Source organism: Marinifaba aquimaris (assembly GCF_013328345.1).
Lineage (GTDB): Bacteria > Pseudomonadota > Gammaproteobacteria > Enterobacterales > Alteromonadaceae > Marinifaba > Marinifaba aquimaris.
The window spans coordinates 1-56,082 of sequence record NZ_JABULX010000015.1; the positions used below are offsets into that span (position 1 = coordinate 1).

Annotated in this window: 66 protein-coding genes, 4 tRNA genes and 1 pseudogene (1 of these 71 only partly in view); 40 read left to right on the top strand and 31 right to left on the bottom strand. The window is 39.2% G+C overall.

The window, feature by feature from the left end:
- Positions 1-209 (top strand): integrase core domain-containing protein (locus HR060_RS10520; RefSeq protein WP_174198709.1); only part of this gene is annotated, 209 nt, incomplete at its 5' end.
- 123 nt (positions 210-332) lie between these two features.
- On the top strand, positions 333-1,175 hold the full coding sequence (locus tag HR060_RS10525) for a TIGR02285 family protein (protein WP_174200259.1): 843 nt from the start codon (positions 333-335) through the stop codon (positions 1,173-1,175).
- 9 nt (positions 1,176-1,184) lie between these two features.
- Here the strand turns inward: HR060_RS10525 and HR060_RS19395 are convergent, their stop codons facing one another.
- From HR060_RS19395 to ccoN, 13 genes and pseudogenes are all read right to left on the bottom strand, one after another.
- A complete protein-coding gene (locus HR060_RS19395; protein ID WP_174200260.1) occupies positions 1,185-1,436 on the bottom strand; it encodes a hypothetical protein in 252 nt (83 codons plus the stop codon).
- Between the two features lie 23 nt (positions 1,437-1,459).
- The gene (locus HR060_RS10535) at positions 1,460-2,155 is read right to left on the bottom strand and encodes a 3'-5' exonuclease (RefSeq protein ID WP_174200261.1); all 696 of its coding nucleotides are present in this window, start codon (positions 2,153-2,155) and stop codon (positions 1,460-1,462) included.
- 5 nt (positions 2,156-2,160) lie between these two features.
- Positions 2,161-3,090: a tRNA 2-thiocytidine(32) synthetase TtcA gene (gene ttcA / locus HR060_RS10540; RefSeq protein WP_174200262.1), complete on the bottom strand. Its 930-nt coding sequence runs from the start codon at positions 3,088-3,090 to the stop codon at positions 2,161-2,163.
- 78 nt (positions 3,091-3,168) lie between these two features.
- Complete coding sequence (gene uspE / locus HR060_RS10545) at positions 3,169-4,098, bottom strand: universal stress protein UspE (protein ID WP_174200263.1); 930 nt, start codon at positions 4,096-4,098, stop codon at positions 3,169-3,171.
- Between the two features lie 102 nt (positions 4,099-4,200).
- Positions 4,201-4,937: pseudogene (fnr, locus tag HR060_RS10550) on the bottom strand (fumarate/nitrate reduction transcriptional regulator Fnr).
- Between the two features lie 41 nt (positions 4,938-4,978).
- Positions 4,979-5,623 carry a sulfite exporter TauE/SafE family protein gene (locus HR060_RS10555; RefSeq protein ID WP_174200264.1) on the bottom strand — a complete coding sequence of 215 codons (645 nt, stop codon included), beginning with the start codon at positions 5,621-5,623 and terminating at the stop codon, positions 4,979-4,981.
- Positions 5,616-5,822 carry a cbb3-type cytochrome oxidase assembly protein CcoS gene (gene ccoS / locus HR060_RS10560; RefSeq protein ID WP_174200265.1) on the bottom strand — a complete coding sequence of 69 codons (207 nt, stop codon included), beginning with the start codon at positions 5,820-5,822 and terminating at the stop codon, positions 5,616-5,618. Before ccoS ends, HR060_RS10555 begins: the two co-directional genes overlap by 8 nt.
- A 9-nt stretch (positions 5,823-5,831) precedes the next feature.
- Complete coding sequence (locus HR060_RS10565) at positions 5,832-8,183, bottom strand: heavy metal translocating P-type ATPase (RefSeq protein WP_174200266.1); 2,352 nt, start codon at positions 8,181-8,183, stop codon at positions 5,832-5,834.
- A gap of 10 nt (positions 8,184-8,193) precedes the next feature.
- On the bottom strand, positions 8,194-8,703 hold the full coding sequence (locus HR060_RS10570) for a FixH family protein (RefSeq protein WP_174200267.1): 510 nt from the start codon (positions 8,701-8,703) through the stop codon (positions 8,194-8,196).
- A gap of 68 nt (positions 8,704-8,771) precedes the next feature.
- Positions 8,772-9,725, bottom strand: a complete 954-nt coding sequence (gene ccoP, locus HR060_RS10575) for a cytochrome-c oxidase, cbb3-type subunit III (RefSeq protein WP_174200268.1) — start codon at positions 9,723-9,725, stop codon at positions 8,772-8,774.
- A 10-nt stretch (positions 9,726-9,735) separates the two neighbouring features.
- Positions 9,736-9,909, bottom strand: a complete 174-nt coding sequence (locus HR060_RS10580; protein WP_174200269.1) for a cbb3-type cytochrome oxidase subunit 3 — start codon at positions 9,907-9,909, stop codon at positions 9,736-9,738.
- Between the two features lie 7 nt (positions 9,910-9,916).
- Positions 9,917-10,537 (bottom strand): cytochrome-c oxidase, cbb3-type subunit II, encoded by a 621-nt coding sequence (ccoO, locus tag HR060_RS10585; RefSeq protein WP_174200270.1) that lies wholly within the window; start codon positions 10,535-10,537, stop codon positions 9,917-9,919.
- 11 nt (positions 10,538-10,548) lie between these two features.
- A complete protein-coding gene (gene ccoN / locus HR060_RS10590) occupies positions 10,549-11,985 on the bottom strand; it encodes a cytochrome-c oxidase, cbb3-type subunit I (RefSeq protein ID WP_174200271.1) in 1,437 nt (478 codons plus the stop codon).
- Between the two features lie 248 nt (positions 11,986-12,233).
- On the opposite strand from ccoN, the gene HR060_RS10595 reads away from it, so the two are divergent.
- Positions 12,234-12,686 carry a hypothetical protein gene (locus HR060_RS10595; RefSeq protein ID WP_174200272.1) on the top strand — a complete coding sequence of 151 codons (453 nt, stop codon included), beginning with the start codon at positions 12,234-12,236 and terminating at the stop codon, positions 12,684-12,686.
- On the opposite strand, the gene HR060_RS10600 is transcribed toward HR060_RS10595, so the two are convergent.
- On the bottom strand, positions 12,655-13,536 hold the full coding sequence (locus HR060_RS10600; RefSeq protein ID WP_174200273.1) for a type 2 periplasmic-binding domain-containing protein: 882 nt from the start codon (positions 13,534-13,536) through the stop codon (positions 12,655-12,657). The genes HR060_RS10595 and HR060_RS10600 overlap by 32 nt on opposite strands.
- Before the next feature lie 194 nt (positions 13,537-13,730).
- On the opposite strand from HR060_RS10600, the gene HR060_RS10605 reads away from it, so the two are divergent.
- The 5 genes from HR060_RS10605 (at position 13,731) to HR060_RS10625 (ending at position 16,552) form a co-directional block, all read left to right on the top strand.
- Positions 13,731-13,979, top strand: a complete 249-nt coding sequence (locus HR060_RS10605; RefSeq protein WP_174200274.1) for a hypothetical protein — start codon at positions 13,731-13,733, stop codon at positions 13,977-13,979.
- A 142-nt stretch (positions 13,980-14,121) separates the two neighbouring features.
- Positions 14,122-14,922 (top strand): UDP-2,3-diacylglucosamine diphosphatase, encoded by an 801-nt coding sequence (locus tag HR060_RS10610; RefSeq protein WP_174200275.1) that lies wholly within the window; start codon positions 14,122-14,124, stop codon positions 14,920-14,922.
- 68 nt (positions 14,923-14,990) lie between these two features.
- Positions 14,991-15,440, top strand: coding sequence for a YaiI/YqxD family protein (locus tag HR060_RS10615; RefSeq protein ID WP_174200276.1), 450 nt, complete (start codon positions 14,991-14,993; stop codon positions 15,438-15,440).
- Complete coding sequence (locus tag HR060_RS10620; protein WP_174200277.1) at positions 15,437-15,925, top strand: GNAT family N-acetyltransferase; 489 nt, start codon at positions 15,437-15,439, stop codon at positions 15,923-15,925. Before HR060_RS10615 ends, HR060_RS10620 begins: the two co-directional genes overlap by 4 nt.
- Before the next feature lie 9 nt (positions 15,926-15,934).
- Complete coding sequence (locus HR060_RS10625) at positions 15,935-16,552, top strand: glutathione S-transferase family protein (protein ID WP_174200278.1); 618 nt, start codon at positions 15,935-15,937, stop codon at positions 16,550-16,552.
- Between the two features lie 30 nt (positions 16,553-16,582).
- Here the strand turns inward: HR060_RS10625 and HR060_RS10630 are convergent, their stop codons facing one another.
- The 3 genes from HR060_RS10630 to metG all read right to left on the bottom strand — a co-directional run bounded on the left by HR060_RS10630 (position 16,583) and on the right by metG (position 20,251).
- Complete coding sequence (locus HR060_RS10630; protein ID WP_174200279.1) at positions 16,583-17,326, bottom strand: YciK family oxidoreductase; 744 nt, start codon at positions 17,324-17,326, stop codon at positions 16,583-16,585.
- 62 nt (positions 17,327-17,388) lie between these two features.
- Positions 17,389-18,162: an ElyC/SanA/YdcF family protein gene (locus HR060_RS10635; protein WP_174200280.1), complete on the bottom strand. Its 774-nt coding sequence runs from the start codon at positions 18,160-18,162 to the stop codon at positions 17,389-17,391.
- 67 nt (positions 18,163-18,229) lie between these two features.
- Positions 18,230-20,251 carry a methionine--tRNA ligase gene (gene metG, locus HR060_RS10640; RefSeq protein ID WP_174200281.1) on the bottom strand — a complete coding sequence of 674 codons (2,022 nt, stop codon included), beginning with the start codon at positions 20,249-20,251 and terminating at the stop codon, positions 18,230-18,232.
- A 149-nt stretch (positions 20,252-20,400) separates the two neighbouring features.
- Between metG and apbC the strand changes: the two genes are divergently transcribed.
- The 3 genes from apbC to HR060_RS10655 all read left to right on the top strand — a co-directional run bounded on the left by apbC (position 20,401) and on the right by HR060_RS10655 (position 22,791).
- Positions 20,401-21,411: an iron-sulfur cluster carrier protein ApbC gene (apbC, locus tag HR060_RS10645; protein ID WP_174200282.1), complete on the top strand. Its 1,011-nt coding sequence runs from the start codon at positions 20,401-20,403 to the stop codon at positions 21,409-21,411.
- A 22-nt stretch (positions 21,412-21,433) separates the two neighbouring features.
- Positions 21,434-22,018 (top strand): dCTP deaminase, encoded by a 585-nt coding sequence (gene dcd, locus HR060_RS10650; protein WP_174200283.1) that lies wholly within the window; start codon positions 21,434-21,436, stop codon positions 22,016-22,018.
- A gap of 107 nt (positions 22,019-22,125) precedes the next feature.
- Positions 22,126-22,791: a flagellar brake domain-containing protein gene (locus HR060_RS10655; RefSeq protein WP_174200284.1), complete on the top strand. Its 666-nt coding sequence runs from the start codon at positions 22,126-22,128 to the stop codon at positions 22,789-22,791.
- A gap of 52 nt (positions 22,792-22,843) precedes the next feature.
- On the opposite strand, the gene HR060_RS10660 is transcribed toward HR060_RS10655, so the two are convergent.
- A complete protein-coding gene (locus HR060_RS10660; protein ID WP_174200285.1) occupies positions 22,844-23,491 on the bottom strand; it encodes a carbohydrate-binding protein in 648 nt (215 codons plus the stop codon).
- A 172-nt stretch (positions 23,492-23,663) separates the two neighbouring features.
- Between HR060_RS10660 and HR060_RS10665 the strand changes: the two genes are divergently transcribed.
- The gene (locus HR060_RS10665) at positions 23,664-24,773 is read left to right on the top strand and encodes a helix-turn-helix domain-containing protein (protein ID WP_174200286.1); all 1,110 of its coding nucleotides are present in this window, start codon (positions 23,664-23,666) and stop codon (positions 24,771-24,773) included.
- An 80-nt stretch (positions 24,774-24,853) separates the two neighbouring features.
- Here the strand turns inward: HR060_RS10665 and dapD are convergent, their stop codons facing one another.
- From dapD to map, 3 genes are read right to left on the bottom strand one after another with little or no spacing between them, the layout of a single operon-like run.
- Entirely contained in the window at positions 24,854-25,681 is an 828-nt protein-coding gene (dapD, locus tag HR060_RS10670) for a 2,3,4,5-tetrahydropyridine-2,6-dicarboxylate N-succinyltransferase (RefSeq protein WP_174200287.1), read from the bottom strand.
- 23 nt (positions 25,682-25,704) lie between these two features.
- Positions 25,705-28,323, bottom strand: a complete 2,619-nt coding sequence (gene glnD, locus HR060_RS10675) for a [protein-PII] uridylyltransferase (protein WP_174200288.1) — start codon at positions 28,321-28,323, stop codon at positions 25,705-25,707.
- Positions 28,324-28,333: 10 nt separating this feature from the next.
- On the bottom strand, positions 28,334-29,155 hold the full coding sequence (gene map, locus HR060_RS10680; RefSeq protein WP_174200289.1) for a type I methionyl aminopeptidase: 822 nt from the start codon (positions 29,153-29,155) through the stop codon (positions 28,334-28,336).
- Between the two features lie 289 nt (positions 29,156-29,444).
- Here map and HR060_RS10685 point away from each other — a divergent pair, with 289 nt between their 5' ends.
- Positions 29,445-29,717: a hypothetical protein gene (locus HR060_RS10685; protein ID WP_174200290.1), complete on the top strand. Its 273-nt coding sequence runs from the start codon at positions 29,445-29,447 to the stop codon at positions 29,715-29,717.
- Between the two features lie 293 nt (positions 29,718-30,010).
- Positions 30,011-30,157, top strand: coding sequence for a hypothetical protein (locus tag HR060_RS10690; RefSeq protein WP_174200291.1), 147 nt, complete (start codon positions 30,011-30,013; stop codon positions 30,155-30,157).
- Between the two features lie 379 nt (positions 30,158-30,536).
- On the opposite strand, the gene HR060_RS10695 is transcribed toward HR060_RS10690, so the two are convergent.
- A complete protein-coding gene (locus tag HR060_RS10695; protein ID WP_174200292.1) occupies positions 30,537-30,803 on the bottom strand; it encodes a hypothetical protein in 267 nt (88 codons plus the stop codon).
- Between the two features lie 286 nt (positions 30,804-31,089).
- On the opposite strand from HR060_RS10695, the gene HR060_RS10700 reads away from it, so the two are divergent.
- From HR060_RS10700 to HR060_RS10785, 20 genes are all read left to right on the top strand, one after another.
- Positions 31,090-31,377, top strand: coding sequence for a hypothetical protein (locus HR060_RS10700; RefSeq protein ID WP_174200293.1), 288 nt, complete (start codon positions 31,090-31,092; stop codon positions 31,375-31,377).
- Between the two features lie 111 nt (positions 31,378-31,488).
- Entirely contained in the window at positions 31,489-33,312 is a 1,824-nt protein-coding gene (locus HR060_RS10705; protein ID WP_174200294.1) for a replication endonuclease, read from the top strand.
- Between the two features lie 17 nt (positions 33,313-33,329).
- Positions 33,330-33,638: a hypothetical protein gene (locus HR060_RS10710; RefSeq protein WP_174200295.1), complete on the top strand. Its 309-nt coding sequence runs from the start codon at positions 33,330-33,332 to the stop codon at positions 33,636-33,638.
- A complete protein-coding gene (locus HR060_RS10715) occupies positions 33,635-33,832 on the top strand; it encodes a hypothetical protein (RefSeq protein WP_174200296.1) in 198 nt (65 codons plus the stop codon). Before HR060_RS10710 ends, HR060_RS10715 begins: the two co-directional genes overlap by 4 nt.
- Entirely contained in the window at positions 33,822-34,268 is a 447-nt protein-coding gene (locus tag HR060_RS10720; protein WP_174200297.1) for a hypothetical protein, read from the top strand. Before HR060_RS10715 ends, HR060_RS10720 begins: the two co-directional genes overlap by 11 nt.
- Before the next feature lie 25 nt (positions 34,269-34,293).
- Complete coding sequence (locus HR060_RS10725) at positions 34,294-34,845, top strand: hypothetical protein (protein ID WP_174200298.1); 552 nt, start codon at positions 34,294-34,296, stop codon at positions 34,843-34,845.
- Positions 34,845-35,666 carry a hypothetical protein gene (locus HR060_RS10730; protein WP_174200299.1) on the top strand — a complete coding sequence of 274 codons (822 nt, stop codon included), beginning with the start codon at positions 34,845-34,847 and terminating at the stop codon, positions 35,664-35,666. Before HR060_RS10725 ends, HR060_RS10730 begins: the two co-directional genes overlap by 1 nt.
- 324 nt (positions 35,667-35,990) lie before the next feature.
- A complete protein-coding gene (locus HR060_RS10735) occupies positions 35,991-36,827 on the top strand; it encodes a major capsid protein P2 (protein WP_174200300.1) in 837 nt (278 codons plus the stop codon).
- Positions 36,828-36,835: 8 nt separating this feature from the next.
- Positions 36,836-37,135, top strand: coding sequence for a hypothetical protein (locus tag HR060_RS10740; protein ID WP_174200301.1), 300 nt, complete (start codon positions 36,836-36,838; stop codon positions 37,133-37,135).
- Entirely contained in the window at positions 37,135-37,269 is a 135-nt protein-coding gene (locus tag HR060_RS19655) for a hypothetical protein (RefSeq protein ID WP_281362608.1), read from the top strand. Before HR060_RS10740 ends, HR060_RS19655 begins: the two co-directional genes overlap by 1 nt.
- Entirely contained in the window at positions 37,262-37,396 is a 135-nt protein-coding gene (locus HR060_RS19660; RefSeq protein WP_281362609.1) for a hypothetical protein, read from the top strand. Before HR060_RS19655 ends, HR060_RS19660 begins: the two co-directional genes overlap by 8 nt.
- A 2-nt stretch (positions 37,397-37,398) precedes the next feature.
- Complete coding sequence (locus tag HR060_RS10745; RefSeq protein ID WP_174200302.1) at positions 37,399-37,605, top strand: hypothetical protein; 207 nt, start codon at positions 37,399-37,401, stop codon at positions 37,603-37,605.
- A gap of 2 nt (positions 37,606-37,607) precedes the next feature.
- Complete coding sequence (locus HR060_RS10750; RefSeq protein ID WP_174200303.1) at positions 37,608-38,555, top strand: hypothetical protein; 948 nt, start codon at positions 37,608-37,610, stop codon at positions 38,553-38,555.
- Positions 38,552-39,307, top strand: a complete 756-nt coding sequence (locus HR060_RS10755) for a hypothetical protein (RefSeq protein ID WP_174200304.1) — start codon at positions 38,552-38,554, stop codon at positions 39,305-39,307. The genes HR060_RS10750 and HR060_RS10755 overlap by 4 nt, the downstream gene beginning before the upstream one ends.
- The gene (locus HR060_RS10760) at positions 39,307-39,894 is read left to right on the top strand and encodes a hypothetical protein (protein WP_174200305.1); all 588 of its coding nucleotides are present in this window, start codon (positions 39,307-39,309) and stop codon (positions 39,892-39,894) included. Before HR060_RS10755 ends, HR060_RS10760 begins: the two co-directional genes overlap by 1 nt.
- Positions 39,894-40,289: a hypothetical protein gene (locus HR060_RS10765; protein WP_174200306.1), complete on the top strand. Its 396-nt coding sequence runs from the start codon at positions 39,894-39,896 to the stop codon at positions 40,287-40,289. Before HR060_RS10760 ends, HR060_RS10765 begins: the two co-directional genes overlap by 1 nt.
- Positions 40,290-40,329: 40 nt before the next feature.
- Positions 40,330-40,785 carry a structural protein P5 gene (locus HR060_RS10770; RefSeq protein WP_174200307.1) on the top strand — a complete coding sequence of 152 codons (456 nt, stop codon included), beginning with the start codon at positions 40,330-40,332 and terminating at the stop codon, positions 40,783-40,785.
- A gap of 86 nt (positions 40,786-40,871) precedes the next feature.
- Positions 40,872-41,021, top strand: a complete 150-nt coding sequence (locus tag HR060_RS10775; RefSeq protein WP_174200308.1) for a hypothetical protein — start codon at positions 40,872-40,874, stop codon at positions 41,019-41,021.
- Positions 41,008-41,400: a hypothetical protein gene (locus HR060_RS10780; RefSeq protein ID WP_174200309.1), complete on the top strand. Its 393-nt coding sequence runs from the start codon at positions 41,008-41,010 to the stop codon at positions 41,398-41,400. Before HR060_RS10775 ends, HR060_RS10780 begins: the two co-directional genes overlap by 14 nt.
- A gap of 317 nt (positions 41,401-41,717) precedes the next feature.
- Positions 41,718-42,380: a hypothetical protein gene (locus HR060_RS10785; protein ID WP_174200310.1), complete on the top strand. Its 663-nt coding sequence runs from the start codon at positions 41,718-41,720 to the stop codon at positions 42,378-42,380.
- A gap of 79 nt (positions 42,381-42,459) precedes the next feature.
- Here the strand turns inward: HR060_RS10785 and HR060_RS10790 are convergent, their stop codons facing one another.
- Positions 42,460-42,927, bottom strand: coding sequence for a hypothetical protein (locus HR060_RS10790; protein WP_174200311.1), 468 nt, complete (start codon positions 42,925-42,927; stop codon positions 42,460-42,462).
- A 304-nt stretch (positions 42,928-43,231) separates the two neighbouring features.
- On the opposite strand from HR060_RS10790, the gene HR060_RS10795 reads away from it, so the two are divergent.
- Positions 43,232-44,830 (top strand): S16 family serine protease, encoded by a 1,599-nt coding sequence (locus HR060_RS10795; protein ID WP_174200312.1) that lies wholly within the window; start codon positions 43,232-43,234, stop codon positions 44,828-44,830.
- A 74-nt stretch (positions 44,831-44,904) separates the two neighbouring features.
- The gene (gene fabA, locus HR060_RS10800) at positions 44,905-45,417 is read left to right on the top strand and encodes a 3-hydroxyacyl-[acyl-carrier-protein] dehydratase FabA (protein WP_174200362.1); all 513 of its coding nucleotides are present in this window, start codon (positions 44,905-44,907) and stop codon (positions 45,415-45,417) included.
- Between the two features lie 52 nt (positions 45,418-45,469).
- Here the strand turns inward: fabA and rmf are convergent, their stop codons facing one another.
- The 6 genes from rmf to HR060_RS10830 all read right to left on the bottom strand — a co-directional run bounded on the left by rmf (position 45,470) and on the right by HR060_RS10830 (position 53,982).
- Positions 45,470-45,649, bottom strand: coding sequence for a ribosome modulation factor (gene rmf / locus HR060_RS10805; protein WP_174200313.1), 180 nt, complete (start codon positions 45,647-45,649; stop codon positions 45,470-45,472).
- A gap of 240 nt (positions 45,650-45,889) precedes the next feature.
- Positions 45,890-47,758 (bottom strand): DUF3466 family protein, encoded by a 1,869-nt coding sequence (locus tag HR060_RS10810; RefSeq protein ID WP_174200314.1) that lies wholly within the window; start codon positions 47,756-47,758, stop codon positions 45,890-45,892.
- Complete coding sequence (gene uup / locus HR060_RS10815; protein ID WP_174200315.1) at positions 47,742-49,670, bottom strand: ATP-binding cassette ATPase Uup; 1,929 nt, start codon at positions 49,668-49,670, stop codon at positions 47,742-47,744. The genes HR060_RS10810 and uup overlap by 17 nt, the downstream gene beginning before the upstream one ends.
- Positions 49,667-49,912: a glutaredoxin family protein gene (locus HR060_RS10820; RefSeq protein WP_174200316.1), complete on the bottom strand. Its 246-nt coding sequence runs from the start codon at positions 49,910-49,912 to the stop codon at positions 49,667-49,669. The genes uup and HR060_RS10820 overlap by 4 nt, the downstream gene beginning before the upstream one ends.
- Complete coding sequence (rlmKL, locus tag HR060_RS10825) at positions 49,912-52,035, bottom strand: bifunctional 23S rRNA (guanine(2069)-N(7))-methyltransferase RlmK/23S rRNA (guanine(2445)-N(2))-methyltransferase RlmL (RefSeq protein ID WP_174200317.1); 2,124 nt, start codon at positions 52,033-52,035, stop codon at positions 49,912-49,914. Before rlmKL ends, HR060_RS10820 begins: the two co-directional genes overlap by 1 nt.
- A 114-nt stretch (positions 52,036-52,149) precedes the next feature.
- Positions 52,150-53,982 carry a DUF885 domain-containing protein gene (locus HR060_RS10830; protein ID WP_174200318.1) on the bottom strand — a complete coding sequence of 611 codons (1,833 nt, stop codon included), beginning with the start codon at positions 53,980-53,982 and terminating at the stop codon, positions 52,150-52,152.
- 344 nt (positions 53,983-54,326) lie between these two features.
- Between HR060_RS10830 and HR060_RS10835 the strand changes: the two genes are divergently transcribed.
- The 4 genes from HR060_RS10835 to HR060_RS10850 all read left to right on the top strand — a co-directional run bounded on the left by HR060_RS10835 (position 54,327) and on the right by HR060_RS10850 (position 54,783).
- A tRNA-Met gene (locus HR060_RS10835) sits at positions 54,327-54,403 on the top strand.
- Positions 54,404-54,470: 67 nt separating this feature from the next.
- Positions 54,471-54,547: transfer RNA gene (locus tag HR060_RS10840), tRNA-Met, on the top strand.
- A gap of 41 nt (positions 54,548-54,588) precedes the next feature.
- Positions 54,589-54,665 (top strand) — tRNA-Met (locus HR060_RS10845).
- 41 nt (positions 54,666-54,706) lie between these two features.
- A tRNA-Met gene (locus tag HR060_RS10850) sits at positions 54,707-54,783 on the top strand.
- A 24-nt stretch (positions 54,784-54,807) separates the two neighbouring features.
- Here the strand turns inward: HR060_RS10850 and HR060_RS10855 are convergent.
- Positions 54,808-55,425 (bottom strand): TMEM165/GDT1 family protein, encoded by a 618-nt coding sequence (locus HR060_RS10855; protein WP_174200319.1) that lies wholly within the window; start codon positions 55,423-55,425, stop codon positions 54,808-54,810.
- 20 nt (positions 55,426-55,445) lie between these two features.
- Positions 55,446-56,082, bottom strand: the final stretch of a protein-coding gene (gene hrpA / locus HR060_RS10860) for an ATP-dependent RNA helicase HrpA (RefSeq protein ID WP_174200363.1). The gene runs 3,284 nt beyond the window's last position; only the last 637 of its 3,921 coding nucleotides appear in the window; its start codon lies off the right edge, out of view — the gene reads right to left on this strand; it ends in the stop codon at positions 55,446-55,448.

A 56,082-nucleotide genomic window follows, 5' to 3' on the forward strand; every position in this document is an offset into this window, starting at 1 on the left:
GTTCAATGACAGATGGTTATGACTGCTATCAAAATGCACTGGCTGAGAGAGTAAACGGTATTCTTAAAAACGAATACTTGTTAATGAAACCAAATAACCTAAATGAGGCAAGGGAAATGGTAAAACAATCAGTCGATTTATATAATCAACAAAGGCCACATTCGGCCTTAAAATACAAAACGCCCGATGAAATTCATCAGGCGTTTTAATCAAAAAAGTGTCAACCCATAGTAGGATGGGTCAAAGTTTACACTTTTTTCGTATCTACTCGTGCTAGCTAATCAATCTAGCTTAGCTATGCTTAAGATAACTTTAAGTTAGAGTATGTCATTTTGAAGTATCTTCCATTATTGTTTTTACTGCCTGTATTTAGCCAAGCAAGTATTATCAATTGGGTAATTGTTGATTACCCACCTTATTACATCATTTCTGGTGATAACAAAGGGCAAGGCCGTGATGAAGCAATAATGAGGCTGGTTACTGCAAAGGTTGACCGTCCATTTACGATTCAGTTATTGCCAGCGAGTAGAGCGGTAAAATCAATGGATAGGAATGATGAAGAGGTACATTGTTTAGTTTCTTTGTTTAAGACACGAGAGCGTAAAAAATTTCTTCATTTTACGGAAAATTTTTCGACCATTGGTTTATCGCCATCCATTGCTGCCAGAAAATCAATCCTTAAACAATTAGCTACTTACAGTACCAAAAGTGTGTATCTTGCCGATATGCTCCATAAATATCACTTATCGCTTGGCGTCACACTCAACCGCTCATATGGCCAGAAAATCGATGATATTATCGCCCACATTTCGAGTGACAAAATAAACAAAAGAGCCGGACAAAATGCTTTGGAGAGTCTGACATACATGCTACTAAAAGGAAGAGTAGACTTAATTTTGGGTTACCCAAGCGAACATTACTATATAAAAAACACGTTAGATAAGGACAATCAATTAATTCAGTTGAAGATTAACGAAACAAATCAAATAAGCTTTGGGCATATAGGCTGCAGTAAAAATAATGCTGGCGAAAGGCTCATCAACGACATGGATCAAGCTTTAGCTGAGCTCAAATCGACTGAACAATACAAAACCATTATGCTAAGGTGGTTGCCTGAAACCTTTAAAGATAAACTGACACCGCATTTAACATTCAATGAAAGCTATATTCCATAAACCCAATAGCTATTTAAAACTGACTTTACCGCCAATTATTTTATATGCAGGCATACCCCTGATAATGGTTTCTCGGGCAAACAGACTATGGCATTGTGGGCAGACACACGGTTCAGTTGTAAAATCTGTCGCTATTCTAGCTTTAAAGCATTTTACCAAGTTACCCTTGCCATTTTTGTGATATTTAAACAAAGGTGATTTACATTTTAGACAAGAGACATCAACTGTTCTGGTCGGTAACTTAGCATTAGGCTTAGCCATAAAAGTATATACGTTTAATTAACTCAGTTTTCGATAATATCGTATTCAAATTCAAAATCAGCGCTGTCAAGCACATCTTTTTTGATGTTTTTTACCCAACTACTGCTCGCTTTATCCCATCTAAACCCAGCCTTTTTTGCTTTGTGTCTGTCATCATAACTCACCTTAGCAATGACTTTATAAGTGGGTGTAGCCGCCGTTTTGAGTATCTCGGACCAATTATAATGGCTACAGATATTGAGCATAGTGAGTACATCGAAAACAGCACGGTGAGGCATTGTATTTAAATAATGGTGCTCTGCTGCTAAATAGCTAAGTTTTCGTGTTTTTATCGTACCTGGGTAAGGGATATCGTGGACAGTATCAATCCAAGGCTTATCTAAACTCAAGCCATGACGTTTAAGTGCTCGTGTTAAGACCGGTTTGTCAAAGTTATTGCCATTATGAGCAACTACATACACACATTGTTTAGCTAGTGAAACCAAATTCTGCAGTGCTAGCTTTTCATTGACCCCAAATTGTTGAAGTTGATTATCTTTGATCCCGGTTAAATCAATGATATTCGGGGTGAGTTTTTCTGGGCTTATATTGATAAGTTCGTTTGATAGTGTCACCGCTGTATTAGACTCGGTATCCCAGACAACGGCACCAATTTCGATGATTCGATTTGTCTTAATATCTAAGCCAGTTGTTTCGAGGTCGAGTCCAAGTACATACATAGTGTTTAGCTTAAGTTAACAATATTGAGTGAGTTTTCTGCCAATGCTTGTTTGTCATCTTCATCCACGATGATTGGCTCTTTGGGTATATCTGGCGAATCAAAACCAATATCACCGCCTTCAAAGGGTTGTTCACCCGTTGCCAAATTAGCAAAATCATACAAGTTTGTATCCGCTAAGTGCGAAGGCACTACATCCGTTAATGCTTTGAACATTGTTTCAATTCGTCCAGGAAATTGTTTATCCCAACTATTTAGCATTTGCTTAATGTTTTTTCTTTGAAGGTTTTCTTGAGAACCACATAGATTACAAGGAATAATTGGATAAGCCTTTGCATCAGCATATTTAGCAATATCTTTTTCGCGGCAGTAGGCAAGCGGACGAATAACAATGTGTTCACCGTTATCCGTTACAAGTTTAGGAGGCATGCTTTTCATTTTGCCACCGTAAAACATATTCAAGAACAAGGTTTCTAAAATATCATCTCTGTGATGACCAAGAGCAATTTTAGTTGCGCCCAATTCTTTCGCTGTACGATATAAAATACCTCGGCGTAAACGTGAACACAGAGAACATGTCGTTTTACCTTCTGGTATTTTATCTTTAACAATACTGTATGTATCTTCGTTAACGATCTTATAATCAATACCGATAGATTCTAGGTAGCCAGGTAAAACGTGCTCAGGAAAGCCCGGTTGTTTTTGGTCTAAATTAACAGCAACGATAGAAAAGCTGATAGGTGCAACTCTTTGCATATGGATGAGCGTATCAAGTAAGGTATAGCTATCTTTACCACCTGATAAACAAACCATAACTTTGTCGCCATCTTGGATCATATTAAAATCACCAATAGCTTTACCCGTCTCACGACGTATACGCTTTTCTAGCTTGTTTAAGTTATAGGCTTGTTTTTTTGCCACCGCCTCTTGCTGCATCTTAACCTCTGCACACCTAAAAAAAGTGCGCGGATTATACCTAATCACGCACACCTTTGGTATAGCAGCACAATGCCTTTATTTATCGACCGGACAAACAAATCCATCAGGTTTAAGTGCAAGTACATCACAGTTCAGTTGGTCCAGCATATGTTCAGCAGTATTTCCAATTAATGCTGCGGAGATGCCGGTTCGTCCAACTGTTCCTAAAACAACCAGCTCTGCATCAAGTTGCTTAGCTAATAACGGAATAACATCCTCAGCTAAACCCTCTTGTATGATGGCATCATCTTCTGGGATCTTATAGCGACTAGAGTAGTTATCTAATTCATCTTGGTGGTGTTTAGCTATGGCTTCAGTGTAGGTAACTGGATCAAATTCAGGAATTTCCACCGCTAAGTTAACCGCAGCACTAGGGTAACAATTTGCTAAAACAGGTTTAGAGCCCAGTACATCTGCCATAGCAACGGCTTCTTTGATGATTTTATGATTAAGGGAAATATGCTCTGAATCATCGCTACTGGCATGGACAGCGGCTAATACTTTACTGTCACACGGCCATTCGTGTTCTTTTACAAGGAGTAACGGAACGGGACATTTTCTCAATAAATGCCAGTCGGTAGGCGTAAAGATAACCGCTTTAAATTGATTGTGTTCATGTGTCGCTTTTACAACAATTTCATGATTATTATTAAGTACTTCTTTAATAACTGCTTCATAAGGGCGATTATGCCAGACGACTTTACCGTGCAACTGGGCAGCGGCTTGTCCACACCCTGTTAATAATTCGTCCAACCAAGCTTGCTTTTCATTAATGACTGATTTGCGCATCAAGTCTCGCTCATCAGCTGATAGCATGGTTGTCATTTCATAAGAGAAATCATAAATCACTAAAAGTGCTGTAACACTGGCACCCGTTTTACCCGATAATTCAATAGCCCTGTATAGTGCTTTTTGATTATCTGAAGTCGGGTCTATAACCGCGAGGATTCGTTGATGTGATTGCATACATATACCTTAGGTGATGCACCTTTTTCTTATTTGTATGCTTAAGTTTAGTCGAAAAAGTCATTTAGCTATTGGCTTTAAGTGACTTTGTTTTGTGTTAGATCAATCTTGTTCGAGAATGGTGTTGCGGCTACCCGATAGCTCATCAAGGCCAGCTTGATGAACAATAGTAATGAATTTACCTTGTACGGCTATTAAGTTAGCTTTTTGAAAACGGCTTAATAATCGAGAAATGGTTTCAACTGTTAACCCTAGATAATTGCCAATATCACCGCGAGTCATTGATAATCTGAATTCTTTAGATGAAAAACCGCGATCACTAAAACGGTAAGCCAAACTGCTAATAAAAGCCGCTAACTTTTGTTCAGCATTTTTCCTGTTTAATAACAATAATAACTCTTGATCACCCATAATTTCTGTACTCATCAACCTCATGACTTGTTGACGTAATTTGGGCATAGTAGATGATAATTCATCCATGATATTAAACGGTATTTCACAAACCATGGCTGTTTCTAGCGCAACGGCGTAACTAGGGTGAATTTGTTTGTTAATGGCATCAAATCCAATGATATCGCCTGGTAAATGAAAAGCCGTTATCTGTTCGTCACCCTGTTGTGAAATGGTGTAGGACTTGAATGAGCCAGAGCGAACTGCGTAAAGAGATTTAAAGGATTTACCTGCTTCAATTAACTTATCATTTTTTGAAAAGGTCGTTTGCGCTGGATAATATCATCGAGACGACGTAGCTCGTTTTCATTTAAAGAAAATGGGATACAAAGTTGACTAATACTACAGTTTTGACAGCTGACAGCACAGTTTTTTTGTTGCATAGACATCCCTTAAAATTTGCTTACCAATTTAAGTTTACAGGTATTGATTACAGTTGCAAATAGCCAAGGTAGATAGAATAGAAGCCATAAATAATGATGAGCGAACCACTCACTATTTTGAAATATTCATACTTGAATAAGTCTTTAGCTTGATTAAAAAGCAGCCCGGTTGTAAACATGGATGGTAGTGTGCCCAATGCAAAAAACAGCATGACTAACATGGCGTTTATTGGCTCTGCTTGAGTACTTGCCCATGCAAGGTTAGAGTATATCAGCCCACATGGTAACCAACCCCAAAGAAAACCTGCACAGAGCTTACCCGTAGGTGATTTAGAAGAGAGCGCTTTACTGGCTGCAGGTTGAATTAAGCGCCATACCGGTACAAATAATTTTTCAAAATGGCTGATACCTAAATACCATCGACTGATGTATAAACCCATTAAAATGAGTAGGGCGCCTGCAAACATTCTGAGTAATGCTAAACCAGATTGAAGTAACTCTGTGAACAGTAAACCAAGTAGACCTACTATGAGGCCCATCAAAGTATAACTTGTTATGCGGCCTAGGTTATAAAATGCGATATCTGATATCTTCTGCTGAGCGCCTATTGCCATACTTATCCCACCGCACATTGCAATACAGTGAGATGAAGCCATCAGCCCAATAAAAAATGCAGTAATGAAATCAGTCATCTGATTGAGAGGGCTCTCCAGATGACTTATTACTTGAGGAGCTAGAGGCTTGTGTTTTTTTCTCTTCGTCAAATAAGATTGAAAAACCTTGTCGCTCTAAGTCGTCAAATTGTTCAGTTTTAACTGCCCAAAAAAAGATACCAATGGCAAGCGCAACAATGACGATCGCAAGAGGGATGAGAATATAAATTACGTCCATAAACTGACACTAAAGTTTTAATAATCGTGTTGAGTTTACCACAACCAAAACAGAACTTAACGACATACCAGCAACTGCTGCGTAAGGCGTTAAAATACCGAACATTGCCAAAGGTAAAACACATAGATTGTAACCCGCAGCCCAAGCAAGATTCTGTCTAATAATGCGGTTTAATTGTTTGGACGCACTAAATAAATGAGGTATTTTATCCAGCTGGCCACCTAACAGGATGACATGTGCTTTTTGTTTACTTAAATCGGTTGCATTGGCAACAGCGATGCTTACATCAGCAGATTCCAATACCATAGCGTCATTTATACCATCACCAACCATTCCAACAGGTCGGCCTTGTGCTTGTTGACGGTAATTATCAAGCACGTTAACTTTATCATCAGGTTTAAGTGCACCATGAAATGGAATAGAGAATGAAGCGGCAACGGGTTCGACGTTAGCAACACTATCCCCACTGATGATACTTTTATCACAAGGTATACCTGTAATGGCAGCACTTGCTTCTTGGCGGATAGGGTCACTCAAGTAAACTGCAGCAATGACGTTATTATCCACACCTAAATATAATCGAGCATCGGGTTCTATATTATCGGGTTTGTCCGTTACATAACTTAGGTTGCCAACTTGGTATACCTTTCCTCTGATACAGCCTTCCATCCCTTGTCCTGCAACATTTTTAATGTCATCAGCAACAAGCTCGCTATCAATATTCTTAAATGCAGATGCAATTGGGTGAGAAGAAAAGACTTCAAGTGCTTTAATGATCTCAAGTACTTCTTGTTCTGAGCGGTTTTCATCGTAAAGCTTAACGCGCTCTAGAATAAGTTGACCTTCGGTTAAAGTACCTGTTTTATCAAAACCTAACATTGCAAGACTAGGTATTTTTTCCAATGCATTTGAATTGTTAACTAAGATGCCATGCTTTTTTAACCCAGCTGTCATGGCGGTCATAGCAGTAGGCATGGCTAATGACAGAGCACATGGACAGGTTGCAACTAACACAGCAATCATAGGCCAAAAGCCATTTTCATCAGTCAGGGTTTGCCAACCAGTAAAGGTTACAACTGCAATAACTAATACAAATAGGACAAAATACTTAGAAACAGTATCGGATACAGAGACAAAACTTGATTCAGACGTCTGTATACCTTCGCTTGTAGCCATTTGTGATAACGTTGTTGCTGCTCCTGTAGCAGATACATTGAGTTGAATCGTAGTCGTAGTCACTAAACTACCGGCAAATACCATATCCCCTTTTTGTTTTTTAACCGGCTCACTTTCACCCGTTAACATCGATTCATCGATATATGCCTGTTCTGTTTGTAGATGTCCATCAGCAGGGATAGCACATCCTTCTTTAACGACTATTAAATCACCTGCAACTAAACTATTTGCAGCAACTTCTAAAAGTTCATCGCCTTGTTTTTTCGTCGCCACCAAAGGGATCAGCTTGAGCATATTTGCGGTAATCGAAGCTGCCTTAGCTTTGACATTATGTTCAAGATAACGCCCAGCCAATAAGAATAAGGTAAACATGGAGATAGACTCATAATAAACCTCTCCAGTTAAAGTTACTGTGGCATAGGCTGAAGCGATAAAAATACCAACCAAAGCGAAAGCGACCGGTACATCCATATTAACGGATTTATTTAATATCGCCCGGATGGCTGAGTAGATGATAGGATAAGCACTATAGGCAATAATAGGTGTACACAATAATAAGCTCACCCACCTAAAGAAGGTATCGTATTCTTTTTCAAGGACACCTGTGTACATAGCAAAAGCAAGCATCATGATCTGCATCGACATCAAAGCCGCTACAGCAATTCGTTTTAAAAATGATTTATTAGTTGCTCTGAAGCGGGCTTCTTGCTCATTAATTTTAAATGGAAAGGCTTGGTAACCGATATCAGCAATTGCAGCAAAAATCTCGCTTAGTTTTACGGTATCTGGGTCCCAGGTCACCTTAGCTCGGTTAGAAGCTGCATTAACTTTGATTTGATTAACACCTTTGACTCGAACCAAACGTTGCTCAATCAACCAAGCACATGCAGCACAGTGCATACCGTCTATTGCTAAATCCGCTTGTGAATCTGTACCAATTTGGATAACGAATTCAGCTTGTACGCTTTGCTGATCGTATTCAGTGTAACTAGAGGGATTAAAATCTGGTTTATCAGGGTTTTCAGAACGAAATTTGTAATACTGTTCGAACCCGCCAGCCAAAATCGTTTCAGCAACCGTTTTGCAGCCAATACAACAAACCGCTTTTTGTTCATCGTCCACTTGAACATGTAAATCAACATCATGTGGTATTTTGTCACCACAATGAAAACAGTTCGATTTCATAGGTTGTACTTTATTGTGGAATTAACAAAATTTGTTCTTCGGAAGGTAAGCTTACTCTCTGTTGTATCTTCCATTTCAAATCATGAGGTTCAACGGTAATCTGCCAATTACCTTTAATTGCATCCGGTAAACGCGCTAGATATTTACCATCAGCTCGTTGCGTGGCCATTACTTTGAAATCTCTTTTACCTTGCGTTGAGTGGAAAAAAGATAGACTCAGTGCCGCAAGCTCTGGTGCATTTTTATTTTTGTTGACATCTAGTAATAATAAATCGTCTTCGATAGAAAGTAGGGCAGTTATACCAAATGCTTTAGCTTGTTTTATACGCTCTAGTTTTTGGTTAATTGCTTTACCTTCTTTGTAATAGTCATCAATGACCATTTCTACATTGTTTTGATTAAAAGTAGAGATCATGATGGATGCGGCTGTAACACTTGAAACTGGTAAAACAATTAATAAGTAATTCCAAGGTTCTTTGTACCAAGGTCTTACATCAGTTTCATTTGCATCTTTAGCCATTTATATCACCTTAAGTTAAAAAAAAGCCCTGACGAGCAGGGCTTTTAATACATCGTTACGCGCTTATTTTACTTCTCGTTAGACAAGCTGTAAACGTAAGCAGAAATTAAGTGAACTTTATCTTCACCTAAAATGTCTTTCCAAGCTGGCATTACACCGTTACGACCATGGGTAAGTGTTTCAGCAACTGCACGTTCAGAACCACCGTATAACCAAATATTATCCGTTAGGTTAGGCGCGCCAAATGCAATGTTACCTTTACCATCAGCACCGTGACATGCGGCACAAACACCAAATTTAGCTTCACCAGCTTTAGCTGATGCAACATTTACATCACGGCCACTTAAGCTAAGTACATATGCTGTCATGTCTTTGATACCTTGCTCACCAAAGGCATCAATCCAAGCAGGCATTGCCGCTTTACGACCGTTTAGCAAGGTCGTTTTAATGTGTGCAAATTCACCACCGTATAACCAATCATCATCTGTAAGGTTAGGGAAGCCAGTGGCACCACGGGCATCTGAGCCGTGACATTGTGAACAGTTTTGTAAGTATAAACGCTGACCAATCTCTAACGCCTTTTCATCTTGCATTAATGCATCGATGTCTTTAGACGCATAAGACTGGAATAAAGGACCAAACTTCTCGTTTGATTTCTTTACTTCAACGTCGTACTGAACTTGTAATCCTTCAGCGAAACCTTGCTCAGTTGCTTCTTTAGAATCAGCAATCGAACGAATGTCTTGGTTAGAACTCTTCCAACCTAAAACACCTTCATAGTTACCCATACCAGGGTAAAGGATTAAATAAAGCACACCCCAAACACCTGTGATCCAATACATGATTGTCCACCATTTTGGTAATGGGTTGTTTAATTCTTCAATGCCATCAAACTCATGGCCCATTGATTCGCCTTCTTCAATGCCTGTGTAGTTCTTACTGTTCGTCCACAGAGTCCAGAAGACAAATACTAATGTAATTGTAGTGATAACAATTACCCAGAGACTCCAAAAAGTACTCATGTTAATTCCTCTAATCTTTTTCTATCTTTTGTTCTGTATCTGCTTTTTTATCTTCTTCAAAGATAGAGTTAGCAGCGTCATCGAACTTAGATTTACTTTGGCGACTATAGGCCCACCAAATGATGCCGACAAAGACGACAATCATTACGATGGTATAGATGCCTCTAAAAGTTCCGTAATCCATTGATAGTTTACTTAAGTGCGGTGCCTAAAGACTGTAAGTAAGCAATCAATGCTTCCATTTCAGTCTTTCCTTTAACTGCAGCTTCAGCACCTGCAATATCTTCATCTGTGTATGGCACACCATAGCTTTGGAAAACTTTAAGTTTTTTAGCTGTTAATTTGCCATCAAGCGTGTTTTCCATTAACCAAGGGAAACCAGGCATGTTTGATTCAGGTACTACAGCACGAGGATTAATTAAGTGTACACGGTGCCAGTCATCTGAATAACGACCACCTACACGAGCTAGATCTGGGCCAGTACGTTTAGAACCCCATAAGAATGGGTGTTCCCAAACTGATTCACCGGCAACAGAGTAGTGACCATAACGCTCAGTTTCAGCACGGAAAGGACGAATCATTTGAGAGTGACAGTTGTTACAACCTTCACGAATATAGATGTCACGACCTTCCATCTCTAAAGCAGTGTACGGCTTTAAACCGTCTACTGGTTCAGTTGTTTGCTTTTGGAAGATCAAAGGTGTGATTTCTACTAAAGCACCAAAACTGATAACGATGATAGTGAATATCGCTAATAGGCCGATATTCTGTTCGATAATCTCGTGTTTATTTGGAGATTTTTTATTAGCCATTACGTTTCTCCTTAAGCTGCTTGCGGTACAAGGTTATTTGTAGCGTCTTGACGCTTATCAGAGCTAACTGTCTTATAGACGTTAAATAGCATTAGTAACATACCACATACTACGAAACAGCCACCTAACCAACGAACACCGTGGTAGAAGTAAGTTTTCTCAACAACTTCAACGAAGCTATACATTAGTGTGCCGTCTTCGTTAACTGCACGCCACATCATCCCTTGCATTACACCAGAGATCCACATTGCAACAATGTATAGAACAACACCTATAGTTGCTAACCAGAAATGGATGTTAATCCACTTAGTCGAGTACATGTGCTCTTTACCACACACTTTAGGGATAAGGTGATATAAAGAACCGATAGAAACCATAGCAACCCAACCTAATGCACCAGAGTGCACGTGACCAACTGTCCAGTCAGTGTAGTGCGATAGTGCGTTTACTGATTTGATTGCCATCATTGGGCCTTCGAACGTTGACATACCGTAGAACGATAATGAAACGATCAAGAAGCGAAGAATAGGGTCTGTGCGTAACTTATGCCAAGCACCAGATAACGTCATGATACCGTTGATCATACCACCCCATGAAGGAACGAATAAGATAACAGACATAACCATACCTAAAGACTGAGTCCAGTCAGGTAAAGCAGTGTAGTGAAGGTGGTGAGGACCAGCCCAAATATATAAAGAAACGAGTGCCCAGAAGTGAACAACCGATAAACGGTATGAATAAACAGGACGTTCAGCTTGTTTTGGTACGAAGTAGTACATCATACCTAAGAAACCAGCTGTTAAGAAGAAACCTACTGCGTTGTGGCCGTACCACCATTGCATCATGGCATCAACTGCACCTGAGTAGATAGAGTAAGATTTCATAAAGCTTACTGGTACAACCATACTGTTACCAATATGAAGTACAGCAACCGTTAAGATGAAACCACCATAGAACCAGTTCGCAACATAAATGTGTGAAGTTTTACGCTTAACAATTGTTCCGAAGAAAACAATTGCATAAGCAATCCAAACGACCGCAATTAAAATATCAATCGGCCACTCTAACTCAGCGTACTCCTTAGAAGAAGTATAACCAAGTGGTAAAGTGATTACTGCCGAAACAATAATTGCTTGCCAACCCCAGAAAGTGAATTTCGCTAAGCGATCACTAAATAAGCGAGTTTGACATGTGCGTTGAACAACATAATAAGATGTAGCGAATAACGCACATCCACCAAAGGCGAAGATAACCGCATTCGTATGAAGTGGTCTAATTCGCGAGAAAGTAAGCCAAGGAGTATCAAAGTTTAACTCTGGCCATACTAGTTGGGCAGCGATGAGTACGCCGACTGACATACCGACAATGCCCCAGATCACTGCCATAATGGCAAAGTGTTTTACAACATCAAAGTTGTAATTAGGAGTTGCAGAACTTGTTGAGCTCATAGTGTCTCTTCCAATCGATTAACTATATAAAGGTTAAGCTTTAGGTCGAATAAATTTTTTATTTTAGTTGATAGAACTAGTGTTTGGTTAAATTGTAATCGGAATATTGATTAATATTTCGCCAACCCTGTTATCCGTGGCCTAAACCGCGGCAATAATACTTTTTTTGACCTTGAAAATACAGCGGGTATTGAAAAAAACGTGATTTAGGTCAATATGTTGGTCAATCATTTGCGAAATTTCGAATCATGTCCAAAAAACGCCCAACTTTGTTTGTTTTCATCGCCGGTGTCATTCTTATACTCATTTTAGTCAGTCAGCACTTTAATGCGGATTTGAAGAGCAAAAAAATAGCTGAAAACTGTGATTTAAATCAGGAAATATGTGTAGTACGTATCGAACCTAGTATTGAGCTCAGTTTAATCACATCTCCAATAGAAATCGAAACAATCGAAACGCTTATAATTACTAGTGCAATATCAGCAGACACTGTTAAAGGTTATGTGGCAGGGCTAAATATGAATATGGGTAAGATACCCATCTTATTTAATCGAAACAAAGAGGATGAATGGTTAGGAGAGTTTGCACTAGGTATGTGCACCGAACCGAAAATGCAATGGTTATTAGTACTAGAAATAACCATTGCAGATAAAGTTCTTGAAAAGTCAGTTATTTTTGAGACTGACCAGACGACTCTTTAAGGTCTAACCACATACTTTCGTTATTAATTGGTGTATTGAAAGGTAAAAGTGGGTTTTCTAATTCGATAAAAGTTTTTGCATTCCACTGCTCTAATGGGTAGATGTGAGATGTAGTTGTGTGCTCTTGCATTAATTTAGCAAAGCTTCCATCCTTCATTGCAGTTAACAATCCATATTCAATTGTTTTAGCAAGCTTTTCATTACTTCTGCTGGTGAAATAATAGAGCGGGAATTTATATTTCAAAATGATGTTATCGAATAACACGAGGTTTGATTCTGGATTAGCTTTATTATAAGCCTCAATTTCAGAGTAACCTTCAATGATTGAGCGAGGGAAATAGTCACAATTGCCTTCATCAACCATAGAAAACATACTTTCAAAGTTTAAAACACGTGATACTTTAAAACCATTCACGTCTAATATATCTGAATCGGGCCAATGCAAACCCTGACAGGCATTAAGTTCCTGTAATTCTTCCGGTCTAGTTAATTTTTCAAAAGTAGCAAGTTTACTTTTATTGATTATAAAAACACGATGACCCAGTAAACCTTTCATTAACGGAATATGAATTGCGCGATAAAGCGCTTCACGGTCTTGAGTAGGACCTGCCATTACTACATCGACTTTGCCTTTATTCAATAATCGCATTGCTCGGCCTTGTGTCAGCAATTCTTCAGAAAAAGTCACCTCATAAGGTGTTTTAGATTTACTGAGTGCAAGCTTGAGTAGTTTAACCCGATAATCAAAACTGGTGTCACTAGAGGACTGCTGACGTGGAAGAACGATGGTTTCTGCAAAAAGTTGGGTGGATAGTGTTAGCAAGAATGCAAAGCACGCTATTTTTTTCATCACTGATTTATAATTATTTTCCTAAGATGATTAATTAATAACAAAAAAAGCATGATTTTTCTCCTTTTTTTTAGCAAATATACTATTTTAAGTTAAAAAATATTCATTCGATTGTTAGAGGCCTTTGAAAGTATATACTTTTATTTCTTTCGCTCTATAATACGCGCCACCCAAAACCTATGACTAATTAGACTATGACAACTAAAGTTGGCCGCCCGAGTAAAAAACCTTCAGAGAAGAAAAAAGGCGTATACATTAAATTACCACCATGGCTAATTGAATGGATGGACTGCCAAGACCATTCTAATCGTGCATTACTCATTGAAGAAGCAATGCGCAGTCATTTCAATATCAATGAAGATACTCGAAACGAATATCAACTTGATTTATGTGCAGAGGTTGAGCGCACCTATGACCGCAGGTACAAACGCAATAAAGCATAATCAATACAACTAGCGCTCTTTGTCCATATCTATTACTTTACCGGTTACAATTCAACCAGATTCATAAAAGATTAAACTCTTTGTAGCTTTAATTTAACAGCCCATTTCTAAGTTGAACTTAGACGTTTAAGAAGGGGCTGTAATGGATACTCAATTACCGGAAAAAATAACTGCAAACGCGGTTTGGATTTCAGATGTACATCTGGGTTACAAGGACTGTAAAGCGACTTACTTATTAGATTTTCTCAATCGACTAGAGTGCAATACCTTATATTTAGTTGGTGATATTATTGACATGTGGTCATTATCAAAAAACTTCTATTGGCCTGAACAACATAACAAGGTCATTCGAAAATTGATGAAAATGGCCAAAAAACAATGTCGTGTTATCTACATTCCAGGCAATCATGATGTCAATTTTAGAGATTTTGTGGGTGAGAAATTCGGTGAGATAGAAGTCCACCAAAGTTATGTCCACAAAACCTCTGATCAACGTCAAATGTTGATTATCCACGGAGACGAGCTCGATAGTGTGATCCGATTTAGTCGTATTACACGTTTTGTTGGAGATAGTGCATACGACTTCCTACTGTTTTTAAATCGCTGGACTAATTATATCAGACAAAAATTTGGCTACGGTTATTGGTCACTTGCTGCATATTTAAAAAAACGAGTGAGTAAAGCTAAAAATGCCATCGACTTATTTGAAGATGCTGCCATTGAATTAGCCAGAAAAAAAGGTTACGACGGTGTAATTTGCGGCCATATTCATCATGCCAATATTCGAGAAGATGCAGGTATTTTGTATTGCAATGATGGAGATTGGATCGAAAGCTGTAGCTTTATGATTGAAAAACACGATGGTTCACTTGAAATAATGCACTGGACAGATCAAATTAAAAAAGCACAAGTCATTGAGCTAAATACCAAAAAACTTGCTTAAACAGACTTTGCTTTAGTCATACCCAAGTCGCTATAATTTAAACTTATGTTTATTAAGAGAAACAACAAATGGCGATTTGGGTTGATGCAGATGCCTGTCCAGTAGTGATCAAGCAGATAATTTTCAAAGCGTGTAACCGCACTAAGATAAAAGCTACTTTTGTAGCAAACCAATACCTATCTATTCCGCAATCACCTTATCTGAGCTTTATACAAGTCGAGAAAGGCTTCGACATCGCCGATAATAAGATCGTAGAAAAAGTTTCAGCAAATGATCTTGTGATCACCCAAGATATCCCTTTAGCCGATGAAGTGATCACAAAAGGGGCTTTGGCCTTATCACCTAGAGGAAGTTTATTTAGTAAAGAAAATATCAAAAGTAGGCTTAATATGCGTGATTTTATGGAAACATTGAGGAGTAGTGGTGTTCAAACTGGCGGCCCCGCTGCACTAGACAACAAAGACAAGCAAGCTTTTGCTAACGAACTCGATAAATATTTAGCCCGTAATAAGCCATGATCCGAAAAGCAACCAATAAAGATTTAGCCCCAATTGTTGATATATACAATCAAAGTATTCCTTCGCGGTTAGCCACTGCTGATACCGAGCCTAAATCAATATCAGAGTTTACCGCTTGGTTTACCAGTCACCATCCAATGAGGCCCATTTTTGTCTATGAACAAGATAACCAATGTGTTGCTTGGTTGAGCTTTAAGGACTTTTATGGACGACCTGCCTATCAGAGTACAGCAGAGATCAGTATTTACGTGGCTACATCTGCAATAGGCCAAGGTATAGGTACAACATTGCTATCGCATGCACTCAGTATATGCCCAGAGCTAAACATTGAACGTCTACTTGCATTTATCTTTTCACATAACACTGCCAGCATCGAGCTTTTTAAAAAATTTGGTTTTACGGCATGGGGCGAGTTACCTGACGTTGCCGAAATGGATGACAAAAAATATAGTTTGAGTATCTTAGGACTTAAAGTTAATCAATAAGGAATATAAATGGTCAAAGTTTATGGCGATCTGATATCAGGTAATTGTTATAAAATTAAATTACTGCTTGAACTTTTATCTATTGAACACGAGTGGGTAGATATTGATATTCTCGAAGGAGAAACCCAAACACCGGATTTTTTAGCAAAAAACCCCAACGGTAAGGTTCCTATTGTAGAGCTTAGTGATGGCCGGATATTAGCCGAGTCTAATGCTATTCTTTGTTTTTTTGCCCAAGACTCTAATTACCTACCAACTGATAATTACTTAAAAGCAAAAGTTTTGTCTTGGTTGTTTTTCGAGCAATACAGTCACGAACCCTATATTGCAGTAGCGCGTTATATAAATTTATATCTGGGTTTACCTGATGATAGAAAAGCAGAATACGAAAGTAAGCAAGAAGGCGGGCACAAGGCCTTAAAAGTAATAGAAGATACCTTAAAACAAAGCGCTTATTTAGTCGGTGCTAAATTGACCATCGCTGATATTAGTTTGTTTGCCTATACCCATGTTGCTCATCAGGGTGGTTTTGATTTATATGATTATCCTAATATCAAAAACTGGATAGCTAGAATCGAAACTACAACAGGTTTTATATCAATGGATAAAGCAAAAAGCTCACATTAAGTGAGCTTTTCTGTTGGTTATACTGGGTTGTTATTTGGGCTGGGCATCTATTGATTGGCCAATCACATCAATGCTCTCATCTGCCATTAAGTATTGATACACCGCCATAATTTCTTCCGGCGTTTTCAGTTGAGATTGATCTTCTGTTGGATAAGCTGTTTGGCGCATTTTAGTCGCCGTTGCTCCAGGATTAATCGCATTAAATCTAATTGTTGATGTTTCAAATTCATCAGCGAAAACTTGCATCATTCCTTCTGTTGCAAATTTCGATGTTGCGTAAGCCCCCCAATAGGCGCGCCCTTTTCTACCTACACCAGAAGACGTAAAGATAACCGAAGCTTTTGGCGCTTTTTTCATTACAGGAAGTAGAGCTTTAGTCATAATAAATTGTGCTGTGACATTTACTTTCATCACTTCTTCAAACATGTCAGCTGGGTATTGATCAAATGGAATCATGCCGCCCAATGTACCGGCGTTATTGAGTAAACCATCTAACTTACCAAATGTAGACTCAATCGTTGCGGCCATGTCGATATAGTTTTGCTCAGTAGCACCTTTTAAATCTAACGGGATAATAGCTGGCTCTTTTGAGCCTGCTTTAACGATTTCATCATATGTAGCTTCAAGTTTCTTAACTGTTTTACCGAGTAAGATGACTTCAGCACCCAATTTTGCATAGGCGATAGCTGCTGCTTTACCAATACCAGCACCTGCACCCGTTACTAAAATCACTTTACCTGCTAAGGCATTTTCTGAAACCTGATAATTACTCATTCTTAAAACCATTGAATTTAATTTGCGCGCATTTTACCAAACCCGATTGAATATCCCAGTTTTTATTTGTCTTGTTTGAAGTTGAGCAAAATAAATTGCTGAATGAGACCAAGGTACTCATACCAAACCCTTTCAAAAAGCGCTATCGAATGAGAGGACGGTAGCTTGGCATACCAAGGCAAAGTATCGAGCATTTGAGCGCGGTGGTGAGTAGGGCTCGCTATCGGGTTTAAGCCATAAGCTTTAAAATAATTAATAGCTCTTGGCATATGCGAAGCTTCAGTCACTAAAATAAAACGTTGACCTTTAAGTTGTGTGCGAACTGCTAATACTTCTTCATGTGTATCTTTAGGTTGGTCGAAAATGATGATTCGTTGGCTATCAATATTAAGATCTAAAGCGAGTTCTTCATTCATTTGTGCATTTGATACTGTGCCGTATATCTCATAGCCAGTAAAAATTAATTTCGCATTAGGAAAGACATTGGCAATGCGCACACCTTCAACTGTTCTGGTTAGCGAACAAGACGCTAACTGACTTGTAATGGGTAAAGGTTCATCATTTTTGTGGCCACAGCCAAGTACAACGATGTAATCAATAGGGTGATCTATAGAGTCAATAAATAAGACAGGATATTTATTTTCTAAATTATTGATTAAATAGTTAGGAAACCATGGGGTCGAAATCAATATAAAACATGTTGCTAATACAAGCGTTAAGTATTTTGAAATTTTCGGCTTTCGATTTCGAATTACAAATGCCAGCAATAAACCCGTTATTATCAGTACTAATGGAGAGAGTAGTGCCGCTATGAGTTTTTTTAAAATAAATAACATGTGATGACTAGTAAGTGGCTAATGTTGGTTAATAAAAAAGGCAACCTAAGTTGCCTTTTTGTGTTTATTACTTAACTTTCATTCCCGGCTGTGCACCGTCTTCGGGATTAAGTATCCAAAGGTCTTTACCACCAGGCCCTGCTGCTAATACCATACCTTCACTCATACCAAAACGCATTTTACGAGGTTTTAGGTTAGCCACCATTACCGTCAATTTACCTTCTAAGTCTTCAGGTTGGTAAGCAGACTTAATTCCGGCAAAAACTTGGCGTGTTTCACCACCTAAATCGAGTTGTAATTTAAGTAGCTTATTGGCACCTTCAACATGTTCCGCTTTAGCTATTTTTGCGACGCGTAAATCCACTTTAGCAAAAGTATCAAACTCAATTTCTTCGCTAATAGGATCTTTAGTTAACTCAGTTTCTTGCACTGCAGCTTGTTCTTTTAAGTTATCTTTTGATTCTTCAACCATAGCTTCAATATGTTTAGCTTCAACGCGTTGCATCAATGGTTTGAATTTTTCAATTTGATGATCGGTAAGTAATACTTTGTGATCATCCCAAGTCAATTCGATGTTCAAGAAGCTTTCTACTTTTTCTGTTAAGGCAGGTAAAACAGGTTTTAGATATACGGTTAAAATCTTAAATAAGTTAATACCTAAAGAGCAGACTTCATGAGCACGCGCGCGTGTTTCTTCAGCTTTTGCTAATACCCAAGGTTCTTCAACGGCAATAAATTCATTGGCTTTATCTGCTAAGGCCATGATTTCACGCATTGCTTTGCCGTACTCTCTGTCTTCGTAGTATTGAGCAATAGTATCACCTGCAGCTACAAATTCTTGAGCAAGAGCTGGATCTAAAATAGTACTCGATAATTTGCCATCAAATTGCTTACTAATAAAGCCTGCACAACGACTAGCGATGTTGACAAACTTACCTACTAAATCAGAATTTACACGCTGGCTAAAATCTTCAAGGTTTAGATCTAAGTCATCCACGCGGCTTGTTAATTTAGCAGAGAAATAATAACGCAAGTATTCTGGGTTTAAATGCGTTAAATACGTTCTTGCTTTGATAAACGTACCTTTAGATTTTGACATCTTGGTGCCGTTTACCGTCAAGAAGCCATGTGCATTAACCGCGGTCGGTTTTCTAAAACCGGCGCCTTCAAGCATGGCAGGCCAGAACAAGCTGTGGAAGTAAACAATGTCTTTACCAATAAAATGATAGACCTCAGCATCGGAATCTTTGCTCCAGAACTCATCAAAATCTAGACCTTGCTTATCACATAGGTTTTTGAAGCTACCCATGTAACCAATTGGCGCATCAAGCCAAACGTAAAAGTATTTACCCGTTGTACCTGGAATTTCAAAACCAAAATAAGGTGCATCACGGCTGATGTCCCATTGCTGTAACCCATCAGCAAACCACTCTTCGAGTTTATTTGCCATTTGTTCTTGAACAGCACCAGAGCGCAACCACTCTTTAAGCATGCCTTCAAAAGCGGGTAGGTCAAAGAAGTAATGCTCACTTTCTTTCATCACTGGTGTAGCACCAGATACCGTCGAATAAGGATTAATTAAATCCGTTGTGCTGTATGTAGCACCACAAGCATCGCAACTGTCCCCGTATTGGTCAGGTGCTTTACATTTAGGGCAAGTACCCTTAACGAAACGATCAGGTAAGAACATTTCTTTTTCAGGATCAAAAAGTTGTTCGATAACCTTTGTTTTTATGTGACCGGCGTCATTTAAACGGTTGTAAATAAGTGAAGCTAGTTCACGGTTTTCATCACAGTGGGTTGTGTGATAATTGTCGAACTTGATAAGAAAGTCATTGAAGTCAGCTTCGTGTTCTTTTTGAACTTCCGCAACCATTTCCTCTGGTGATAAGCCCATTTGTTGAGCTTTAAGCATGATTGGGGTGCCATGGGCATCATCGGCACATACATAGTAAGCTTGATGGCCACGCAAACGTTGATAACGGACCCATACGTCAGTTTGGATGTGTTCTAATAAGTGCCCTAAATGAAGGGAACCATTAGCATAAGGTAATGCACTCGTGGCAAGAATTTTACGCATGTTCGACATATTCTTAATCAGTTTTTATTTTGGTGTAATAATTTGACGCGAAGACTAGCAAAAATGCAGGTTAATTTCATTAATAAAGCAATTTTTGAGACTGATTTTTTAAATTTTCGTATACTGTGCAAATAATTGAATACTAAAGTTCATTCCTGATGTTTGATTGGTTAAAAAACAAAAAAAATTCAGAACACGTCTCACTTGACCTATCCATTACTCAACTTAATGAGCATGAACAATCATTCGTGCAAAATATGGTCGAATCCGACCAGTTTTCTATTCCGTTAAAGCCTTTTGGTGTAGATAAATTTGACTCATTAGGCAGTCATACACCTATTTACAGAAGTGACATTGCAAAAATTTCACATATCGTTGCTGTTGCTTCTGGCAAAGGCGGGGTAGGGAAATCCACTACATCTGTCAATTTAGCCAGAAGTTTGCAACAACTCGGTGCCAGAGTAGGCGTGTTAGATGCCGATATTTATGGTCCTTCAATACCAAAAATGCTTGGCGTTGAAACTAAGCGCCCAGAAAGCTTTGATGGCAAAATTATGCAACCGGTTGAAAGTGAAGATGGGTTATTCAGTAATTCAATCGGTTATTTGATTCAACAAGATGATGCTGCTATTTGGCGTGGTCCCATGGCAAGCCGAGCACTCGAGCAACTTTTTAATGAAACCGCTTGGGGAGAACTTGATTACTTGATTATTGATTTACCACCAGGTACGGGTGATATCCAGCTCACGTTATCTCAAAAGTTGCCATTGAGTGCAGCTGTTATCGTCAGCACGCCACAAGATATTGCTTTAATTGATGCCATTAAAGCCTTTGCCATGTTTGAAAAAGTCGATGTTAAAACTCTGGGTTTAGTTGAAAATATGAGTGTTCACATCTGCAGTAACTGCGGCCATGAATCACACATATTTGGCCAAGATGGTGTTAAAAATCTTGCATCAAAAAAATCAATACAGTTCTTGGGGGAAGCACCTTTATCACTTGAATTAAGAGAATTTATGGATAATTGCCAACAAACAGCGCTAAGTGACATGAGTTTTTCTAAACATTATCAAGTTATTGCTTTGCGTACCGCCATTGAACTGGCAAAATTAGCTACAGAAAAACAACAAGAAAATGGCTTATCCATCCCCATTACAGAAATAAAATAAGCCCAACTAGAAGGTGAGCAACATGCGTTTATGCGACACAGACATCGTTAAGTATCTCGAACAGGGAAAAATTAGTGTTGAACCTTCACCAAAGCCCGACATGATCAGTGGCTTGACCGTGGATCTTAGGTTAGGTAATAGTTTTAGAGTCTTCCAAGATCACGCGGCACCTTATATTGATTTAAGTGGTCCAAAAGAAGAGGTAAGTCAGCAGTTAGAATCTGTGATGTCTGAAGAAATTATCTTAGATGAAGGACAAGCGTTCTTTTTGCACCCTGGTGAATTAGCACTAAGTGTTACACACGAGTCCGTAACATTACCCGATGACATTGTCGGTTGGTTAGACGGCCGTTCATCTTTAGCTCGTTTGGGCTTGATGGTCCACGTGACAGCACATCGAATCGACCCGGGTTGGTCAGGCAAAATTGTATTAGAGTTTTATAATTCAGGTAAATTGCCATTGGCGCTTAGACCTAAAATGAAAATTGGTGCACTCAGCTTCGAAACCTTGTCGGGCCCAGCTGAAAAACCGTATAACAAGCGCACCGATGCAAAGTATAAAGATCAACAGGCAGCCATTGCGAGTCGAATTAACCAAGATAAATAAATGCCGCTAATTCAATAGTCTATACTTGTCGCTGGGTTATTTGATGAGTGGTCTAAATGTAACGAAAAAGCGAAACAATACTCGATAGAGAAGAGATTATTTCCAATTTGCATAATCTTAGACCTGATGACATTTTTGATATTGAATTTGCATCTGAAGCAAAAACTCGTATAAAAACCAAGTTAGTCGGCTTTTTAGAACCCTACTATTTCGTGGTTGCCATACCAACCAATGCTCGAGCGGGCTACAAAGACGTTATGGTCGAAGGAAATGGATTAGTGGTTAGAGCGATAGTAGAGTCCATGTCTGGTGCGTGTATTGCTTTTAAGTCATCAATCACTCATGTAGCAAAAAAACCTCACTTTGTGATGTTTATGAAATATCCGCTTAAAATTGAACTGATCAATTTAAGAAAGCAGCACAGGCTGGTTACTCATTTACCTGCAACGATCACAGCACAAGCCAATGCTGAAAGTGATAATGCGATGACCTTATCTGGCATTATCCATGACATCTCACCAGGGGGCTGTCGTTTAAGAATTAAATGGCCTGAAGATAAACCGGAGATACAACTTGTTGCTGTCGACTTATCAATTCAAATGGCAACACGAGATGAAGTACTCATCATTGATGCTGAAATAAAAAGTAAACATAGAGATAATAAAGATTATGTATCACTTGGGCTCAGTTTCATTGACCCTGAATCCAAGGAAAGTATCGTTAATGATGTATTAGTAGAAATTTTCCACAAATTACAAATACCTGGGTATTAAAGGAAAATAGTAAAACCTAAGCAAAATCACTTAGGCTTTAACAAAAGGTTATTTACGGATTATTAGTACAAGCTGTTAATTGTTCCCATTCTTGAACACTTGCTGTTTCCATACCCGGTTCTTGTTTAGTCCACCATTTAGCACGCCAAGTAAACCCTTTATAACTAACCAGATCGTTTGCAGTATAAGTTGCCTCATCACTCCATGTATTTGCTTGGCAGATAGGCACTAAATCGCCAAAAAAGCCATGAATACTTGTCACTTTACCTTCAGCATTCGCCGTACCAAAATCAATACCATTTGCAATTAATACAGCGCCATCAAATGCTGTGATACGCCAATCAAATCGGAACATACGCTTTTCACCCTCTGTTCCTTGTATATCAATATTTGAATCTAGATGAACTTCTAAAGGCCATAAACCAAAAGATTTCATATCATCATGAAAAATTCCAATCCAATCATTAAGTGATTGATGGCCTTTTACATTAACTTTAGCTTCAAAAGTAGTGGGGTCGGTATAGACCATCTCATCCGCGGTATGTTCGGTGATAGCTTCTAGACGTTCATCCGCTTTTTCAATGATCCAAGTATTCATATAACCTTGAATGTTTTCTTTTAAATCATCAGCACTGACCAGTGGTGAAATAGCTAAGCCCATTAAACAAATTGAAGTCGTGATTTTTTTAATTAATTGCATTGTTATATCCTTGTAGTTTGTTGGCAACGCAATGTCAGTATTGATGAAAACAACGTAAATAAATCACTGTCTGTAGAATGTGACTAAACTGAGGCTTTATTTGTGATCACGCTAATGTTTTAATGATTCACGATACTTAGAATGACTGTATTAACTTGTGATGGAGTATGATTTGTCAGTTGAAATCCTTAAAATTTTAAACCTTTCCAGCGCAGTAATTGGACTGTTTATTAGCATCATGCTATTTGCACGCAGTTATCAAAACCAAGGTGGTAGCAGAACACTGGCATGCTTCTTACTTTGCTTGCTTGTTTATCCTATGTTGGGCTATTGCTATATGATCATGAAAAGCCCACCTTTAATACTCGAGATAGCAGGGCATTGTCTGATTTTACTTTATGGGCCTTTTGTCTATTTGCTGATCAAACAGCTACTCAATGAAAAACTTGAAAAATGGCAACAGTACATTCATGGCTTACCATTTTTAGGGCTATTCAGTTTGAAATACTCAGGTGTGGACACTCAAACTTGGTATCTGTATTTCGTATTTTTTACCCTAATTTTGGGTTATTCAGCATTTAATATTTTCAAACTTTATCAAGCAAGCGATGATATCAAGCGCCTTCACACCGAATATAAAAACACCACATTTTATTGGCTTAGCTTTATCGTTTACGGTATTTTTGCGCTGACTTTACTCGATATCATCATCATTGGTATGTGGTACTTTGAGCTCAATCAACTCGATGTTGTTTGGGAATTTATGAGTATAATGTTGTGTTTATATTTATTGGCGATAGCTGGTTTTTCTATATGGCGACCAGAGATATTTTTCTCAAAACAATCACATGATCCCATTGAATTAACAACTAATGACGTTCAAGAGCACAAAGAAAAGCGAAGGGAATTAGAACTGAGTGAAACATTAGCCGCTCAGCTTAAATCAGAATTAAATCTACTTATGCAAAAAAAGCAGGTGTTTTTAGATAATAAAGTCACCTTGAGTAGTCTTTCTAGCCTCCTATCAATAAGTACTAACCAATTATCTGAGCTTCTTAATGTTCATATGCAAACTAGTTTTTATGGCTATGTAAATCAACTTAGACTGAACTATGTTTTGGATAGGCTAAATGATCCCAAGTGTAGTTTACCTGCACTCGATATTGCTTATCAGGCGGGATTCAACCGCAATACTTTTTATAAGGTGTTTAAGGCTGAATTAAAAATGACACCGAGCCAATACAAAAAACAAGTTGATAAATTTGATTTGGCGACCAGTTAGAAAATTAGTACTTTACCTTAAATATTAAAAAAGCCAGTCATTAGACTGGCTTTTTAGAATCGGACAGTAATAACTACTATTTACTCGTCGATATTACGTAGTAATGCATTAACGCCTACTTTAGCACGCGTTTGAGCATCTACTTTCTTAACAATAATGGCAGCGTATAAGCTGTGAGTACCATCTTTAGAAGGTAATGTACCTGGTACAACTACCGAACCAGCTGGTACACGACCGTAGTGGATCTCACCTGTTTCACGATCGAAAATACGCGTAGATTGACTGATGTAAACGCCCATAGATAAAACTGAGCCTTCTTCAACAACCACACCTTCAACGACTTCTGAACGAGCACCGATGAAACAGTTGTCTTCGATAATTGTAGGGTTAGCTTGTAACGGCTCTAAAACACCACCAATACCAACACCACCAGATAAGTGAACGTTTTTACCGATTTGTGCACATGAACCAACTGTAGCCCAAGTGTCAACCATAGTACCTTCATCGACGAAAGCACCAATGTTCACGTAGCTCGGCATTAATACTGTGTTTGGTGCAACGAAAGAACCTTTACGTACTGTCGCAGGCGGCACAACACGAACACCATCGTTTTTGAAATCTTCTTCAGTGTAATTTGCGTATTTTTGCTCTACTTTATCGTAGTACTGCGTACCGCCACCTTGAATAGGTGCATTATCGTTAATACGGAAAGATAATAAAACAGCCTTTTTTAACCACTGATGTACAACCCACTCACCAGCAATCTTCTCAGCTACACGTGCTTTACCGCTGTCGATTAACTCAATTGCTTCTTCAATTGCGCTTTTTACTTCTGGAGCAACTGATGATGGAGTGATATCAGCACGGTTTTCAAACGCTTCTTCAATAATATTTTTTAAGTCAGACATTTCTGTTCCTGTTATCTGTTTTATTAGAGTGTTAATTCTTTTTTAAGCTGTTCGCTTAAACTGTGTTTTTCAGTTTCGGTTAGCGCCAGACCTTCTTGATTACTGACGATAAAGAAGTCTTCGGCACGCTCACCAATGGTTGATACTTTTGCCGTATGTATAGTGATTTTATTGTCGAGAAATACACGGCCAATTTTAGATAATAAGCCGGGGGTATCGAGCGCTTCTAATTCCATATAAGTACGGCTGGTGTCATTGTTGTGAAGCCAATAAACTTTAGTTGGTACATGGAATTGTTTAATTTGTCTTGGAATTCGGCCAGCGAATGTGTCTTTCGGTGCACCTTTATCTAATGCTTCAAGTACAGCATCTCGGGCATCTTTAAACCTTTGCTCCGTCAATAACGTATCGTCGTTATCTAAAATGAAGAAACTGTCAATTGCCTTACCTTGGGTCGTCGATAAAATTTCAGCACTATGAACGTTAAAGTTTTTTCGATCGAGTAGGGTAGCTATGGTCGAGAAAAGGAAAGGCTTATCTGCACAATAGACAAACACAGTCGTTGCACCGCGGTGTATTTGGTTATCGATCAAAATGAGCGGTTCGTCATCTTCGGCATTTAAAATATGCTCACAATGCCAGCTGATTTGTTTTGGTGTATAGCGAACGAAATATTCATTATCAAAACCTTGCCACAACTGGTAAATGGCTTCTTTATCAAAACCAGAGCTCATTAGGTCGGATAAGGTATCATTTTGTCTTTGTTCAATACGCGCAGGTAAAGAAGGCCCTTTACTTTTGCCACTGCGTAAGACCTTTTGCGTATTTAAGAACAAATCACGCATTAAAGACGCTTTCCACTGATTGTACAAACTGGCATTTGTAGCCCGAATGTCAGCAAGGGTTAGGGCATACAATAAACTTAATCGGCTTTCATCTTGGACGGTATCAACAAACTCATCAATCACTTCTGGGTCGTGGATATCTTTACGTTGAGCAACGGTTGATATTAATAAGTGGCTCTCAACTAACCAAGAGACCAACTCAGTATCAACACCAGAGAAACTATGCAGATTCATAAAATCTCGTACTGCCATAGCACCTAGCTCTGAATGGTCACCACCTCGGCCTTTACAAATATCATGAAATATAGCCGCTAGATACAGAAGCTCCATTTTTGGGTATTCATCACAAATTTTAGAACATCGAGGAAATTCATGATTGTAATGCGGTTGAGTATACCGATAAATATTCTTAACTAAACGATGTGTGTGCTCATCTACTGTGTAGGCATGGAATAAATCAAACTGCATCAATCCGACGATGTGTTCCCAGTCATGGCTATAAATTGCCATAATGCCGTACTTGTGCATCATGTCCCAAGCTTGGCCAAAAAATTCAGGATGTTTAATAAGTTGCAGAAAAACTTGTCTGCACTCAGGAATATGACAAAGTTCTTCTTCTCGTTCGAAGAAACGACGGGCAATGCGTAATTGTCTGATAGTGACCGAATGTAGGCCTTTAATGTCTGGCGTATTGGCTACGGTTAAAAACATCATCAGGATGTTTTCTGGTTTGTCGAAAGCATTGGTAGTATTGATGCGAAGCAGGCCATTGTAGAGATCGAAGTCATCATCAATTTGTTCAGACTTTCTCTGGTTGAAACTTCCCAATATTTCTTCAACAAAATACTGTAACAACATTTCATTGAGTTCAGTAATTCGCCTTGCCATGATGAAGTACTCTTTCATCATTTTTTCGACAGATGCTTTACCTTGCCCATATCCGAGCATTTTTGCGACATCGGGTTGATATTCAAATAGTAAACGGTTTTCTGAACGATTGGCTACCATCTGAAGTGCACAGCGCATACGCCATAAAAACTTACGACAATCTTGGAGTTCTAATAACTCTTCTGGCAGTAGAAAATCTTCTTGAACCAATTCATTACCATCAGCAACTTTGAAATGTTTTTTTGCGATCCATCCAATCATTTGGATATCGCGAAGTCCACCAGGGTTTTCTTTAATGTTAGGTTCAAGGTTGTAGCTCGTACCGTTAAATTTTTCATGACGTTGCTTTTGTTCGTCATATTTTGCGGTAAAGAACTTATCACTTGGCCAAAAGCTTCTGTGAGAGATGGCTTTAGTCAGTTTTTCGAACACCTTGCTACAGCCTGTAATCAATCTAGATTCAAGCATATTTGTAGCAATGGTGATGTCTTGTTTACCTAGTGAGTTTGCCTCTTTGAGGGTCCTCACACTCGAACCAATATCTAAACCAATATCCCAAAGTAAAGTGATAAATAAACTCAGGTTAGATTTGGCTTCATCTTTTAGGCTGGATTTAGATAAAACGAGTAAGTCTATATCCGAATGAAAGTTTAGGTGGCCACGGCCGTAACCACCCACAGCGATAAGGGATAAATCTTTAACTTGGTCTAGTTTATAAAGACGCCATAAGTGCCTAATCAAACTGTCTATGTAAAAAGCACGGCCCATTACGATTTTACTAGCGGGCTGTTCATCAAATGTATCTCTTAACCATTGATGGTAATCATTGACCAATCCTTTAATAAACTTAATGTTATTAGGATCAGTAATGCGATGTAATAACTCTATATGGACTTGCTGATTACTCACTTAATTCTACTTATTCTTTATGGCTAATCACACGTGGGAAATCTTCATCAGTACGCAAAGTTAACACTTCAACGCCATCATCTGTAATAAGTAAGGTATGTTCCCACTGCGCACTCAAGCTACGGTCTTTTGTCACTACAGTCCAATCGTCTTTTAATAGCTTACAATGCTTTTTACCCGCATTAATCATTGGCTCGATTGTGATACATTGACCGGCTTCAAGTACTTCACCCGTACCCGCTTTACCATAATGAACAATTTGAGGGTCTTCATGGAAAGTACTACCAATACCATGACCACAGTATTCACGGACTACAGAATAGTTATGTGACTCTGCATGCTTTTGGATAATTTCACCAATGTCACCTAAACGTGTACCTGGCTTAACAATGCGAATGGCTTTATACAAACACTCTTGAGTGACACGAATTAAGCGCTCAGCAAGGATACTCGGCTTACCTACCACAAACATCTTACTGGTATCGCCGTGATATCCATTAGGGTGATCCGGATCAGTGCTATCTTCATCAAAACGAACGGTAACGTCGATATTAATAATATCGCCATCTTTTAACTTTTTATCACCCGGAATACCATGACAGATAACGTGATTGACGGAAGTACAGATTGATTTCGGGAATCCGTGGTAATTTAGTGGAGCAGGGTAAGCGTTCAGTTTATTACGAATATAGTCATGACAAATATTATCTAGCTCCTCTGTAGTTACACCTTTAACTACATAAGGACCAATCATTTCTAAAACCTCTGCAGCCATCTTGCCAGAGGTACGCATTTTCTCCATTTCTGCTGGAGTTTTAATCACTGCCGCCATATAAATTCTCTTTAACTAGGGAGAATAGATAACTATCTATTCATCAAACCGATACATTATAACCTGACTTGCGACAGGCGTCAGCACACTAAAATTAGGTTTATTAATAAAATTTATTGGTCAAAGTGTTAGTCGAATTATTTTACAGCGCGATATTGTTAGGCTAATTTGCAACAAATAACATACTTCACGTAATTCTATTTCTTGATTACATACAGATAGTTATTGTATTGCCTATGTAAGTGGTTCAAAAATTGCTCGTATTTCTGCTTTATTCGGGAGTATTGTTATGAAACTTAAATGTGGATTATTCCTGGCGCTAATACTTTGCATGTTTTCAGTACATGCTAGCTTAATGCCTTACACATCTTCTATTTCTGGTGCGATTGAATCAACCGATGCTTTAGGACAAGAACGAAAGTTAGTGGCTGAACCGTTATCAGGTAATTATCTAGGCTATGATTACTATGGTAATTTCTATGTAGACACATACAACCTGACTAATAACGGGCTAAGCGATTTATTACCGATGTTTCTGTCACACCACTTAATTCAGATCTAAACCCCTGGATTGCCTTATTCCCTGAAGGTACCTTAAATGGTAATGATCAGTATTGGTGGAATGATGAATACGACGAATTTGAAGTTTTAAATCGTGTTTCACCTTATCTATACGACGAAACATTACTTGTTATAGATAACTTAGGGGCAGGCCTTGCCGAGACATTTCAATTCAACTTAACATCTGGTAGCACAATTCAATTAGCCTTAACGACTTCAGATTATTACATTCAATCAGATGGAGGAGTATTTTATCCAGACACACCCAATAATAATGTTTTTGGTGCTTATCAATTGGATATTATCGAAGCAAGTAACGGCCAAATTGATTTATCACAAACGTTAATGTGGGAATCAGTTAATAAGGTACCAGAGCCGAGAAATGCATTATTAATTTTATTCCTGCCTTTAATAGCAAGAGCCGTTTGTAAATCTAGATAACAGTTAAACGAACCGTGATAAAAGGCAATGGAATGCATGTATCATCTAATTGTATAGTTAAATATCATTCACGAACATCGCTTAGCTCAAGGATAGACAAGTAGTGCACAATAAAAATTAAAGGAGTATAAATAAAATATATAAATTCAATTTAACATAATATACATTGGCAAAATATCTAATTTACGAAAGCCTTACAGAGTGGGGCTTATACGAATATTCATACGTCAATTTGTCGTGATTACGACATTTTGGAAGTGTCAAAAACAGTAGGGAAAAGCTAATTAAATCAGTTAGCTATTTGAAGTTTTCTAATAATAGTTGAATATAAAAAAACCCGCTATAGAAAGCGGGTTTTTATTTATTTTGGTTTGTAAAACTATGCTGCCAGAGCTTCTAATTCTTGCTGAATCTCAGTTATACCGCACTTTGCAGCCATTACTGCAAAATAAACTTTGTTTATTGGTAGGCCAGTTAATTCTGCTAAAGGCTGTATCTTGTCTTCACCGGGGAACTTACCAGTTTCACGCCATCTAACCCAACGGCTAAACGTAGTCCTTGTGACTTGAAGTTTATCAGCAGCACTAGCACCTGAAAGCCGCGGACTGCGCTGAATTGCTAAATTCAGTGTGTTATCAAAATTCATAGTTTTCTACTCACTTTTAAGACAAGCCGAAGTTTAGGCGAACAAAAAACCAGCGTCAACTGGAAGGGTTACGATTGCAACTCAATGGGGTTGCACCATGCAACGCATATGGGTAACGTAAGTAACAGGTTGCATTGCTCAGTTTTAAGACACCTAAGCGCGACCCATTCAATACAACGCGGCGGGCTTCCCCGCCTTTTGATATTCCACCCTCCACTGGATAGGGGCGGCTTAATTACCCGCCCCGCTATACCAAGGGAGAGTGATTAGCACTGTGGAGAGAGAAATGGAAACAGCACTTAAATTAGGTTCATGTCGGGAGACATCGACAACTTTTAAGCACAAACAACCGAAAATCATTTTAACCGCTCATGATAGAACCGTTACCGAACAAGCGACCGATGCGAAATTTAGAAACCGCGTAAACACCTTAGTCAATGAAGCTAAAGCCGTCGGTCGTTTCCCCCTTGCACACATTGCTGATTCCATGGAGCGAACAGCCCGAGCAAGACAAGCTGTTAACCCTCAGTTGGTAAGCGCTTTTAAAAGTGCATCTAAAAGCTTCGGGGGTTAATGATGAATAGTATAACGATTTGGGATTGTATCTCAGCCCTTGCGGGTGGCTTGGCGTTTTTAGCATTCTTAGCTATTTGTATTCTGCCCCTTTACTTAATAGGGGCTTGATATGAAATGGGAAGTTGACCCACTTATCACTGATGACTTAGTTAGTCAGTATGTAAAAGGCTTTTTATCTGATCAGGAATTTAATGGTCTTCTAACAAGAGATTGTATGAATTTCATTGAAAACCGACTAACTAATGTTCCCGTTGAAATTAAACGAAAGCTAGTCAGAGAGTATATATCTCGCTATCACAAATCTAAGCACAGCAATCCGCTACGTACAGCGAACATTTATCTACGCAAAGCAACGCAATATATAAACGCAACATTGGAGCAATTACCGCTTGAATGGGCTGTTTTAAGCAATAAACATAAGTTAAAAAAACAAGCTGAAGCTTGTGCAATTGATTGCTACGATTTAGTTACTCAGCATCAAGATAAAGGCGCTTTTGGTGTATACCTTGTGCTTGCCAAATTTGCTGATAACTGGAATATCAGGCCGCAATATTCAGAGCTAGCTTTTGATGAACTAAAAGACATTGGCTTTGATAAAGTTACGTCTGTTATTGCTCGTCTGTGTGCAGAGAAGTGGTGGCGTAAGAAATTAGACCGCCTGCACGTTACTACGCTTGAATACATTCATATCGCAATAGGTGACGTTGGGAAAACTGGCTCAGCTTATGTTAGTGAAGCAGGGCTTAATGCGTTTATTCAACGCCAGAAAGCCGAGGTTAACTTTCTCGAAAATATGGAGATTGTTAACGAGCAAGGCGAATGCTTGCCGTTGTCAAAAGTATATCAAGCCAGTGTTGCCAATCCTGAGGTTAGACGCGTTGAACTGCTTGTAAGAGTTCGTGGTATTGCTGAATGGGCAGAAGAGAACGACTATCAAGCAATATTCATTACACAAACCGCACCTAGCCAGTACCACCGCAATTCTAAAGAGTGGAATGGTTCAAGCCCTAAACAAACTCAAGCCTACTTTACTGAGCTGTTTAAGCTTATCCGCGCTGAATATGGCGATTTAGGTATCAAACCGCACTATTTACGCGTTGTTGAGCCGCATAAAGACGGTACACCGCATTGGCACTGCCTGTTTTTTGTTAAAAAGCATGAGTGTCAGGCGCTAATTGATGTCTATAAGCGCTATGCAATCAAACAAGATGCACACGAATTAAAATCAAAACATGGTATCAAGCCGCGGTTTGATGTTGAGTTTCTGGACGGTAGCCGCGGTGCAGTGGCTTATATATCTAAATACTTAGCTAAAAATGTCAGTGCTAAAGGCATTACTGATTTTGTTGACGATGAATCAGGGCTCGCGCTTGATGATGCTGTTATTTCTGTAACGGCTTGGGCGCGTATTCATGGGTTAAGACAGTTTCAATTCTCAAGCGGTGCGCCTGTATCAATTTGGCGCGAGTGCCGGAGACTAAAGGACGTTGAAATTGATGACCCCATCATAGCGGATGCCGTTGAGGCGTCTTGTAACTCAAGGTTTAAAGACTTCATTAATTCATTGGGCGGTTTAAATGCCGATAGTGCCATCTCAACTGTTTATGAAAGTCATGAGAATGAGTATGGCGAAATCACTAAAAAGATAGTTGGCATTGAAGCGATTAAGCAATTTATTACCCATTCTGAAAAGTGGGAAATTCGCAAGAAAAAACCAAAGCCAAAACAACCACCAAAGCGGTGCGACAGCAACGCAACTCGGACGCTCGCAGAGCGTAGAAATAACTGTAACTCAAACATTAACGACAGTTTGAAAAGTGTTACAGACAAATCAATTAACCAAATTGAATTTGAAATAGATATTGCTTCTACAGGTTTAGATACAGCCGTTAAAAACCTGTTGTATTCATGCAGTAATTTTTTAACTCAATAACTTGTCGGGAGACATATATGAATCAAGAGCAAGCAGAAGAACAAGCAGAATTACATACAATGTTAAAACTAGGGCTAAGTCTTGATTTTAATATGTTTGTAGCAATGTTTATGGCTTTATTTGCTTCACCTGATTTTGATACTGGAGCATATCGACTTGAAATAGCAACCAATGAAGCAGCAATTTCATTGCGTGATGAATATGGCGAAGAAATCGAATTTATTAAAGTTGAGCAAAGCAGTCAATTTGTCGTTAATTTCTTAGATAAATTCAAACAAGAAAGTGTAATAGAAATATTTTTATCAATGTCGGGAGACAACGTATGAGTAAAAAAATTCAATTTCTTGAGCTACTTGAGCAAAAAGCCAATGAAGCCGGAAACACAATCAACCCTGCCAAAAAGATGCGGTTAGCCGAAGAAGTGGCGAAAGGTTCGCTCGCATTAGCCAAGCAAACGATAACAGAGCTTGATCAGTTGGAAGTACGGGTTAAACATTTGGAGTGTTGCCATGGTGAATAAAAAAAATGCAGTTGGTCAAATAGCCTGTCCTCAGTGTGGTTCGGTCGCTGAGATTAGAAGACGCATCAACGGGCAAAAGTTGCCGTTTTTAGTGTGCAAGCACTGCGGTCAAACTCAATCCAAAAACAGCCAAGTGCGCCAAGGTTGGCTTGATAATATGGTCGGTTTAGGTGAGCTAGGCGAATACGGTCAAAAAGTTGAACAGGTTCAATCGGTTGCTCCGGTCATTGAGCCAGAGCCAAGCACAGAGCCGGAGCAAAAAACCATTAAAGAATGGACACCACCGGAAGAACTCACACCGGAAACACTAGAACCAGAGCCTGAAAGCCAGACCCCACCTGAAAAAAATGAAAAATCGGGCGGTAACGGTTGGTTATGGGGTGTAGGTTTTTCAATTCTCAGCTTAGTGGTATTAGGCAAAGCAAAATCAAATTAATCAGTAATAACGGGAGTTATAGCAAATGTCAGACGTTCAAACAGCAACGCCAGAAAATGAAGTTTCAAATGATAATTTATCAAGTGACGTTGATACACCAACTCAGCCAGAGTCTACGCCAGTGGCGGAAAATACCGAATTTGATGCGCTTGTTGATGAAGCATTAAAAACCAATGAAGATCGCAAAGAAGAAGCTAAACAAGAAAAGCTGATTAATGCGCCGCTTTCTATGAACCAAGAGCAGGCCGGACAGTTAGCCATTACAGCTGTCACAATGGTCGAAGAGTTAGCCAAACAGTTATCCGGTAAACCTGTCGAAATTCCAGAAGTAGCAAAGATGGCGTTTTCTACCATGTTAACGCCTGCAATTATGAAACACGGCGCGACTATTCAAAAATTAATGTCTGCACCGACTGCGGTCGATTTAGATAGCAATATCCCTGAATACTTAGCAGGTGGTGCGGTATTAGGTACGGGCTATTTAATCTATTCTCAAGTCAAACCAGAAAAAGGTAAGCCGCGTGTAAAAGTGAAGCCGGGTCAAGAAACGGATAACCAAGCACAAGCGGTGGCCTAATGGCTATTCATCCTCAAAACTATCACGAGCCAATGCATTCAGCCTTTGCCTGTGCTACGGGTAACGGCAAAGGCATCGCGGTTACTTCCCTTGGTTGGGTTGAAGCAAATAAGCCTTTAGTGATTTTCGACCCCTACGGCGAATATAAAACCAAGTTTGGTAAACGTAATTGCAACCAGTACAAGAGCAAGCGTGGCTTTTTAAAAGCGTTTCGCAATGCTTGGCAAAACTACCAAGTAACAAAACAACCGTTTGTGATCAGCTATCACCCTGCAAAGGCCAGTAATTTAAAAGATCGCATTGAAGAGCGTGAATGGTTTTCAAAGATGATTTGGACGGCTTCAGATGGACGCTATGTGCTGTATTGCTTGTTTGAGGAATACGGGGCTTGCTCCGATTCTGTCAGTAAAGATGATGGCTATACAGGCATGATATATACAGGTGGTCGAAAGTTTGGATTAAGAGCAGGCGCAATTTTTCAACGTTCCGCAGAAGTACCCAAAACCATTTGGGGTAACGCTCGCTATAAATTCATCGGGGCGCAAGAGTTCACCGCTGATGCTAAGAGAATTGTTGATCAGCTAGGTTGCACTGCAAAGGAAGTAGCCGAGCTTGGCATACTTAACGAAAAGTTCGCCATGTATGCGCCAGATATTGACGCGAGGGTTAAAACTAAAACACATTATCTGTGTGCTGTAGGTATGGGGCATTTTACCAAGCAAGCCGCTATGGTAGAGCCAGCACGAAAGTTAACAAAGAACTGGAGTAATGAACAAAAGCAACTCAATAAAAGCAGTGATTTTTTAACAATAAACCCTTGAGTTTTATTTTCATCTTAGCCAAGCGTGGCGCAGATTTGCGCCACATTACTTAATCAAATCAGCAATGATTGAATATCAAGTCAACATCAAATAGCGCTTGATTTAATTTCAAATCAATTGCTAAAAATTAAATCGCATTGCAAACGCAATTGAATTTTACTTAAAACTTTTTAATTAACTTAACTGTCGTGAGGACAACAAATGTTAAAACAAATCAATATGCCTACGCTTATTGCAGCGGGCATTCTTACTTGTGTGATTGTATACGCTTCAAACAACGTCGATGTTGTTGAAGACGCAATCGGCTAGAGGAGTATTTAAACGATGAATACTTCTTTAAAAACATCTTATCGCCCTATGTCGCGAGACTTGTCACCGTTTAACAAAATCGGTAGCAACTTAAAAGGCTCGGTCAAACTTGATGTAGGCATGACTTATCACCAAATCCAATTAATCGGCAACATTACTGATCCGACTTTGATCGAACAAGTTGAGCTGAAGCTAAACGGTGAAGTGATTAAAACTTACACGGGTGAACAGCTTGTCATGCTTGAGAAATACAAAAAGCAGCCAGCACAAGCAGGCCGTTATATTTTCCCATTAGCCAATATCGACGCGCGTAATGTGGGCGGTATCATGACCGGTGCTTTAGTGACATACGCAACGGATGAACTTATTTTATATGTTAAGTTTGCTGATTTATCGTCAGTATCAACGCCAGAGTTACGCGCTCGCGCTTTCTGGTTGCCGAATCAATTCCCACGTAAGTTTATCCCTCGCTCATATGAAACAACTTTGCATTTACCAAAGTCGGGCAAAAACTCAAAAGACTGGGAGCGTGACGCGCGTAAATCAATCCAACGTTTACACATGTTACCGGACAAAGGCGCAATCGAGCGTTTAGAGATTCACCGTGATAATAAAATCGAATTCGAAGCGGATAAAACTGACATTGATTACGATTTAACGTCAATTGGTGGTCAACACGCGCAAAAAGCACCACAAACAGATTATTTACACTTCGACACTGGTGCATCTGGTTTTGTTGAAAAAGGCCTTTTCCCAACGGCTGCTAAATCTCATTTGCGTTTTAGTTTATTTGCAACTGAAGCAGATACAACGGTTACGGTTTTAGTTGAAGAACTAGAAGTCGTTTCTTAGGGGGTGCTATGTCGTTTTGGGATGATGTAAGCGGGGCGATTGGTCAAATTGAACTAGATGACGTTGTAGGCATCTTTCAAGCTCAAGACCAAGTAACCGATCAGGCCACGCAAGTTGCAGCGCAAACACAAGCACAGGCTGAAGCAACCGCACAGCCTGAGCATGGTCAAACGTATTCCGGTCAACCTGTATTAGCAACCCCAGCACCGCAGCCACCTAAACAGTGGTATCAAAATCCGGCTAATGTCGGTCTAGCGGTGCTGGGTACGGGCATTCTCGGCTTCTTATTGTATAAGGCGGTCAACTAATGCCGCTGTTGTTAGCCTTTGGTGCTGGCTTTATTGTCAGCACTTCATTAAGCAAACCCGTTAAATATCTCGCCATTGCGGGTGCGGGTTATGTCGTGTATCAGAAATACGCAAAGGGGACATTAAGTGTCTAATCAAATTTTTAAAACAACCAAACATAAACGATTGCTGGCTAAAAAAGCCCGTAAAGCACAACGCCGAAATGCAAAGCGCTTAGCAGCTGGTAAGCAAGTAAAACGTTATCTGGTTAAGGTAGGTTAACCATGTTTGATCCAGCAAACGGTTTTGGCATTGATACGGGCGGCGGCGCGTTTCAGGGTTCAAGCGGTGCTGAGAGTGGTGACGCAACAACAGGCGCAAGCACCAACGGTGACTTTATCGTTAATCATGGTAAAGCGAACTATTTGGAGTTAGGCGCGGCTTGTGTCGTGGGTATCGTGATCGGTGTTTTTATCGCTAAGGTGGTATAGCCATGGGTTTAAATTTATTTGGTAGTGACTCAAAAACATCGAGCTCAGATGCGAGCGACCGCTCGCAATCTAGCGCAGGTCAGGATATTTATGACATCGGCAATGTATCCGGTAAAAAAAATACGCAAAACGTTAATTTATCGCGTTCTTGGCAAGAGAATGACAACAGCGTCAGCAATTCCAACAACACTGATAACTCTATTCGTAACGAGTACGACTATTCACAAGAGTTAGACCAAGACATTGATAACTCGGTTGAATGGTCCATTGAACAAGATATTGATAACTCACAAGAATTTGACCTTGAACAAGAGATTGATAATTCTCAAGAGTATGAGTTTGAAGAATCATTCAATACTACGACTAATGTTGATAGCTCAACGCATTTAAACGGTGAAATGGCGGGTAACTCCGGCACGATAAATATTACCGATGGTGGCGCATTTAAAGTAGTTGAAGATACCGTTAAAAGTGTCGAGTCCATTGTGAAGAATGTGTTAGGCCTGAGCAGTGACACCGTTAAATCGGCTGAAAGTATCGCTGATGAAGTGATCGCCAATTCCCAACATATTGTCGATGCAAACAACAGCTTATTAGTCGATTTAAGTACTCATCAATCGCAAACATTAGGCGATATTTTTACCAGTGCAATTGGTTCGAATGAATCATTATTGCAAACCAGCCTAGATAACAACATGAACATAACGGAAGTGTTAAACAGCACTTTGGCTCAAGCCAATGAAGAAACACAATCGTTTTACGCTGATGTTATGTCTAATCAAAGCAAAGCCGCAACCGAACAACTCCAAACTACACAAGCGCTAGCTGAATCAGTCGCTACAGGTGGTCAAACGGTTGTAGCCGAATCAACAGCAAAGATAATTAAATATATCTCTGTTGCGGGTGGTTTAGTGGCTCTGGTTATTTTAATTAAGCGAGCAAAATCATGATCACAATTAATTTAAGTGTGAATGAAAAACTGGCCGCAGATGCCACAGAACAATACTTAGTTATTCGTTCTGTGGGTTCACAGGTCTATTTAGTCACAAAAGGTAATACTGATGTATTGCTTAAATCACTCGATACTATCCGTTTAGACGATATTAACGAGATTGAATTTCATAATAAGTCGGGTGCTGAGCAAAACTTAATTTATCAGCTTTCACCATTTCCAATTACGATCAGTAGCAACAGCACTACCGCACATATGCAAGGCGGTACGATTGATAACATTAACAATCCGGTTTTAATTGGTAATTTCCCTGCACCAGTAGCTAACCAGCAAGTAACAGTTAGTAACTTGCCAGCCAATCAGGTTGTAACGGTTGATAATTTCCCAGCCAATCAGGGCGTTGATATTAACAACTTTCCAGCTAAACAAGTTGTAACTGTTGATAACCACCCACAGGTATCACCAACAGGTTCAGCGGTGATTGCTGATAAGCCCGTTACTAATTCAAGCACGCTAATGATTGCAAGTCGCAACCGATTGAAGCGCAAAATCTATATGCAATTTATGGCAGATGACCGCGCAATGGTGCGAGTGGCCATCAGTGTTCCAGCCACAACAACCAAGGGCGTGATTGTGCATTGTGATGCGAATAACGCGGGTACATTTGAATTTGAAACAACACAATCCGTTAATGCAATTGTGGTGTCTGGTAGCAATGTTCGTGCGTCAATTACAGAGGTATTTGTGTAATGACTATTTCAAGTCCTCAATATATTCCTGCTAACGGTTTAACGACTGCCGATTTAGACCAGCAAACAAATAGCATTCAATCGCAAACAGGCTCTACAGTTAATGCCGCCAGAGACAATGTAAAGAATGAGGTAAAGCGCACTAGTGCGGGTTCTCTTTATGCTTTGCTTAATTCTGCAATTGCAAACGGTAAAACAAATAAGCAGCTGTACGATTATTTGACGAATGTCAGAGATACGCTAGAAGGGACGAGTAACCGCGATTTAACGGACGTTTACAACTTGGTTAACGGTAAGCTTTCGACGGTTGTTAATAGAGTAGCAACGGGCTTTGTTTCTACATCAGCGACTGGACTTGCGAATAACAGCGAAGACAATAAGTATTTTGACGTGACTATACCTGCTGTAAATGTTGGTAAATCCCTAGCTTTTTTTGATGGCTTTATGTCAAACGGTGTGTCTAGGACGGTTTCAGAGCATTACAACACAACTGTTAGGTTGATAAATTCAACTACCGTGAGAATGTCTTGCCGGTGGTCAGATGGCGCGACAATTGTTGGGCGTTGGAAAGTAATCGAGTTTAAGTAATGAAATATTATGCACAAATAAAAAATGGCGTTGTTGTAGGCGTATATTCTGCAAGCAATGAAGTAGTTAGCGATGATGTGATTGAAATCGCAAATGATGACCTTTCTTTAATTGGTCAGCTTTATGACTCTGAAAATGGTTTTTTTACAACAGTAGACCGCGAAAAAGCATCAATGCTTGAAGTAATCAAGCAACAAGCTAAACAGCGCATAGAATCACTTGCTTGGAAGGTTGAGCGCGCTAACGAGCGCATTGCTTTAAATATAGCGGGCGCTAATGCTGAGCTTTTAGCGGTTTACGCTGAGCGTGAAGCCATTCGACAAGCATCCAACAAAGCCGAGAGCGATTTAAATAAAAAGCGCTCAGTAAATACAGTACGTGCGTTTACATGGTAAGCGCATGATTAAATTTTTTGTAATAACGGGAGTTATAGCAGTGACAACAATCACACTTTATAAAATGATGCCACGCGCATTACGTAACAATAACCCTCTGAATATTCGCTATTCAGAGCAAAACGCATGGCGCGGTGAAATACCACTTGCACAGAATAAACAAGCAGATAACGAGTTTGAAACGTTTTCAAACCCTGTTTATGGTTATCGGGCCGCTGCTATTTTACTTCGCAACTATAAATCAAAATACGGGCTAGATACTCTGGAAGATATCATAGCTCGTTTTGCGCCCCCGTCTGAAAACGACACAGGCGCATATATAGCCAGCGTGGCCAGCCAACTACGTTACGAACCTGATGATTATTTAACATTAGATGATGAACAGATGGTTAGCTTGCTTCTAGCCATGCACAAACACGAAGCAGGGCGCGTCTATTTCGGTGAAGAACTGGCGCAAATGGCTGTAAAAATGATTAACCGCGAACAGGTGGCCTAATGTATTACTTAATTCAGTTGCTAATTTCTGTTGTGTCAGCCGTAGCCGCACACTTTATTTTAAGTTCGATGAAGTAGGGGGCTGATATGTCATTTTTTAAAAAGTGGAAAAGCTGGCGAGGTGTTGTTGCTGCTGTGGCTATCGCGACAGGCTCAGCACCATTAATGAGTGCTATCACAATCGTTGATACTGCTAGTGAAGTAGTCGAGCAAGTTAACAAAGATGAAGCTAGCTAATATCAATATCCAAGCGCCTGATAAGCGTTATCAGGTGCTTTTGCAGTTGGCAGCGCCTTTAATGGTTTTAGGTATATTCTTTTATTACAAAAGCAGTATAAAAAAAGCTGTTAACCAAGTCGCTACACCCATTGCTGATTTATATGTTGATATGACGCATGAACCAGTCATAGCAAATTTCGACGGTTTTTTTCTTGAATCTTCTGATCTGGAAATGGGTTATCGCGTGAAACAAATGTTTATCGATTTAAACATTCAATCAAACATCAATAACAAAGCCATTTTTAAACAATTACTTGACCCAAGGCGCAATATTAAGCCGCGCTATAGGCATTTAATTGATAGTGGCAAAATTATAAATTTAGAGGCATTACAATGATAGATTTTCAAATGCTGCTTGATGCTGGTCTAAACGTACATACCGCAGCCTTTGTATGGTTCGCAATCAGTTACGAAAAACGACTGGCAAAAATAGAGACCGCAATGCTGGCATTAATACCCAAGAAACGTAATTAATGTGACTCGCCTGGTTATTAATGTTGTGACGTGTTCAGGGAACAAAAGTGTGGCCTCCGATACTAAAAGCCCCTTAATAGGGGTTTTTTAATATCTAATTCAATAGCATAATACCTTAGCACAGCTCCACATTTTTTAATGAAAGTCATTATCAAACCACAAAGTTAATCGAAGGACCCCATGAAAAACGAGCAAGTTAAATTAATAGTTGAGTCAATTCTTAACGAAACAATTTTAGATGATTGGTACTTTTACGCATTGATATTTTCTGTCAGTTTAGTTGGCGCTGTTTTTGGTAGCTTCATCAAAAGTTTCGGTGCTGAAAAAGGAAAATATAAAGCCATTGAGTCCAGTCTCGATGTTATCATTGATCAAGTGTCTAGGACGACTGAGACTACAGAAGAAATTAAAAATGACTTTGAATTGAATTACTGGAAAAAAAAAGAAAGAGCAACGCTAAAACGGGAAAAACTGGAAGAATATTATTTATTGGTCTTGGTATCACAAGAAAGTATTCATTGTGAAGTATTGAATACATTCCATGGAGAAGCTAATGATTACGATCAACTAGCTTATGACAAGGCTGATATGTTGCAAGCTTTATACTTACCAGAACTTGAAACTGAGCACAGATATTATAAGCGCGCGATGCATGAATATAAAAAATGGTTTGCTGGCGCAATGAATTCGCGAGTCGAAAGAATCAGGAACGGTGAAAATACCAAATCTCCCACCCAAGAATATATTGATAAATATGCCGATGCACGACGTGGGTTTAATCCAGCCCTGCTGGCCATAAAAGAAAAAGCACGGCGACTGGCTACCGAACTAAACACGCAATAAAGTGTTTAATCAGGGCAGATATAGCTTAAAAAGATGCGATAAAGATAATTAATTCAAATAATGGATTACAAAGGCCGTTCTAAACGGCCTTTTTATTAGGTTTGCTATCACCAGTTGCGATTTCATAAAGCCTTGCGCTTATTGATTGCAATTCACTTCTTATCTTAATGCTTTTGTGATGGTCGCTAAGCTCTAGGGCTTTCTTTAATCGGTTTATTTCACCATTGCCACGCCAAACTTGCTGATACGTATTTCTCATGTTTAGCAGGTGAGATGGTTCAAAATACTCATTTACGTTAAAAGGCGAGCAAAGGTATAAACCTTTATTAATGCTCCAGTCAGCCCAATCACCATGAAGAATCTTGTTGTTTGCTTTAAGTTCCAGAAGACGTATAGCACTTGGATGTGGTTTATTGCTGCCATCTATCCAGCGCTCAAGAACTCGAATAGATACCCCCAAATATGTCGCACAATCGCGCTTCAGGTGAGGCGGAAAACCCGCAGAGAAAAGTAGTTTTTTGAAATCCGTGTATGTTTCCATGCTCATAAAGATACTGCCTGAGCTGTTATTTTTTATAATTGTTTTAGCTACTTTATTACAGGGGGTAATTAAAAACAATTCTTTTACAAATCAATAACTTATTATTAAGGAATCTTAATAATGGGTAAAACAAAGCTTAGTTTGAGCTGAGCAAACAAAAACGATAAAAACACAAGTTTTCCAGTTGTAGCGATAGGCTAACAATATAAAACGCTATTTAACATAATATACATTATAGGTAGTTATATTATACAAACGATTTGGGAATTAAATGGTACACTTAGCCTAACTTATTCATTTAAGAAGAATTATGACTGCTACACAGCCACTACAAGCGCATCAAGTTTCCATTTGTTCAACTATTGCTAAACTCAGCGTCAATCTAGATGCCACTGATAATGTTAATTTACTCTTTCCCAAACTAAATCAGTTCAATCAATTTGTTACCGAACAAGAACAAAATTGCTTTTTACTCGCCAGCACTTACAACCCAACGAGTATCCTCGATCACGGCGTCAATTTTAGTTCAGGCACGGTCAATTCCTTTTTTGGCCATTTTGATTTAGATGGCAATAAACACTTAGTTTTCTCAGATACTGAATTACTTTCTGAACAAAGGCCCATTTATATTCCTGTGAGCTTGCTACTGCAAGAATATGACTTAGCAGAGCTAATTGTTAAAACACTGAACGCTAAGCACTTTAATTCTCGTTGGTTACTCAATTCAAATAGCCCTGCAAATATGGTCGGGGCTCGTCATAAGCTTATTCCAAGTAATATCAACGTCATCTTATATGGTTCAACTTATGAGCTAATACACTTCAGTGGACAATGGCCCACTATAGATTTAGCCACGCATTCTGTCATACATGAAGCGGATTTGGTTTTTAAACCAACAGCAGAAAACCTTAGTGCACTTTGCACCCTTATCAATAATCTATTTAAGTATATACCTAATAAAGCTCAGTTAAATGCACTTGTTTGGGCACTGTCCAGATTAGCTGAAGACCAGCATTGGTTAATCATTGATATCGATTATTTAACGCGTTTGCATCAGTTATTAAATAAAGATTATGTTAAATCAGATGTTGAACATGCGGTCAAAACACTAACAGGCTATTATTCACATGCTAAGCAATTTAATTATGATCAAATTCAGCGAGGTATTGTCAATGTTGAATTCAGCGGTGAAAAAATCGGGCAAATCAACGGATTAACCGTGGTAGAAACCGATCATGCTGAATTTGGTGAGCCCTCTCGTATTACCGCCAATGTGTTTTTAGGTGATGGGGATATAGGCGATATTGAACGTAAGTCAGATTTAGGTGGCAACATTCATGCTAAAGCCATGATGATTTTGTCTAGCTTTGTATCTAGAACCTTTGCACATAACGCGCCTATGCCTGTCTCTTCAAATATTGTATTTGAACAGTCTTATCATGAAGTAGATGGAGACAGCGCATCAATTGCAGAGTTATACGCCCTGCTCTCTGCTTTAGCTGAAGTCCCTATCAAGCAAAATGTGGCTATAACAGGTGCTATGGATCAGCTGGGCTCTGTGCAAGCTGTAGGCGGTGTTGATTTAAAAATTGAGGCATTCTACGAACTGTCAAAACTAGTCTCACCAGACAGTACACCAACCGTTATCATCCCTAAAACGAATGTACCTCATTTAAACCTCAATTCAGATGTGGTTAAAGCCATAGATGATGGACAGCTAATAATTGTCCCCATCAGTCATGTAGATCAAGCCGCTAAATTACTGACAGGCCTTGTAGCTGAGAGTGAAGATGGTAATTCGCTATTTGAGAAAGTCAGACTATCTTTAGATAAATTTGAAGAAGACACAGAGTCTCACCCGACATTTAAACAAAAATTGGCAAGGTTCTTAAAACTTTATTCAAATTAAACACTTTAGCTTGTACATGTATGTCGAGTCGGCTACAGTATGCGCCATTTTTTAAAAGGTATATTTTTTCTATGATGAACCAAAATAGCTTCACTCGTGAAGAATTACTTGCTTGTAGTCAAGGTGAATTATTTGGTCCGGGTAATTCTCAATTACCAGCACCAAACATGTTAATGATGGATCGTATCACTCATATTGCGGGTGAAGGCGGTGATTTTGATAAAGGTTTAATTCAAGCTGAATTAGATATCACACCTGACCTTTGGTTCTTTGATTGTCACTTCCCGGGTGACCCAGTAATGCCTGGTTGCCTTGGCTTAGATGCAATGTGGCAATTAGTTGGTTTCTTCCTTGGCTGGAGCGGTGGTCCAGGTAAAGGTCGCGCATTAGGTGTGGGTGAAGTTAAATTCACTGGCCAAATCTTACCAACAGCTAAAAAAGTAACTTACACAATTAATATGAAACGTGTCATCAAGCGCAGCTTATTCATGGGTATCGCAGATGGCCAAGTGGCTGTAGATGGTAAAGTTATTTACGAAGCAAAAGACTTAAAAGTTGGTTTATTCAAAGATACGTCTAGCTTCTAAAACCTAGTATTGTTTATCCAATAAAAAAGCCCTGCAATTGCAGGGCTTTTTTTTACCTTAAATTGACGAGACCGTCGCTTCTATCCCCAACCGCTTCGCGCCAACCGCCAAGCCATTGAGATCTTGAATCTGAACTTTGATAAGGGCATGCATCTTTTGCTTTGCCAATTAAACCTGCTTGATAACCACGAGAATGAGCTCTTTCTAATCGATCTCTCTTTTGTCTTTTCATAAATAGACTACCTCTATGTGTTATTTTTATTGAATATGATCGTTTTAGTCATTAAAACGAACAAGGCTCCTAACAAATTTAGGTCTGATGAACTTGGGTTTCAAGTGTTAATTTGAAAACTGACTGTCATTTTTCATTAATATACTGATCTTTATAAATATTAAATTTAGATCTATTTGTGTAAAAAACAGACATAAAAAAAGCGGCTCTAAGCCGCTTTTTATTTCACCATTGATTTGCTTATCGTCTAAATACACGAATCAACGGTAATGCAACAAGTAGGTACCAAGGCATAGAAGAACCTTTACGCTTAATTTGGTTTTCTTCTTGGAAGCAATTTTCAGGTGTGCCGCCTGCAATTGGCGTTAATTTAACGACATAAGTATTAGATACTTTGACTGATTCGCCATCTTCACCATAAACTACTTCGCCGACTGCGTTGCGGTAATCTCCAATACGGGTAGCTGTTGCTAGTATAACGCCTTGATCATTGATGCTTTCAGCACTTGCGATCGTATATTCACTATCACAACTGATTAAATCATTAAGATTCGAAAATTCATCAGTATCGATGTCATAAACAAAACCATGACGAATAATAGAGCCGTCTAATTCAGGCACGGTAGTTGAGCCTACCACTTGGTTTTCGTTATTGATGCTCTTTGCAGAAGTATCAGAGTTTGCAAACACATCTGGGATTTGAGTAACGTTAGTTTCAGAGCCATTAATGTTGTAATAAAACGCTTTATCTAAATCACCAACCGCATAGCTAATGTTGACATTACCGACAACATAACCTGCGTTGTTGATATCATTAGCTGTGCTGTATTGGATACCACGGTCTTTGTTGGCAATGATATCAACACGCCCATCGATATAAATAGCAGCATATCGGCGATAGTCATAAAAATCTTCATTTACGTCATCATAGCTTTGACCTACAGCAACACCGTTGTCATTAACTGCAAGTGCTTTACTGTATAAATATGATGTTCTGTCAAAGTCTTCATCAACAGGTGTATAAGCAATCCCTAAATTTCTTGCTTCTACAATATTACCTGACTCATCTAGTTTCCAAAGATAAGCATGATGTTCTTGGGTGCTGGTTTTATAAACGGTTTCACTGTTTGAAATACTTGAGTTATAACCTGTATTCCAGCCTTTTTCTCTAAACTGCCAACGACAGATTTGCTCAGGTTGTACACCTTCAGCATCTCTATCACTACAGGCATTTAATCTGTCATCAATGCGGCCGTCGTTTGCATAAGTTAAATCAACTGATACATAACCGACAACGTAACCAGAATTAGAAATATCAGTCGCGATACTGCGCCCATTTCTAAATTCAGTAAAGCTTGGCTCTAAAAAAGTGGTATTACCATTAATTTTAACGTAACCACGTTCAATATAATCTTGAAGATAGTAGGTAAACGTAACACCTTCATCATCTGTGTATTCAAATGGCGTGTAAGGTGATTCTGTAGCACCGACAATCCAACCTAGATCGTTAATGGCATACATGGTCTCATTGTGAGAGAAGTTATACTTACCTGTATTTTCATTAACGACATCTGTGATAGGCGAGTGAGCAAGCACCGTTCCTTCACCAACAGCAGCCCAACGATCACCAATCATGTGGTAACGGCCATCTAACTGCCTGTGTTGATCAGTGTAACTTGTCGTTGTACTCGTGAATAAGTAGTATAAAACCGCCGTTAAACTCTCACTATTGAAGATGCCGTTTTTAACATCTTCTAAGTAGTCATAACTATCGTTAACCAATAAATTGATTAACTCTTCATCTTCAAAATCTAGCTTAGATACATCGATTGGATGGTTATATAAAGTAGTAGCATTTACAGAGTGGTGACTACTAAAGCCTGTGGCTTGCTCACGTATTAAACTGACCGAACGGTTAAAGTCGCTGCCTTTGATTGAAGCAACATACTGTCCGTTATTATTGATGTCTTCAGCGAAAGCATTTACAAAGCCTTCTGGTGTGGGTACTTCTTCAACTGTATAAACAGCCGCGTTTACACTAAATGCCAATAAGCTCAGTGGAAAGGTAATACGAGATAACGTTTTTAACATATTATTGTTTAGACTCATTCACGATTGCTTCTAATTCTTCCCAAAGCTCGAAGGCAACTTCTAATTCTGATTCAGCTTTTTCTAGTTCAGATAGGCTAGCTTGGGTTTTATCAACATCTTGATTAAAAAATTCAGGTGAATTGATTTCAGTCTGTAAAGTTTCAATCTTTGTTTCTAATTCTTCTATTTGTGCAGGTAATGCATCAAGCTGCCTTTGTTGTTTATAAGATAACTTAACAGCTTTCGTTTGTTTTTTTGATTTACCAGCATCAGCTAAGACAGCAGTTTGCGTATTTTGTTCCGAGTGTGCAAGTGATTTATCATTTTTAGCGGGCTCCTGACGATTTTCAATCAATTTTGATTTTGGTATCGATTCATAACCGCCAACATATTCTTCGATTGCACCATCACCAGCAAAGAAATAAGTCGAAGTCGCCGTATTATTAACAAATTCCCTGTCATGGCTAACTAATATCAGTGTACCTGGGTACTGACTGACAAGTTCTTCAAGTAACTCAAGTGTTTCAACATCTAAATCGTTTGTCGGTTCATCCAGCACTAAAAAGTTACTTTCTTTTAAGAATAACTTGGCCAGTAACAAGCGGTTCTTTTCACCACCTGATAGACTTTTTACCGGAGAACGGGCGCGTTTTGGCGAGAATAAAAAGTCTTGTAGATAACCAAGCACGTGCCTAGATTTACCATTAACGGTAATATCTTCTTTACCGTCGCCGACATTGTCTAAAACAGTCTTTTCTTCGTCGAGCTGCTCTCGATACTGATCAAAATAGGCAACTTGTAAGTTAGTACCAACGCGAATGTTACCATCTTGTGGCTTAATTTTTTCAAGGATCAGGTTAATAAGCGTTGATTTACCACAGCCATTAGGGCCAATTAACGCCACTTTATCGCCACGCATAATAAGACTTGAGAAGTCTTTAACAATCAGCTGATTTTCAAAACCGTAAGTAAGGTTGGTCAACTCAGCAACGAGTTTACCCGAACGTTTAACTTCCTCGAGATTGAAGCTCACTTTACCCTGCACTTCACGTCGTTGCTTACGCTCGTTACGCAATGCTTTTAGTGCTCGAACACGACCTTCATTACGGGTTCGACGCGCTTTAATGCCTTGTCTAATCCAAGCTTCTTCTTGCGCGAGTACTTTATCAAATTGCTTATTTTGTTCTTCTTCAATACGTAAGTTATCGGCTTTTTGCTCAAGATATGTATCATAACCTACTTCATAGTTGACTAATTTCCCGCGGTCTAAATCAACAATACGAGTGGCTACTTTCCTGATGAATGCTCTATCGTGACTGATAAATACAATCGCGCCAGTGTAATCAAGTAAGAAATCTTCCAACCATGCAATAGATTGATAGTCTAGATGGTTAGTCGGTTCATCTAATAATAATATGTCGGGTTTAGATACTAAGGCTCTTGCAAGTGCGACTTTACGTAGCCAACCGCCTGACAAATCGGTTAAACAAGCGTCTGAATTCAGTGATAACCGTGAAATAATTTGTTGGATTTGAGGCTCTAATGACCAGGCATCAAGTTGTTCTACTTTTTGCTGCAGCCTAGCCAGCTTATCCATATCACAATCTGGATTCACCATTTCTTGATGATAAGCGGCTAGTGCACTACCCGCCTCACCTAATCCTTGAGCTACATATTGATAGACGGTACCCGAAGCAGCTTTAGGTGGATCTTGCTCTAGTCGCTTAATTTCAGTATTTGAGCGAATATTGATATCGCCATCATCTAATTTGATTTGGGCATCGATGACTTTTAACAGTGTTGATTTACCGGCACCATTTCGGCCCACGATACAAACCCGTTCACCTTGGTTGATATGAAAATCTGCATTATCCAGTAATGCATGGTCACCAAATGCTAATTGTGCTTTTGTAATGCGATATAAGTTCATTGATTTTTATTTATAAATTCTATTAATGCTTGTTCATCAAAAGGCCAATCTAAACAGGCCCCAGACTCAATATGTTCAACAACAGGAATACGAATACCAAATTGATCGACCAGCGCCTCAGATTCGGCAATATCAACATGCTGGTAGAGCGCTTGCTTACCAATTAATGAAAACACCGATTCAGCCAGTTCGCATAAGTGACAACCATCAGTGTGATAGAGGTTAAAGGCTTTTGTATTCATTAACTATCTGCCTTTAAAATCCAACACTGTCTGATTTTAGGGTTGCGGGCAAAGTCAAACGGTAAAGTTTGCTTTGAGACGTCCTCTATAGTCAACCCAAGCTCATTAATCGACGCTTCGTCTAGCTTGAAACTTCTCAAATTGTTCGAAAAAATGATGGTACCGCCGTCATTTAATCGCTGCTTAGCATCGGTTAACAACTCAATATGGTCACGCTGAACATCAAAAACATCTGACATTTTTTTAGAGTTTGAAAAACTAGGAGGGTCGATAAAAATCAGATCAAACTGTCTGCGTTGCATCTTCATCCAATTGACACAATCGCCACGTTCAAATTTATGATTGCGGTTTTTAATGCCATTGGCTTCAAAGTTCTGCTCACCCCAATTTAAATAGGTTTTCGATAAATCAACTGAACAAACTTGTTTAGCCCCGCCAATTGCAGCATGTACAGATACTGCACAGGTATAACTGAATAAATTAAGTACTGATAAGTCTTTTGCTTTTTCTCTGACAAGTTGACGAATATCTCTGTGATCTAAGAACAAACCAGTATCAAGATAATCATCTAAATTGACTAAAAATTTAGCTGGCCCTTCAAAAACTTCGATAAGCTTATTTTTTTTGCGTTCCGCTCGTTGATATTGTTCTTTACCTTTTTGCTTTCTACGTGTTTTTACATGCACATTAGCGCCAGGGATATTTAAAATACTCGGTGCGGTGATAAGCACTTCATTGAGCCTTTGTTCAGCTACATGCTCAGGTACAGACTTGGGTGCTGCATATTCTTGAATCACGCAGTGGTCAGCATATAAATCTATCGCAACATTATAGTTGGGTAAATCCGCGTCATAAACTCGATAAGCATTCGTATCGGCCTTTCTTGCTAAAGGGGCTAACTTCTTAATATTCTTTTTCAAACGATTTTGAAATTCTTCAGCAATGGTTTGACGGATTTCATCACCTTTAGATGCTTCAATTTGATACGTTGCTAAAACACAATCCAATGTCGCGTTTTTAACTTTGTATTTTTTATCTGCAGAAAGCTTGAGGAATTTAAGTAACTCTTGAGCAGAGGTGATGATAGTCAGATGCCAATCTGCAAATTCGCGCTTTAGTTTTTGGCCTAAATCCAAATAAAGATTAGCGACTTGACTTAATTCTTCTAAACGCTCACCGTAAGGTGGGTTAATGATGATATGCCCTGAAGCTTGACCTGCTTTTTTCCAAAAATTCTTGACTTTGTTTGAAAGTACATCGGCTTTTACAAATTGAATAGCATCGCGAACGTCAGCTTTAATGGCATTTGATTCTGCGGTGTCCAGCTCCTGACCATTGATATCCGATGCAAAAATATTAAGGGATACATCTTTATTGATCAGCGCATCTGCTTGGGCTTTTTCCTCTTCAAACACTGCACTTCTATGGCCCATCCATGCATCAAATCCCCAATGAAAACGCTTGTATTGAGCAGGAATGTTTTGTCCCATTAACGCAGCTTCAATGGCTAATGTGCCTGAGCCACAGAAAAAGTCACAAAGTGGTTTTGAAGTGTCGGCTAACCAACCAGAGCGACTAATAAGCGCAGCGGCAAGGTTCTCTTTTAATGGTGCACGTCCTGCATCTTCTCTATACCCTCTTTCGTGTAAACTGGCTCCAGAGAAATCTAAATAAATACTTACTTGCTTGCGATTGATACGCGCTTGAATACGGATATCAGCAAAACCTTTTTCCACGTTAGGACGTTTAAAACCCTCTTCTTCAAAAAAATCAACAACAGCATCTTTGATAACTTGTGCCGAAAACTGTGTGTTTCTCAACTCGCCATTGGTCCCTTGAACACTGACATTGAAAGCACTCTTAGGGTCAAATTGCATTGTCCAATCAATCGCAGAAGCAGTTTGGTACAGCGCCTCTTTATTTGATGCATCACCATGGTTCAATTCAAGAAGTACACGGTTTGCAAACCTTGAGCGATAGCAAACGCGATAACCGAGCGCCAAATCGTCTTCAAAAAGAACAGATGAGCCTGATAACTTAACGTTCTGGACGCCCAGTTCAACAAGTTCATCGTGAAGAAGATTTTCTAAGCCTTTAGAAGAAGTAACGAGGAATTTAGGCATGAAGTGCTCCATAAAAATTTGAGCGCGGATTATACCTAAAATCGCCTTTGCTGTCAGAACAAATTAAGGTGTTAACGCTAGGCGAAAACGCGTTAACACCTAAGGTTTTAGTTACTAGCCTTTGCTATCAACCCAGTTTTGAATGTTTTGCGCCAAAACGTTTAAAGGCACAGGTCCATTTTGTAGCACCACCTCATGGAATTGACGAATATCAAACTTATCACCTAATTGCTTACGCGCATCTTCTCGCAACTCTAAGATTTTAATCATACCGATTTTATAAGCGGTTGCTTGACCCGGCATCACGATATGTCGTTCAACCATTTTAACAGCGTCTGACTTGGCATTAGGCGTGTTATTTACATAATAATCAATCCCCTCTTCACGCGTCCATTTCATTGCGTGAATACCGGTATCAACAACTAAACGGCAAGCGCGCCAAAGCTCCATCGCTAAACGTCCAAAATCTGAATAAGGGTCTTCATACATACCAATCTCTTTAGGCATGTACTCAGTGTATAGTCCCCACCCTTCCGTGTAAGCTGTATAACGACCAAACTTTCTAAATTTAGGCATATTCTCTAGCTCTTGCTGCAATGCAATTTGCATATGATGCCCAGGTGCGCCTTCGTGATAAGCAAGTGCCTCCATTTGGTATATTGGCATGGCTTTCATATCGTATAAATTAGCGTAATAAATGCCTGGGCGTGAGCCATCTTCGGCAGGTCCACTGTAAAAGGCTTTACCAGCGGATTGTTCTCTAAAAGGCTCAACCGCTTTTACTACAAGTTCAGCTTTTGGCTTAGTGATAAAGAGCTCATCCAAACGCGCTACCATATTATCAATATAAGCCGTCGCTTCTTTCAGATAACGCGCTTTACCTTCAGCGGTATTTGGATAATAAAATTGCTCATCGGTGCACATAAATTGCATAAATGCTTTTAAATCACCTTCAAAACCGACCTTTTCTTTAATTGCACGCATTTCGTCATGAATACGTGCAACTTCAGCTAAACCTATCTCGTGAATTGCTTTTGCTGATAAATCCGTTGTGGTTATTCTAGCCAGTTTAGTTTTGTAAAAAGCGTCACCATCAGGTAGTTTCCAGACACCATCTTTGGTATCAGCAACTGCCTCTAGTTTTTTAAGATAGGCAACTAGATTACGGTAAGCCGGTGCAAATGAATTCACCATAGCCTGCTCAGCTTGTTCGACTAATACTTTTTTCTCATGACTTGAAACATCGAGTTTGCTCACTTTTTTCTTGAAGTCAGCAAATATCGTATTATCAGCACCGTTTGAAATCGGGGCACCTTTGATAATATTTTCGCCGTTGCGAATAACGTGAGCAAACACAAATTTAGGTGTCATCACACCTTTATCTGCATTAGCTTGTAATAATTGCTCAACTTGTCTGAAATAATTTGGTAAACCATTTAACCGCGCAATGTAAGCATGAGCATCGGCTACCGAATCTATCTTGTGCTGATTTAACAATAAGGTAGGAACACTGGTGTGTATTGCATACATTTGATTGACTGGGTAACCGTGGTGACGCCATTTGTCATCTTCAATAGTATTGGCAAGTTTTTGCTTTAATAAAATTAAGCTTGTTTGCGTCTGTGCATCTAACTTTGTTTCATCAATTGATTCTAATTTGACTAATTGCGCCTTTGTTAATGCAATGGTTTCATCTTTAAAGCTATCTGATAAATCATTCCATTTATCATTATCTTTTTTACGACCGAGTGCGGATAAATACTGTGGATATCGATTGACCGACTCTTCCCACATTGCATCAAATAATGCATTCGCTTTAGCTGATTCAGCTTGGATAACAGATTGAGAAATTGATTGATTAACTTGGTTATCGGGCTTATTAGTAAGGGTATTGCTGCACGCTGTGGCCAATAGCACAGCAGTTGCGATTGCGGTTACTCTCAACATTGATTCTATCCTCAGTTTAATAGCTTTTAATTCGATGGAGAAAATATAGAGGTTGAATAGGAAAAGACAGTAAGCAGACATATTATGTCTATACTGAAAACAGCTGGATTGTATAAATGCCGTTACATCCAGTAAGTGCCTCAGGCACTGTGGCCAATATCATTTGAAGTTTATTGCAACACGTCAAACCTGCTGAATAACCTGAATATAAACATTTAGGGTGATTAACCATCGAAAGCGTTAGGTTTTATAACCAATTAAAATATTTAGCCATTTATCTGTAAAAAAACCGTAATTAACGCTTGCATAAATCCAAAAAGTCGATAGTATGCGCACCTCATTGACGCGGGGTGGAGCAGTCTGGTAGCTCGTCGGGCTCATAACCCGAAGGCCGTAGGTTCAAATCCTGCCCCCGCAACCAATCTTTTTGTATTATCTTTAGATATACAAATCGTAAATTTAAAAGTTTGCCCTAACAAACATATTGTCGCGGGGTGGAGCAGTCTGGTAGCTCGTCGGGCTCATAACCCGAAGGCCGTAGGTTCAAATCCTGCCCCCGCAACCAAACTTTTAAATTGCTTCTTAAGCTAATATAGCGCCCAATGTCGCGGGGTGGAGCAGTCTGGTAGCTCGTCGGGCTCATAACCCGAAGGCCGTAGGTTCAAATCCTGCCCCCGCAACCAATTTTTATAATTGTTTATTAGGCTTATATAGCACCCAGTGTCGCGGGGTGGAGCAGTCTGGTAGCTCGTCGGGCTCATAACCCGAAGGCCGTAGGTTCAAATCCTGCCCCCGCAACCAATCTCACCTACTATCAAAACCTATTTAAAACAACACAATTGCTTTGTACGCTGATATTGCTGCAAATATAAAAAACAACCCTGCACTCATTTGATCAAACAGTTTCTTTGGTACGCGCTTTATCAGTTTGACACCAAAAACAACTGCAATAGCAGTAGAAGCGATTAATGCCAAAGTCGATGCAATAAAGACCAAGACAGGCATTTGATTGGAAGATAACGCAATAACACTTAATTGCGTTTTATCACCTAGCTCAGCGAGAACAATTAATAAAAAACTAGAAATGATTGCCTTACCCAGTGTCTTTTTTTCAAATTGATGATCCTCTTCAGGCCCCGCTAAAAGGCAGTGAAAGCCAAAAAATACAAATAATACACACACCAGTACGGCAAGAACGATATCAGGTATAAAGGTGGAAAGTGTATGACCGAATATAACGGCAATTAAATTTAAACAAGCAAAGCCTAAACTTGCCCCTACAAAGACTTCGCTTGGCTTAAATCTCGATGCTAAAGCAATACACATGAATTGACTTTTATCGCCTAACTCAGCAATAAATATTAATGTAAAACAAGCGACTAAAACCATTAAATGGCTTAAATCGCCTTGCTCTGTAAAAATAACCGACAACCATTCACTCATTTCAGACTACTTCTTTTAAGTTAACTAGCAGTTTGTGCCAACTCTTTTATATAAGCTGAAATACGCTTGGCAGAAATAGGATAGGCAGTACCTAAATTCTGAGCGAACAGTGAAACTCTAAGCTCTTGAATCATATAAAATAACTGCATGACTTCCGTTGCTTTTGCCCTATCTTGCTTAAGAAGAGAAAGATAAGGTTTGGCCTGCTCCCCTACACTCTCTAACACATCGCGATTAAGCCTATCCCGAACAGGGTCGACTGCTAATTTTTCAGCTCGCTTTAAAAGAGCCTGCATATAGCGTTCCAAGTCCTTTAATTTATCAATGCCATGAAAACAAACAAAACCTTTAAATATCAATGTATCAATCTGTAATTTGATATCAGCATGGGCTTGTATCGTATCAAAGCTCGCTTTGCCTTTAATTTTCTTTTGGACTTGATTGGCACAGGTCAATACTCGTTCAACTTGCTCTGCAACAGCCAGCACACTATCTGCTAAATTCGTTCGACAATAATCTCGCAAGTGTTCAAAGCTCAAGGCATTTCTTGCAGTAATATCTTGTTTGGCAATAAAGTCGAGTAATACCGCTTCAACACAATCTTGAATTAAGTCAGCTACTTGACCAAAAGGATTAAAATACAAACCTAATTTTGCT

What these genes read in the sequence shown, in the direction of transcription:
- HR060_RS19395 (WP_174200260.1), bottom strand. Translation starts at nt 1,436, where the DNA reads ATGGCTAAGCCTAATGCTAAGTTACCGACCAGAACAGTTGATGTCTCT.
- HR060_RS10535 (WP_174200261.1), bottom strand. Translation starts at nt 2,155, where the DNA reads ATGTATGTACTTGGACTCGACCTCGAAACAACTGGCTTAGATATTAAG.
- ttcA (WP_174200262.1), bottom strand. Translation starts at nt 3,090, where the DNA reads ATGCAGCAAGAGGCGGTGGCAAAAAAACAAGCCTATAACTTAAACAAG.
- uspE (WP_174200263.1), bottom strand. Translation starts at nt 4,098, where the DNA reads ATGCAATCACATCAACGAATCCTCGCGGTTATAGACCCGACTTCAGAT.
- HR060_RS10555 (WP_174200264.1), bottom strand. Translation starts at nt 5,623, where the DNA reads ATGACTGATTTCATTACTGCATTTTTTATTGGGCTGATGGCTTCATCT.
- ccoS (WP_174200265.1), bottom strand. Translation starts at nt 5,822, where the DNA reads ATGGACGTAATTTATATTCTCATCCCTCTTGCGATCGTCATTGTTGCG.
- HR060_RS10565 (WP_174200266.1), bottom strand. Translation starts at nt 8,183, where the DNA reads ATGAAATCGAACTGTTTTCATTGTGGTGACAAAATACCACATGATGTT.
- HR060_RS10570 (WP_174200267.1), bottom strand. Translation starts at nt 8,703, where the DNA reads ATGGCTAAAGATGCAAATGAAACTGATGTAAGACCTTGGTACAAAGAA.
- ccoP (WP_174200268.1), bottom strand. Translation starts at nt 9,725, where the DNA reads ATGAGTACTTTTTGGAGTCTCTGGGTAATTGTTATCACTACAATTACA.
- HR060_RS10580 (WP_174200269.1), bottom strand. Translation starts at nt 9,909, where the DNA reads ATGGATTACGGAACTTTTAGAGGCATCTATACCATCGTAATGATTGTC.
- ccoO (WP_174200270.1), bottom strand. Translation starts at nt 10,537, where the DNA reads ATGGCTAATAAAAAATCTCCAAATAAACACGAGATTATCGAACAGAAT.
- ccoN (WP_174200271.1), bottom strand. Translation starts at nt 11,985, where the DNA reads ATGAGCTCAACAAGTTCTGCAACTCCTAATTACAACTTTGATGTTGTA.
- HR060_RS10595 (WP_174200272.1), top strand. Translation starts at nt 12,234, where the DNA reads ATGTCCAAAAAACGCCCAACTTTGTTTGTTTTCATCGCCGGTGTCATT.
- HR060_RS10600 (WP_174200273.1), bottom strand. Translation starts at nt 13,536, where the DNA reads ATGAAAAAAATAGCGTGCTTTGCATTCTTGCTAACACTATCCACCCAA.
- HR060_RS10605 (WP_174200274.1), top strand. Translation starts at nt 13,731, where the DNA reads ATGACAACTAAAGTTGGCCGCCCGAGTAAAAAACCTTCAGAGAAGAAA.
- HR060_RS10610 (WP_174200275.1), top strand. Translation starts at nt 14,122, where the DNA reads ATGGATACTCAATTACCGGAAAAAATAACTGCAAACGCGGTTTGGATT.
- HR060_RS10615 (WP_174200276.1), top strand. Translation starts at nt 14,991, where the DNA reads ATGGCGATTTGGGTTGATGCAGATGCCTGTCCAGTAGTGATCAAGCAG.
- HR060_RS10620 (WP_174200277.1), top strand. Translation starts at nt 15,437, where the DNA reads ATGATCCGAAAAGCAACCAATAAAGATTTAGCCCCAATTGTTGATATA.
- HR060_RS10625 (WP_174200278.1), top strand. Translation starts at nt 15,935, where the DNA reads ATGGTCAAAGTTTATGGCGATCTGATATCAGGTAATTGTTATAAAATT.
- HR060_RS10630 (WP_174200279.1), bottom strand. Translation starts at nt 17,326, where the DNA reads ATGAGTAATTATCAGGTTTCAGAAAATGCCTTAGCAGGTAAAGTGATT.
- HR060_RS10635 (WP_174200280.1), bottom strand. Translation starts at nt 18,162, where the DNA reads ATGTTATTTATTTTAAAAAAACTCATAGCGGCACTACTCTCTCCATTA.
- metG (WP_174200281.1), bottom strand. Translation starts at nt 20,251, where the DNA reads ATGTCGAACATGCGTAAAATTCTTGCCACGAGTGCATTACCTTATGCT.
- apbC (WP_174200282.1), top strand. Translation starts at nt 20,401, where the DNA reads ATGTTTGATTGGTTAAAAAACAAAAAAAATTCAGAACACGTCTCACTT.
- dcd (WP_174200283.1), top strand. Translation starts at nt 21,434, where the DNA reads ATGCGTTTATGCGACACAGACATCGTTAAGTATCTCGAACAGGGAAAA.
- HR060_RS10660 (WP_174200285.1), bottom strand. Translation starts at nt 23,491, where the DNA reads ATGCAATTAATTAAAAAAATCACGACTTCAATTTGTTTAATGGGCTTA.
- dapD (WP_174200287.1), bottom strand. Translation starts at nt 25,681, where the DNA reads ATGTCTGACTTAAAAAATATTATTGAAGAAGCGTTTGAAAACCGTGCT.
- map (WP_174200289.1), bottom strand. Translation starts at nt 29,155, where the DNA reads ATGGCGGCAGTGATTAAAACTCCAGCAGAAATGGAGAAAATGCGTACC.
- HR060_RS10685 (WP_174200290.1), top strand. Translation starts at nt 29,445, where the DNA reads ATGAAACTTAAATGTGGATTATTCCTGGCGCTAATACTTTGCATGTTT.
- HR060_RS10695 (WP_174200292.1), bottom strand. Translation starts at nt 30,803, where the DNA reads ATGAATTTTGATAACACACTGAATTTAGCAATTCAGCGCAGTCCGCGG.
- HR060_RS10700 (WP_174200293.1), top strand. Translation starts at nt 31,090, where the DNA reads ATGGAAACAGCACTTAAATTAGGTTCATGTCGGGAGACATCGACAACT.
- HR060_RS10705 (WP_174200294.1), top strand. Translation starts at nt 31,489, where the DNA reads ATGAAATGGGAAGTTGACCCACTTATCACTGATGACTTAGTTAGTCAG.
- HR060_RS10710 (WP_174200295.1), top strand. Translation starts at nt 33,330, where the DNA reads ATGAATCAAGAGCAAGCAGAAGAACAAGCAGAATTACATACAATGTTA.
- HR060_RS10715 (WP_174200296.1), top strand. Translation starts at nt 33,635, where the DNA reads ATGAGTAAAAAAATTCAATTTCTTGAGCTACTTGAGCAAAAAGCCAAT.
- HR060_RS10720 (WP_174200297.1), top strand. Translation starts at nt 33,822, where the DNA reads ATGGTGAATAAAAAAAATGCAGTTGGTCAAATAGCCTGTCCTCAGTGT.
- HR060_RS10725 (WP_174200298.1), top strand. Translation starts at nt 34,294, where the DNA reads ATGTCAGACGTTCAAACAGCAACGCCAGAAAATGAAGTTTCAAATGAT.
- HR060_RS10730 (WP_174200299.1), top strand. Translation starts at nt 34,845, where the DNA reads ATGGCTATTCATCCTCAAAACTATCACGAGCCAATGCATTCAGCCTTT.
- HR060_RS10735 (WP_174200300.1), top strand. Translation starts at nt 35,991, where the DNA reads ATGAATACTTCTTTAAAAACATCTTATCGCCCTATGTCGCGAGACTTG.
- HR060_RS10740 (WP_174200301.1), top strand. Translation starts at nt 36,836, where the DNA reads ATGTCGTTTTGGGATGATGTAAGCGGGGCGATTGGTCAAATTGAACTA.
- HR060_RS19655 (WP_281362608.1), top strand. Translation starts at nt 37,135, where the DNA reads ATGCCGCTGTTGTTAGCCTTTGGTGCTGGCTTTATTGTCAGCACTTCA.
- HR060_RS10745 (WP_174200302.1), top strand. Translation starts at nt 37,399, where the DNA reads ATGTTTGATCCAGCAAACGGTTTTGGCATTGATACGGGCGGCGGCGCG.
- HR060_RS10750 (WP_174200303.1), top strand. Translation starts at nt 37,608, where the DNA reads ATGGGTTTAAATTTATTTGGTAGTGACTCAAAAACATCGAGCTCAGAT.
- HR060_RS10755 (WP_174200304.1), top strand. Translation starts at nt 38,552, where the DNA reads ATGATCACAATTAATTTAAGTGTGAATGAAAAACTGGCCGCAGATGCC.
- HR060_RS10760 (WP_174200305.1), top strand. Translation starts at nt 39,307, where the DNA reads ATGACTATTTCAAGTCCTCAATATATTCCTGCTAACGGTTTAACGACT.
- HR060_RS10765 (WP_174200306.1), top strand. Translation starts at nt 39,894, where the DNA reads ATGAAATATTATGCACAAATAAAAAATGGCGTTGTTGTAGGCGTATAT.
- HR060_RS10775 (WP_174200308.1), top strand. Translation starts at nt 40,872, where the DNA reads ATGTCATTTTTTAAAAAGTGGAAAAGCTGGCGAGGTGTTGTTGCTGCT.
- HR060_RS10780 (WP_174200309.1), top strand. Translation starts at nt 41,008, where the DNA reads ATGAAGCTAGCTAATATCAATATCCAAGCGCCTGATAAGCGTTATCAG.
- HR060_RS10785 (WP_174200310.1), top strand. Translation starts at nt 41,718, where the DNA reads ATGAAAAACGAGCAAGTTAAATTAATAGTTGAGTCAATTCTTAACGAA.
- HR060_RS10790 (WP_174200311.1), bottom strand. Translation starts at nt 42,927, where the DNA reads ATGAGCATGGAAACATACACGGATTTCAAAAAACTACTTTTCTCTGCG.
- HR060_RS10795 (WP_174200312.1), top strand. Translation starts at nt 43,232, where the DNA reads ATGACTGCTACACAGCCACTACAAGCGCATCAAGTTTCCATTTGTTCA.
- fabA (WP_174200362.1), top strand. Translation starts at nt 44,905, where the DNA reads ATGAACCAAAATAGCTTCACTCGTGAAGAATTACTTGCTTGTAGTCAA.
- rmf (WP_174200313.1), bottom strand. Translation starts at nt 45,649, where the DNA reads ATGAAAAGACAAAAGAGAGATCGATTAGAAAGAGCTCATTCTCGTGGT.
- HR060_RS10810 (WP_174200314.1), bottom strand. Translation starts at nt 47,758, where the DNA reads ATGAGTCTAAACAATAATATGTTAAAAACGTTATCTCGTATTACCTTT.
- uup (WP_174200315.1), bottom strand. Translation starts at nt 49,670, where the DNA reads ATGAACTTATATCGCATTACAAAAGCACAATTAGCATTTGGTGACCAT.
- HR060_RS10820 (WP_174200316.1), bottom strand. Translation starts at nt 49,912, where the DNA reads ATGAATACAAAAGCCTTTAACCTCTATCACACTGATGGTTGTCACTTA.
- rlmKL (WP_174200317.1), bottom strand. Translation starts at nt 52,035, where the DNA reads ATGCCTAAATTCCTCGTTACTTCTTCTAAAGGCTTAGAAAATCTTCTT.
- HR060_RS10830 (WP_174200318.1), bottom strand. Translation starts at nt 53,982, where the DNA reads ATGTTGAGAGTAACCGCAATCGCAACTGCTGTGCTATTGGCCACAGCG.
- HR060_RS10855 (WP_174200319.1), bottom strand. Translation starts at nt 55,425, where the DNA reads ATGAGTGAATGGTTGTCGGTTATTTTTACAGAGCAAGGCGATTTAAGC.